The sequence below is a fragment of the Chryseobacterium sp. SSA4.19 genome (genome assembly GCF_022601875.1).
GTDB lineage: Bacteria > Bacteroidota > Bacteroidia > Flavobacteriales > Weeksellaceae > Chryseobacterium.
Genome location: NZ_JAKVIP010000002.1, coordinates 76089 through 133759, shown reverse-complemented (window position 1 = coordinate 133759; position 57671 = coordinate 76089). Strand labels below are relative to the sequence as shown.

Below are 57671 nucleotides of genomic sequence, written 5' to 3'. Positions count from 1 at the left end.
AAAATATATTTTTCAAGGATAACACGTACGTGATATTCAATGTGGGCTGATGAACTTACGCCCATGGTCAGGTCAATAAGATAGTTGTCTCCGCCTGCCTGGCTTAATTTATCTTCCTTTTTCAGCGCCTGAATGATCGTCATCAGATCGACAGGCTGGTTGCCTTCGTATAATTTTAAAACAGTGGCAAAAATGACACTGTGTCTGGGATCATAGAAAACTTCCGGTGTTAATAAATCTATAGATTCGTCAAGCCCTTTCTTATCAATCAAAAAAGTACCGATCACCAGTCTTTCGAATTCTAATGCATTAGGAGGGAGTTTTCCGTCAGCAATTGAAAGCTCTTTTGCAAAGTTTCCATTCGTTAATGAAGATAGAGTTTCTTTCTGCGCCATAATGATGCAAAGATAGTTTTTTTGGAAAACAAGTTACTAACAAGTTACTCCCAATATTGGGATAGTATCCGAAAGCGGAAATAAAAAATCACCCCAAATTGAGGTGATTTTTACGTATTTGAAAATTTATTATTTTATATTTTTTACCAGTATCCATCCGCTGTATTTGGTCGGTGTACTGTTCTTATTGTTTTCATTCCATGTAATCGTGTACCAATATGTTCCTGTCATTACTTTTTTGCCACCGGTAGTTCCGTCCCATTTGTAATCTCTCATTTTATCAGCAGTGTACATCATGTTTCCGTATCGGTCATATATGGTGAATACCAAATTTTTCTTATAAGACAGCGCTGAATAGTCTATGTAATCATTGACGTTATCTCCGTTCGGCGTAATGGCATTGATCAGGTTTGGAACAGTAACCTGTACTTCGATAGGATTACAGTCGTAAGCATCTTTTACATACACCTTATTTTCTCCTCTCGGAAGACCTGTAAACACATTGGAATCCTGCCAGTTTATTCCGTCCAAAGAATACTTGTATGGTGGTTTTCCTCCGTTTACCGTTACTGTGAATGAATCATTGGTGATCTCAATGTTGGTGATAACGGGCTGTACAGAAGCATTTACCTTCACTTCCTGTAATGTCCAGCATTGCCCTGTTTTTAATTTTACCCAATAAGCTCCTGCACCAACATTGGTGATAGACTGGGTGGTTGCTCCTGTGCTCCATTCATAGCCATCAAAGCCGGCTCCTGCATCTAAAGTTGTCGTATCTTCTATACAGATGATTTTGTCTTTCAGGACATTTGATTTTACAGGAGGTAAAACTTTTAACGTGATTTTGGAAATTGCATAACATCCTTTTTCGCTTATAACTCTTACATAAACAACCCCGCTGGTTGAAACATATGGATCCGCTATTACAATCGGATTGATCCCGGCAATGGCATCCGCCTGTGTTTTATAAAACACTTTTGTATGTCCCGTTTGTGAAGTTACGTTAGCCAGATTTAAATTAAAAGCGGCAGATGTTACATTAAACTCAATAAAACAAGATTCCATACTGGCATCGTAAGCAATTACTTTAGGATGGAATGCCAGGTTTACGGTGGTATCGCCAATGCATCCTGCGGAGGTTATTACTTTTACATATAATGTTTTTTCGCCGGATACATAGTTGTTTGTATTTTGGATTTCATTAACACCCGCATTAAGGTCATTCAGCGTAAGATAAAATTTCTTAGTTGCAGTAGCGTCAAAATAAACATCAGCAGTAGTAAGATTAAATGTCCCGGTAGTTGCTCCGTTATTGGCGCAGGCAAAAACAGTAGTGTTATGGACGGGGATTTCACCTAATTTGAATTTAAATGATCCTGTCTGTCTGCAGGCATTCAGTGGATTGTCTGGATCGGCAGGATCCTGATAATGAATGCTGTAATAATAAGTGCTTGTTGCATCAACTGTAATGGGTGCTGTAACAGGCGCTGTCCCGAATAAGGCATCATTAGCAGTAGTGTGATAGCTGATAATAAAGTTCGGATTTCCATTTAAAATTTCTGCTGACAGTGTGCTGAAGTCAAACATTCCCGGTAAAGGGCAGGTTTCCACTTCGTTCGGTCCGCCTGCAGGATTGGGGGTCCCTGGTGCAACAAAAGGGTTTGGAGCTAAAGTGGGGTCAGTAAAGGCTGAAGATAGGGTAGCCGTTCCTCCCCAGGTTAATGAAAATCCATACGGGTTGCTTGGGATATAGTTATCAATAAGAAGATAGTAGGTCTCTCCTGCAATAACATCCAGAGGCTCTTCCCATTGGTCTCCCGTTATGGTGGAACTTAATCCTGTTGCACCGCTGGTTCCGGAAAAATTACATCTGATGGCATTCCCGAAATCCCATGTAGCACAATTGATATTGGGGCCATATACGGCAAAATCATAGTCATAGTGCAGTACATTGGGAACCGTATTCGGATTTATAGTGAATTCAATTGTTCCACTGGTAGCGGCGGTAAATACATACCATACTGAATAGTGCTCTACATCCAGGCAACTGTTGGCTGTTGCTTCCGGAATGGTGCCGTTGCTGCTTGGATTATAGGAAATATTTGAATTTCCACAAACAGGAATTGCTGAAATACAATCTGATTGTGAGAAAAGCAGTTGTGAAAAAAACAAAATAGTCAGCAGTAATAACTTCTTCATTAGAAATGATTTTTATTAAATAGTATTAGACTTATTAGAATGTGAAAAAAACCGCCTGGAAAAAGCGGTTTTTCTTTAGTTGTTTAAGAATTAGTCTCTGTTTTTTACCATCACCCATCCTGAAAATTTGAATGGAGTATTCTTTTTGTCATTTTCATTCCACGTTACAGAGTACCAATATGTTCCGGTAGATACTTTCTTGCCTCCGGTAGTCCCGTCCCATTTGAATCCGTTGGTTTTATCGGCCTGGGCAACCTTTACTCCGTATCGGTCAAAAATACTTAAAATTAAGTTTTGTTTGCCGGCTAATGCAGAATAATCAATCACATCATTCACTCCGTCTCCGTTTGGCGTGATCACATTAATCAGATTCGGCACTACAACAGTTACCGTAATCGGATCACAGTCATAACCATCCTTCACGTAAACCGTATGATCACCTCTTGGTATATTGTTAAAGATATTGGAATCCTGCCAGTTAATCCCATCAATTGAATATTTGTATGGAGCAGCTCCGCCTAAAACATTTACCGTAATGGTTGTGTTGGTAATGTCAATATTTGAAATAACAGGTTGCTCGGAAGGGTATACTTTAACCGCTTGTCTGGCAATACAATCCCCGGTTTTGAGTTCTACCCAGTATGTCCCTACCGTAACATCGGTAATTGACTGCGTAGTCGCGCCGGTACTCCACTTGTAGCCTGTGAATCCAGGGCCGGCATCCAGTGTTGTCGTATCTTCCATACAGATAATCTTGTCTTCAAGAACACTTGAATAAACAGGTGGTAATACAATTAAAGTTACTTTAACGATTTTATAACATCCGTTTGCATCCGTTACCTTAACAAACACAACGCCGTTAGGTGCAATATAAGTAGTCGCAGGTAAGATTTCATTAGTTCCGTTTATAGCATCCGCTACAGAAGGATAATAAGTTTTAACAGCTCCTGCCAGTGTTGTTACGGCGGCCGTATTAAGATTAAACAAAGCCGTTGAAGGGTTTGTTTCAATAAAACATGATCTCAAAGTAGCTTCGGTTACTGTGAAATCAGCATAAAAAGCTAACGTGATTTCAGCAACATCGGAACAGCCTTGCAGGGTTTCTACTTTTACATATATCTTACCGGTAGATGAAGTGAAATTGTAAGGATTGGTAATTTCATTAGTTCCTGCATTCAGGTCAGCCATGGTAGGATAATATTTTTTAATGGCTGTTGGATCAGTAGGCAATACATTGGCGGAGCTAAGGTCAAATACCGCAGTTCCCTGGTTGTTATTATTACACTCAGTCAGAGTGACATCAGTAGCTGAAATATTTCCTTGTTTAAACTTGAAGGTTCCTGTCTGCTTACACTTGCTGATTGCACTGTTTGGGTTAGCAGGATCCAGGTAGCTGATGCTGTAATAATATACCGCAGTAGTACTTACTGTTTGAGGAGTTGTAATCGGGTTGTTGCCGGTAAGTGCATCATTGGGATTTGTATGATAGCTTACGGTAAAATTCGGATTATTGTTAATAATACCTGAGGTCAATGTTGAAAAGTCAAATACAGCAGGATCGGTACAGATAATCACTTCATTTGGGCCTCCCGGAGTAGGGTTTGCAGTTCCCGGAGGGATGAAAGGATTAGGCTGAATCGTAGAGTTAAACGGAGAAGACAGGGTAGCAGTACCGCCCCAGCTTAATACGAATCCGTTGGCATTGGCTGAAAAGTTATCCACAATCAGATAGTAGGTTTCTCCGGCTATTACATCCAGATACTTTACAAAGCCGTCACCTCCTGCCCCTTCAGTAGTGTCGGTAGCAGTCATATTAAGTCCTGTAAGTCCTGTGCCGGAAGGTGCTGCATAAGAGCATCTTATGGGTGTGCCAAGACTGCCGCAGGCTTTGTTCGGTCCGAAAACGGCCCAGTCATAATCGGCTTGGGCATTCGGCGTGATCAGAAAGGTAAGTGTCCCGCTTGTCGAGGCGGTAAAGGTATACCATACAGAAAAGTGTTCGGTAGAAAGGCATCCGTTACCCAAAGGGCTTTCCTGAGTATTTCCGAATCCGCTCGGTGTATAGGAGAGGCTAGAATTCCCGCAGACGGCAAGGGCAGAAGTACAGTCTGACTGTGCGTAAAACATCTGAGCCAGAATGCTCAGAAAAATGAGTAAAGTTTTTTTCATGAAGGGGAAATTTTATATTACAAATATAAAAAATTATTAATTTTAAATTAAAGTTTTTAGGATTAATTTAATAAAATGGTATATATGCTTTTAATATTGCATTTTTCTTAATTTCGAATTGGTGCTTCCTACAAATAACGCAACCAGTACTGTCATGGTTCCTCCAAAAACAACGGAGCGTACTACACCAAGCATTTTTGCCATTAAACCGCTTTCAAATTGTCCCATTTCATTGCTCGACATAATAAATATCGAATTCACACTTAAAACGCGGCCTCTGATATGATCCGGAGTTTTAAGCTGAACAATCGTTCCTCTGATCACTACGGAAATTCCGTCCAGCATTCCGCTTAGCATCAGAAACATAAAAGAAAGCCAGTACAGATGAGACAATCCGAATCCGATGATACAAAGACCGAATCCTGTTACAGCAGCCAGTAGAATTTTACCCTGATTCCTTCTTAAAGGGATTATTGATAATATAATAATGATGCACATGGATCCGATATCAGATGCAGCATTCAATAATCCGAAGCCTTCTGCGCCTACTTTCAGGATGTCTGAAGCGTAGACCGGAATCATGGCAATGGCACCACCGAAAAGAACAGCAAACATATCAAGACACAGCGCTCCCAAAATTTCTTTGGTTTTAAAAATATAAGAAATTCCTTCGCGCATACTTTCTATAACGTCAATATTCTCTTTTTTGTATTCAGAGTGCTGCTTATTTAACCGGAAAAAAAATAATGAAGCTGAAAATATCAGTAAAATCACTACGACCAATGTCCATTTTACTCCGAAGAACCCGATCAGGAAACCTCCTGCCGCATGGCCGCATACGGAAGAAATAAGGAAAGTTGCCTGGTTTAAAGTAACGGCATTCGGCAGATTTTCTTTTTTTACGATTTTAGGAATCATGGAAGGGACAATCGGTCCGATAAAAGCTCTTGCAATTCCTGTAAAAAAAATAACGCCATAAATAAAATAAGTAATCTGATGTCCCGTAAAGTGTAGTTCAACATTAAGGAATGCCGGTATCAGCAGTAATCCGATTAGGAAGATATAAGCATAGTTACATATCAGAAGTAGCCTTTTCTTTTCATTCATATCGATAACGTGCCCTGCATACAAAGCGCAGCTTACTGCTGGGATGACTTCGGAAAGCCCGATCAGCCCGATTGAAAAGGGGTCTTTCGTTAACTGATAGACCCACCATCCTAATAAGGTTGCCAGCATTCTGAAAGCCAGAACAATAAAAAATCTTCCCGTAAGAAGATGCCTGAATTCAATATTTTTTAAGGTCTGTAGTGGAGTAAATGAGATCATCCGACAAAAATACCCTCAAATATTGATTCGAGGGTATGCTTATCGTTTTTTTTTAAATGAAAAATTGAATAAGATTTAAAAGATAAAATCTATTTTAATGATCAGCCCTTGATGAACTCAATACCAATGCTGCAACGCCTGCTGCTCCGATGACTACAGCACCTGCAGTAATTCTTGCTTTACGGCTGTCTCGTACCGCAGCTACATTGGCTTTAGGAATGGTAACTACTGTACTGTCTTTTTTTCCGGCAGTCCCGATCAGGTTATCGCCGTCTACATTACGGAATAACATTTTTTCATTCTTTGAACCGTCTTTCATCATTACCGTATACATTTTTCCAGCTTCAAGATTAGAGTAATCATTCTTTGCTGTATCTTCTGTGTATTTCGTAGTGGCGCAAGACGAGATCACAAACAATGATGTCAGTAAAGATGATTTTAAAAGTACAGATGCTCTCATTATTATTTTTTAATTTTTCAAATTTATAATTTTTTTCGAATATACGTTTCCGGAATTGAAAAAATCTGTTCAACGTTTATGTATTTCCAATAAATCGGCAATTTTTCTGTCGTTTGCCAACCTTGGTGTTTTATTCTGTCCTCCCAGTTTTCCCTGTGATTTTGCATATTCATGAAAGGCATGTTTTTTCAGATAGGTAATATGTAAGGGCTGCAAAATATTTCCGGAAATCAGATCATCATAATAGGTATTGCGCTTTCTTAATTGGTGATCAAGCTCAGTTCTAAAAGCATCCGTATTTTCGGGTTCTTTTTCGAACTCAATAAGCCATTCATGATAAGGAAGCCCTTCTTCAGGATTGACCTGCGGGGCAAGATGAAACTCTGTAATCTGTGCCGGAAATTTTTCCAGGGTTGCTTTCATAGCCTCTTCCACTTCAAAAGCAATAACGTGTTCTCCGAATGCTGAAGTAAAATGCTTAGTTCTTCCGCTGACCAGAATTCTGTATGGATCTTTATCAATAAAACGTATTACATCCCCAATTGAGTATGCCCATAATCCTGAATTGGTTGTTAGTATCAGTGCATAGTCTTTATGCAGTTCGATATCTTTTAGTGTCAGTCTTCTCGCATCCCGTTTTCCATAGTCTTCCAGCGGAATGAATTCATAAAAAATACCGTGATGGGTCAAAAGCAGCAGTCCCTCCTTTGTATAATCATCCTGGAATGCAAAAAAGCCTTCAGAAGCCGGGAATGTCTGCACAATATCCACACTCCCTCCAAGTAAGTCTTCCATTTTATCGCGATAAGGTTCATAATTGACACCGCCTGTCACGATTAACTGAAGACCTGGAAAGATCTGCTTGATTTTTCTGCCGTGTTTTTCAGTCAGTTTTTCAAAGTACATAATAAGCCAGGGCGGTATTCCGGAGATCAGGGTCATATTTTCTTTTTCGGTTTCCTCAACAATCCTGTCCACTTTCGCTTCCCAGTCTTCCATCATATTGGTTTCCCAGCTCGGAAGCCTGTTTTTCTGTAAATATTTAGGAATATGGTGGGCTACAATTCCTGAAAGGCGTCCTGTTTTTATTCCGAAAACTTCTTTCAGTTCAGGACTTCCCTGCAGAAAGATCATTTTGCCGTTTACAAAATCAGCATTGTTTTTTTTAACAATATAATGGAAAAGCGCACTTTGAGCCCCTTTTACCTGGAAAGGCATGCCTTCTTTAGAAATAGGGATGTATTTTGAACCCGAAGTTGTGCCCGAAGTTTTGGCGAAATATTCAGGAATTTCTATCCAGAGAATATTGGCCTGGCCTTTCTTTACCCTTTCAATATAGGGTTTCAAATCTTCATAGTCGGAAACCTGCACTTTTTCCTGGAAATCTTTTACGGTTTTAATATTTTCAAAATCATGTTCCCTTCCGAAAAGTGTTTTCTTAGCAGTATGTACCAGTGAAAGCAGAAGTTCTTCCTGGTTTTTTTCAGCATTCTTTTTAAATTCTTCAGTATGGCGGACATGCTTTTTTGCCCAGATTAATGCCGCTGTTTTCTTTAGGAAATGTAACATGATTCAAATGTATAAATAACTTAAGAATCTGTCATCACTTTTATAAAATATACAATAAAAAAACCGATGAATGAGTGGTCATCGGTTCTTCGAAATTTGATTATGAAAATAACAACTATATATGAGTTTATTTATTTGCTTTGTATCTCTTGTCTGGTGTGCCGTCCTTTTTAAGATGTTTATTTGCGTTATATCTTTTATCCGGAGTTCCGTCTTTTTTCATTTTAGCAGTTGCAGGAGCAGTTGCCGGTTTTTCTGTAGCCGCCATAGCAGCCGGCTTTGTAGTTTTCGCTGTTTTTACTGTCTGTGGAGCAGCAGCTTTTTTTGCAGGAGCCGTTTGCTGAGCCGTTGCAAAGCCAAGTCCTAATATGACTGACATTGCTGATAATAATTTTTTCATATGTTTTTGTTTTGTTACTTCAAAGGTATACAAAATCCGGACTTAAAATCTGCTTTTCAGAAACTTAACTAAAGTTTATCAGAGCTTAAAAAAATATTAAATAGTTTTAATAAGGATGCAATGGAATATGAATTTCAAATATCCGGAAGTAGTAAAGAAAAAGCCTGCTTCTTTTAAGAAAGCAGGCTGTAAGTAAAGATCTAAGCGTTGGCTTATCTGGTACAGTTAGCGGTCCAGGTTTTACCGTCTTTTATATAAAGTATTTTCAAATCATTATTATCAATTCTGATATATGATGTTGCTGTGGATCCAACCATTACCAGAGTATTATCACCCTGCTGGTTAAATTCTACTCCGTTCAGATCAGGAATTCCATTAGAAAATGCGAAGTTGTACTTTGTTCCGCTGGCAATTTTAGTTACAAATACGCTTCCGTCATTAGAGCTGATGTTATCACCACCACCATTATACGCGACACTTCCTCTGTATGTGCCTGCAAAAAAGTCATTGTTTGCCGGATCATCGTCATCGCTGCATGATGTAATGGTCGTGACTGCAAAAAACGTTAATAGGAACAATCCTAAAATTCTAAGTGCTTTTTTCATAATATAATTTCTTTTTAAGTTTGATAAAGGGAGTTTTTCAAACAGCGTGCCATTCTTATATTTATTAAATGTTTTAACCGATTCACAGGAGTTTTGGCAATAATTATAAATGTATAGTTTTATTATTGATATTTAGCGGCTTAATCTATGTATACTATCATAATCGGATTTAATTTATCACTTAATCATTTATTCTGTCTGTACGTTTAAGGTGATAAAAGTCTATTGTGAAGAATTAGCATTATCTTTGTTATCATGAAAACGATTTCGGGAACTCCGGAATCGATTTTGCCATTATATCTATATAATTTATGCCGTTAAAAACCATTACCGAAAATTTCCTGCCGCATCTCCTTCAGAAAGAATTTGGAAAAGAGATTTTTGACCAACTTGAAACACATCAACATCTTTTTGTAAAAGGAAGTGCCGGCTCATCGGTTTCCATTTTTGCCGCAGAACTGTTTCTTACTCAAAAAAGACATATTCTTTACCTTTTGGATGACAAAGAAGATGCATTATATGCCAATACGGAAATGGAAAATCTTCTGGGAAAAGACAAAGTATTATATTTTCCGGCTACCCATCTTGAACCTTATCAGGTAGAGAAGACACAGAATGCCAATCTGGTTTTAAGAACAGAAGTAATTAATAAGATTACTTCAGGCAAGTCTCCTAAAGTAATTATAGCCTATGCAGGAGCTTTATCTGAAAAGGTTTTGAAGAAAGAAGATTTTAAAGCGATTTCTCATCATATTAAAGTTGGTGATCAGCTGGATTTCAATTTTGTAGATGAGCTGTTGCATCATTATCATTTTCAGCAGGCTGATTTTGTTTCTGAACCCGGTGAATTTTCAGTCAGGGGAGGGATCGTGGATGTTTTCTCTTTTTCTAATGAAAAACCCTACCGGATCACTTTTTTTGGGAATGAGGTGGAAAGCATTAAAACATTTGATATTGAAACCCAGCTTTCAGTAAGCAAAATAAATGAGTTTCAATTGGTGTCTAATATGAATTTCACAGTAACCGGCAGCCGGATTTCTCTGTTGCAGCTGTTGCCTGAAAAAAGTTTTGTTATCTCTAAAAATGGGATTCTCTGCATGCAGAAGCTGAAAACATTTTATGAAAAATCCCTGGAAAAGTATGAAGCCTTAAGCAAAGATATTGCACACCGGTCACCACAGGAGCTGTTTATATCAGACCAGGAATTTTTATTTGATTATAAAAAATTTAAAACGGTTGATTTAGGGAGTGTTCAGATAGAAGGCCTAATTGAATGGACCGAAATAAAACTTGATCAGAATCCGCAGCTTTCTTTTCATAAAAATTTTGAAATGCTTGCTGAAGATCTGGAGGCCAGGCAAAGTGAAGGATATGATACCTGGATTTCCTTTTCATCCGAAAAGCAGAAAGAAAGATTGGAATTGATTTTTGAAGAACTTGAACGGGAGCTTCCGTTTAAAAGCTTTACATCCGAGCTTCATGAAGGGTTTGTAGATCATGGAAATAAATTTTCAGTATATACGGACCATCAGATTTTTGATCGTTATCAGCGTTATAAAGCCAAAAATACCTTTGCTAAATCTGAGCAGCTTACTTTAAAGGACCTGATGTCTCTGAAGATTGGTGATTATATTGCCCATATCGATCACGGAATTGGAAAATTCATGGGTTTGGTCAAAGTAAATAATGACGGAAAGATACAGGAATGCTTCAAGCTGACTTATAAAAACGGGGACTTGTTATATGTAAGTATTCATTCGCTTCACAAGATTTCAAAGTATAACGGCCCGGAAGGAAGAGAAATTGTATTAAGCAAATTAGGTTCTCCGACATGGAAATCTTTGAAACAAAAAACAAAAGCCAAAGTAAAACAGATTGCTTTTGACCTGATCAAGTTATATGCACAGAGAAAAACCGCAAAAGGATTTGCCTATACACCTGATTCTTACCTGCAGAATGAATTGGAAGCAAGTTTCTTGTATGAAGATACACCGGATCAGGAAAAGGCTACCATTGATGTAAAAAAAGACATGGAGGCCGATACGGTAATGGACCGTTTGGTTTGTGGAGATGTAGGTTTCGGAAAAACAGAAGTAGCGGTTCGTGCAGCATTCAAAGCGGCAACTGACGGAAAACAGGTAGCTGTTCTTGTTCCGACCACGATTCTTGCGTTTCAGCATTACAGAAGTTTTAAAGAAAGATTAAAAGATTTTCCGGTAAACGTAGCGTATGTCAACCGTTTCAGAACGGCAAAGCAAAAATCTGAAACTCTTGCTGACCTGAAAAACGGTAAAGTCGATATTATTATAGGAACCCATCAGCTGGCGGGCAGTGCCGTTAAGTTTAAAGATCTTGGGCTTTTGATTATCGATGAAGAACATAAATTCGGAGTATCGGTAAAAGATAAACTGAAAACCTTAAAAAACAATGTGGATACGTTGACCTTAACAGCGACTCCGATTCCGAGGACACTGCAGTTTTCTTTAATGGCGGCCCGGGATTTATCGGTGATCAAGACACCGCCGCCTAACAGACAGCCTGTAGATACTCATATTATCGGGTTCAATGAAGAGACGATTCGGGATGCCGTTTCTTATGAAATTCAACGTGACGGGCAAGTGTATTTTATCAATAACAGAATTGAAAACCTGAAAGATATTGCCGGGCTTATCCAGAGGCTGGTTCCGGATGCAAGGGTTATAACGGGACATGGCCAGATGGAAGGCAAGCAACTTGAGAAAAATGTGCTGGATTTCATGGAAGGTAAATATGACGTTCTGGTTTCCACAACCATTATAGAAAGCGGCGTGGATGTTCCCAATGCCAATACGATTTTCATTAATGATGCACAGCGGTTCGGGATGGCAGATCTTCACCAGATGAGAGGCAGGGTAGGGCGAAGCAACAGGAAGGCATTCTGTTATCTGATTACGCCGCCTTATGATATGATGACCAGCGATGCCAGAAAAAGGCTGGAGGCAATTGAGCAGTTTTCAGATCTTGGAAGCGGTTTCCAGATTGCGATGAAAGATCTAGAAATCCGGGGTGCCGGAGACCTTCTCGGAGCTGAGCAAAGCGGCTTTATTACTGAAATGGGTTTCGAAACCTATCAGAAACTGATGCAGGAAGCTTTGGAGGAATTAAAGGATGACCAGGAGTTTGAAAATTTATTTGAAAACGAGGAAGAGAGAAATAAACTTTTTAAAACGACAAAGGATGTCAATATTGATACCGATCTGGAACTGATGCTACCTGATGAGTATATTTCAAATACGGAAGAAAGATTATTGCTGTATCAGAAACTGGCAGATATTGATAATGAGAAAAGTCTGGAACAATTCGAAGCGGAGCTTACCGACCGTTTTGGCCCATTGCCGGAAGAGGCTAAAAACCTCTTGAAAAGTGTCAGCTTAAAATGGCTTGCGGCAGAAATCGGATTTGAGAAGATTGTCATGAAAAACGCAGTATTCCTGGGTTATTTTCCGAATAATCCTCAGGACAAATTTTATCAGACCCATAAGTTCAGACATATTATCAGTTATCTTACTCAAAATCCAAGAGAAGCACAGCTGAAAGAGAAATCAGGTAAAGAAGGAAATCAGCTGATGATGAGGAAGGATAATATTGTTAATGTAAAAGAAGTTAATCATCTGTTGAAATCAATTCTTGAGAAAGAGAAAAATTGAGGCAAAAGCAATAATTTTTTAATACCTCTTAAAGAGCATTAAATCAACTTTAATAATCAAAAATCCGAAAGCGAAAGTTTTTGGATTTTTATCTTTTTTGCCACTTCATTAAAAATTCAAAGGAAAATTAGGTAAAATAATTTATATTTGACGGAATTAACTAATATTATGATAAAAAAGTACTTTCTTTCATCTTGTGTGGCATTAGCACTTGCTTTTGTTGTTTCATGTGATAATACCACAGAAGATCCGCCGAACCAGAATAACAATAACAATAACAATACTTCCGGCGGGACAACACCAACCATTACAGGACCAAGAATACTAAGCAAAATAAAAAGCGGGAATATTGATCTGGAAGAATACATTACCAATGCAGGAATTCTTTCCCAGGCCTATATCAGAGATGCCGGCTCCAGCAACACAATTACCGCTACAACAACCTACTCAGGGGGAAAAATAACACAGATCAAATATCAGGATAATGCAAATCCGCATGTCATTGATAATATGTATACACTTACTTATACAAGCGGAAAGCTTTCATCGTTTACGATGGATCATACAGCATTAGGGGTGATATCTAACCATAGTGATTTTACAGTTTTCTATGATGCCAACGGACAGCTGTACAGGATTATTGAAAAGAAAAAACTGGCCGGAAGTGCGTCATACACTCATTATATAGAATCTAAGTTTACATTCTCTGCGAATAATGTTGCTAAAGTAGACCATAGTACGATGCTGATGGACGGAGCCAATCCTGATCTTTCTACTGCGGTAACCGTATCGTATGCCTATGAAAATTATGATACCAAAATAAATCCCTATACCACTTTGCCAAAAGAGTATTTTATGGTAACTTCCACACTATTCCAGGCAAATTTCTATATGCTCTCTTCAAATAATGTGGGGAAAATAACGGTACAGAATCCTGCGGGTCCACCTATTCCTATTCCGAAAAATTATCTTTATGATTCTCAGAATTACCCAACTTCTGACCAGAGCCAGACAATTAAATACATATATAAAGCGTTATAATACCAATCGTCCTTTGATGGTTTTATCTGAAAATGAATAAATACATGGTTTTTATTCAAAAAAAAATTATATTTGTGAAAAAATAAATAATCCCTATCGGAATGAAACGACTTTTTTATTTTGTTTTACTATTAGTAGGCGTTGCTACGGTCCATTCTTGTAAAGATCTGTTGGATGAAAACGGAGACCCGCTGCTTGACATTAATGCAAATACAGGGCTTAACGGTCCGAGAGCTTTATATAGAGAAATTACGGATTCAGATACGCTGGCAACATATTATTATAACGGGTTGCAGCTATCAAAAGTAATTACAGACAGTACTTCAGTAACGGATGTAGCATGGAGCGGAGATAAGATCAGTAAAATTGATTTTAAAGGTTTTCTTGATCTTGATAAAAACGGGAAAGTAGAGAAAGACAGTATTTATTTTACGCAACTGCTTACGTATGGAAGCACAGGCAGACTTGAGAAGATTTCAGAAGACCGTTCTGTATATCACAGATTAACCACTCCGCCTTATTCAGTTACATCGCCAAGTCCTCAGATGCTATATAGAAAAGTAAAAACAAGTTACAGCTTAGTGTATTCTGCATCAACAGGGAAATTGGAATCAATCAAAAAGTCAAGCGGTCCTGACGTTTCAGGGGCCCCTTCTTTTGACAATTATTCTACTATTAAATTTGAATATGCCGGAGATAATGTAGCAAAGGTAACAAGGGAATATGGTCCAATGACCGGAGGCGTGAACGGGACACCAACTAAAAGATTGAGTTTTGGATATACCAGCTATGATGCAGGTATCAGTCCGTTTACGTTATTGCCAGGCGCTTATAAGATTTCAAGAATTTTATCATCAGAGTTATTTTTTGCAGATGCGGTTTCCCCTTATGTTATCGATAAAAAGAATGCTGACGGCTGGATCTTGTCACGAAACAGTCCAAAAAGAATCTCAATAACGGATCTTACTCAATTGGTTCCTACACCGATATTATATTCAACAGATTACCGCTATGATCCGCAAACTTATATGACGGTAGGTTATGGAGTAAACTATATATACAAGCCATTATAGGAAATATTTATACATAATATCAAGCCCAATCTTTCAAAGGTTGGGCTTTTTGCTTTTAATACTGTAATTTTGCAAAAAATTTCTTTATGAAATATTTGATTGTAGGTCTCGGCAACAAGGGAACGGAATATGAAAACACACGTCACAATATAGGTTTTAAAATAGCTGATAAAATAGCGGAAACGCTGGAAACACCTTTTAATACTACTAATTTCGGATGGTTGGCAGATGGGAAATATAAGGGCAGAAGAGTATTGGTTTTAAAGCCTGATACATATATGAACCTGTCCGGAAATGCGTTGAGGTATTGGATGCAGAAAGAAAATATACCTTTGGAAAATGTATTGATCATTACCGATGATCTTGCGTTGCCTTTCGGTACTCTTAGATTGAAGGGAAAGGGATCTGATGCAGGCCATAACGGGCTGAAAAATATCAATGAAGTATTGCAGACCCAAAATTATGCGCGGCTCCGCTTTGGCATTTCCGCAGAATTCTCAGAAGGCAGGCAGGTGGATTACGTATTGGGAACATGGAATGAAGAAGAGACAGAAAAGCTTCCGGAAAGAATCGAAAAGTTTTCGAAAGCATGCCTGTCATTTGTTTTTGCAGGTATTAATAATACCATGTCTTCATTTAACGGAAAGTAAAAATATCACGATATATAAAATCATAAGCCTCTTTTACGGAGGTTTTATTTTTTATAAACAATAATATCCTTTATGATCTTTTTTTCAAAGAAATTCCTTTCGTTTAGTGTAAAAAAATAGTTGTGTTCCTGTTCAAAAAATTCAATAGGTGCCGTTGGACTGTCGTCAGCCTTCCATCTGATGCTTAGAGTCGCTTCAGGTCTTGAACCCATCTCTTTTTGTGAAAATGTGAATGAGGTATTTGGAAGAGGGTTATTAAGGTCTTCCCTGAAATCGGATTTGGCTTTCTTCGGTTGCAGCTGAACCATATCTTTTAACAATAAAGAGAACGGTTTTCCAATATATTTTTCTTTATTGGTTTCGAACTTTTTAAGGTATACTAAAGTATCATTAACTGGTTTCTGAGCTTTCGAAAGGCCATTGAGAAATAATAAGATTGCGGTAATACAAATGTTTACGTATATTTTCATATCATTGATACATCCAGTTTCAGTTTCCAAAGGTAAGTATTTTCATACTTTTCCTAATTAATTTAAACCAAACAAAACCCTGGAGAAATTCCTTATCCTCAATTAGGAAGAGAAATCAGGTTCCGGTATTAATAAAAATAAAGAGACCACCGGATCCGGTGGTCTCATGACAGGCATGTTGATGTCTGCCAACTTATCTAACGAAACATATTCTAATGTATAAAACTTTTACTGATCATTACAACCAGGTTACCACTCCGGTTTCTACATCATAGTTGGCTCCGACGATTTTTATTCTCCCTTCATTTTCAAGGTTTCTCAATGTAGAGCTTTGATTACGGATGTCATCAATTGCGCTTCTTACATTCTGCTGGTTTAATCTTTCCAGAAGATCACCGTTTTTAGATGAATATTCTTCCCCTTCCTGGATTACTTCTTTGATAATAGGCTCAAAATGATTGATCAGATGGTTCAGGTTATCCATTCCCATTCCCTGGATTTGTGCTGCATCAAGGCCGCCTTTCAAAGCACCGCATTTGGTATGCCCTAAAACAACAACCAGTTTAGAGCCCGCAACATTACAGCCGAATTCCATAGAACCCAGAATGTCCTGGTTCACAAAATTACCGGCAATCCTGATACTGAAAATATCCCCGAGTCCCTGGTCAAAAATAAGTTCTGCCGAAGTACGGCTGTCTATACAGCTTAAAATTACGGCAAAAGGCCACTGACCTTCACGCGTGGCATTTACCTGCTCCAAAAGGTCTCTGTTGGCTTTAAGGTTATTGACGAATCTCTGATTTCCTTCCTTTAAAAAATTTAATGCTTTTTCCGGAGAAATGGTTGACTGGGTTTCAGATGTATGTGCTTTCATATAATTTGTTTGAATGATATTTAAATTAAAAAAATAGTAATAAAGAGCTTACATGGCTCTATTGTGGGTAACTACGATGTGAGAATCTTCATCCCTCTCATAATCCCGGTATGATGTTTTAAAACCTAACAGTTCTACATTGATATCTTCTTCTTTAGCCCGGATATTGGCAAAATCCTGAATCATTTCCAAGACATCCGTAGCGATATAGGAAGTTCCCCGCGCATCAATCGTTACAGCAGAATTAGGCTTGATGTTTTTCAGGGTTTTCTTAATCGCAGCTTTATTCAGGAATGAAACTTCTTCCGCAAGCTTTATCATAATCCCGTCTGCATTATTCAACTTTTCACGGCTCAGATAATAGGCTCTTTTCATATTTCCCTGAAGGATATAGAAAACGGAGATCGCAAGCCCTATTCCCACACCTTTTAATAAATCTGTTGCCACAACAGCTACAACAGTCGCCACAAACGGAATAAACTGGAATTTTCCCAAATGCCAGAAATGTTTGAATGTTGCAGGCTTGGCCAATTTATATCCTACCAAAAGTAATACCGCTGCTAATGTAGCAAAAGGAATTAAATTTAATACAACAGGAATGGAAATTACACACAGCAACAGTAAAAACCCGTGGATGATGGCTGATGCTTTGGAGGTAGCTCCGGCATTGGCGTTCGCCGAACTTCTTACCACAACCGAAGTCATAGGAAGGCCGCCAATAAAAGCACTGACGAGATTTCCTATTCCCTGAGCTTTTAACTCTAAATTCGTATCGGTAATTCTCCTTTGCTGGTCGAGCCTGTCTGAAGCTTCTATACAGAGCAGGGTTTCAATAGATGCCACCACAGCGATGGTGGCACCTGCAATCCATACTTTTCCATTCGTGAAACCTGAAAAATCAGGAAGGGTAACAAAATTTTTAAAATCATCAAGAGACTTCGGGACCGGTAAGGAAACCAAATGTTCTGATCCGATTGCCAGAGAGCTGCCGGAAAGTTTAAAGATTTCATTTAAAAGAATCCCTACCACTACGGCAACTAAAGCTCCGGGAAGCATTTTCAGCCTTTTGAGCATATGAATTTTATCCCAGGCAATCAGAATAGCAATTGAAACCAATGTAACAATAACAGCTCCCGGGTGAAGAGCCCCCAGCAATTCCGTAAAGTATCCGAAATTTAAGCCGTTGTCAAAAATAGATTCATGTCCTTCGTAATCTTTATCGAATCCCAGAGCGTGGGGAATTTGCTTTAAAATAATAATGATTCCGATTGCAGCAAGCATGCCTTCAATGACGTTATTCGGGAAATAATTCGAAATACTTCCTGCTTTTACAAATCCTAAGACCAGCTGAATAATTCCTGCAATAATTCCTGCACAAAGAAAGATTTCAAACGTACCAAGTTCTGTAATGGCCGTCAGGACAATGGCTGTCAAACCTGCTGCCGGCCCAGAAACCGATATATTAGAGTTACTGATTGATCCTACAACCAAGCCTCCTACAATACCCGCAATAATTCCGGATAGAGGCGGAGCTCCTGAAGCTAATGCAATTCCCAGACAAAGCGGGAGTGCTACTAAGAATACAACGAGTCCTGACGGAAAATTCTCCTTGATTCCTCCTATTAATGATGTTTTTTTCATAATGTAAACTGCTGGAATAGAACTGACTTATCAAGCTTTAATAAATCAATTATAAAAGATTGAAAATTTAAATTTTAAAACGGGGGTGTATTCCATATCAAAACCTGATATGAATAATAATCAAAAAATCTGTTTTATGATTAAGCTTCCGGAGGCGGAGAAAATATAGTCAGTAAGGGCGAAAGATGAAAGGAATCATCGATCAGTACAAAAGATCTGCCTTCTATGGAAGGCTCAAAAAACTTCAGAAAGTCATAGACATTTAAAGTTTTCGGTAATGTCTTTTCGTAAACAGTAAAAGAGGTAGGATGAGAATGAGGCTCTTCTTCATTAATCACAATATTGGTTCTGGAAAGTTCCCAGCCGAATACAGCAGCTATACTTGGTAAGGCTGTAAAATTCAGGAAAAACAATAATGTAATAATACTCCAGATTTTCATTTCACAATTTTTTTTGAAAAACTATTATTGAGTTTTTCTGCTCATTACCCAGTCAGAACTCGTAAGGTTGTAGATCTTCTGGATGTCTTTTAAAATCTTTTCGAAATCAATCTCAAGATCAATAATCTTACCTGTTCTGAGGTCAAATACCCATCCATGTACAACAGGAAATTCTTCTAAAATATACCTTTCCTGTACACATGCCATTTTAACCACGTTAATACATTGTTCCTGAACATTCAGTTCCACAAGTCTGTCATAACGTTTGCCATCATCTTCAATAGCATCCAGTTCGCTCTGGTGAATTCTGTAAACATCCCGGATGGTTCTCAGCCATGGATTGAGCAATCCAAGATCCTGAGGAGTCATCGCAGCTTTTACACCTCCACAGTTGTAATGGCCACAGATAATAATGTGTTTTACTTTCAGATGTTCTACGGCATACTGAATAACTGCTGTTGAACTCATGTCCAAAGTGTTCACAATATTGGCGATATTTCTGTGAACAAAAACTTCACCCGGCTTTGCACCCATTAATTCTTCAGCTGTTGCTCTGCTGTCCGAACATCCTATATATAAATATTCAGGATTTTGGGTCTTTGCCAGCTCTTTAAAAAAATCCGGGTCTTCTGCAATTTTAGATTCTACCCATTTTCTGTTGTTTTCGAAAATAACTTTGTACGATTGTGGCATAATTTATTATATATAATTATTTATTTCGTGTAAATTATTTCCAAATTCAATAGACTGAATCAATAACAATACAAAAATATAATTTTTGTTTAAAAAGCAAACACTTTTAACAAAGTTTAATATTAAAATATGCTTAAAATCATACGGTATATAGCATGATTATGAGATAACAGCAATTGATTGCTGGTTAAATCATTTCTAATATTATTATTGTTAAATTAAGATAGAGTCTGCTAATCTTGGTAAGACTATAATTAGGTATTAAATATATTTTTCTGATAAAGTTGTTATATATTGTTCAGGACTGGTGCCATTAAAGAAATTATTGATATTGTCTTCAAACAAAACTTTATAAAAATCTCCTTCATTCACTTCGTCGTATATGGCTTTCTGTTGTGTCTTTTTTTCAATCACATCAATAATTTCCATTAAATTGTAGTAATAGGGAAAAGCGCAGTTAATCACGCTGTTATTGATGTCTGGACAGGAAACTGATAAAAATTCAGTGATGTCGTCCATGTCAATCAATAATCTTCTAGCCTTACTGTGAACGGTAAATGTTTGATTATGGATAATCTGATTTTTCAGATAATTAAAAAGTGTATTTGGGTTTCCTCCTCTTCCTACAATATTTCCAATTCTAAGGATAAGATATTGTCTGGCATGGCTTTTAATAAATTCTTCCATGGCTAATTTGTGCAAAACATAATGGCTGCCTTGCTTAGACTGGTCATTAATGCTTAAGGTAGAAAAATATATAAATTTATGTTCGCTGTATTTTTTTAAATTATCCTGCAGAAGCGTAAATTCTCTTTGGAATTCGGAGCTCCTTGTTTCGAGGGAATTCGAAACACCGGATGCAAAGAATATATTATCTGCTGTATCTATAAATTTTAATGAATTGGCAATAAGTCCGTTTCCTATGATCATCTTGTGTGTGTTTACCTATCTAATGATTTTAATAAGTTGTTAAGATAAATGAGACATATTATTTTTTTACCAGTTGTTTCAGATATTCACCATATCCGCTTTTTCCGTATTTAGTTGCTGTTTCAAGAAGCTTTTCTTCATTGATGAACTTATTCCTGAATGCAATTTCTTCAATACATCCTATTTTAAAAGCCTGTCTTTTTTCAATCACCCTTACAAATTCTGAGGCATCATTAAGGGAATCAAATGTGCCGGTATCCAGCCATGCAGTTCCACGGTCTAAAACGCCCACTTCCAGTTTTCCTTTTTGAAGGTACACATTGTTGACATCTGTAATTTCGAGCTCTCCTCTTGGAGAAGGCTTAATATTCTTCGCAATTTCCACCACTTCATTATCATAAAAATATAATCCGGGAACAGCATAGCTGGATTTTGGATGTACAGGTTTTTCCTCAATGGAAACTGCTTTAAAATCATCATCAAATTCCACCACGCCATAACGCTCAGGGTCGGAAACATGATAAGCGAAAACGACCCCGCCGTCAGGATTGGTTTTATTTTTAAGCAAAGTGCCCATCTCGGAACCATAGAAGATGTTGTCTCCTAAAACCAAAGCTGCCGCATCATTGCCGATGAACTGCTCTCCCAAAATAAAAGCCTGTGCCAGGCCGTCCGGGCTGGGCTGTACCTTATATTCGATATGGCACCCGATCTGGGAGCCGTCTCCCAAAAGTTTTATAAAACCCGGCTGATCATGAGGCGTTGTAATAATAAGAATATCTTTAATGCCAGCCAGCAATAAGGTTGACAACGGATAATAAATCATCGGTTTATCGTAAACCGGCATTAGTTGCTTGCTTACGGCAATGGTAAGAGGGTAGAGTCTTGTTCCTGAACCTCCGGCTAAAATTATACCTTTCATCTTATGGTTTTTTGTTTTTTTAGTTCTTCTCGTGCGTAACTGTTAAGTTGTGAAATAAGGTTATCGGAAATCATTGGAACATAAGCACCTCTTCCTTCAAGACTTCGATATAGATCATTAATTTTACTTATATCATCAAGAGAAAGATTTTTAAACATACCATAAAAAGCCTGATTGTTTTCAAGAAATTCATCAGGTTTAAATTGCTCATACACTTTTTTTAAATCAGCATGAGAATATTGATCAGAATAAGTAGATAGGGCGCTGGAAAGAAAATGTTTCAGCATTTCATGATAATATGTTTCTTTTATGAAAACATTTATTAATTCTAACTTCTTTCCGTCGGGTTTTTCACTGGGAGGTGGGGGAAATCCCTGGGCAGGAAATATTGTTGGAAATGTAGATAAAGCAATTATAAAAAATATTTTTTTCATCTTAATTGTACTGCTTTTCATAATATTTCTGGTAATCTCCGCTGGTTACATGTTCCAGCCATTCCTTGTTTTCAAGATACCAGTCGATGGTCTTTGCTAAGCCTTCTTCAAAGGTTACGGACGGTTTCCAGCCCAATTCAGAATTCAGCTTTGTCGCATCAATAGCGTAACGCTTATCGTGGCCCGGGCGGTCTTTAACATAGGTAATTAATTTTTCTGAATATCCTGAAGGATTTCCAAGTTTCTCATCCATCTGTCTGATGAGTTCTTTCACCAGGTCAATATTCTGCCATTCGTTGAATCCTCCGATATTATAAGTTTCGCCGGTTTTAGCCTCATTGAAAATCTGGTGGATTGCCCGTGCATGATCGATAACAAACAACCAGTCTCTTGTGTATTTCCCATCCCCGTAGATTGGCAAAGGCTTTTCATTGATGATATTGGAGATACATAAAGGGATTAATTTTTCAGGGAAATGATTAGGCCCATAGTTGTTGGAACAGTTGGAAACAATAAACGGCATTCCATAGGTATTTCCGTAAGCTCTTACCAGATGGTCTGAAGCTGCTTTTGAAGCGGAATAAGGAGATTGCGGATCATAAGAAGTGGTTTCCAGGAAAAATCCCGTTTCCCCTAAGCTTCCGTAAACTTCATCGGTTGATACATGATAAAATAAGTTTTGTCTTTGTTCATTCGGAAACCTGCCGTGCGTATGATCAGGAGTGAGCGTCCAGAATTCTTTGCAGAGATTTAAAAGGTTGGCAGTTCCATTGACGTTGGTATTGATAAAAGCCATCGGATCGGTGATGCTTCTGTCCACATGACTTTCTGCAGCCAAATGAATCACTGCATCAGGAGTATATCTTTCGAATATCGTTCTTAATTCTTCCGGCTTTGTGATATCTGCCTTTTCGAAAATGTAATTCGGTTCGTTTTCAATGTCTTTTAAATTCTCAAGATTTCCTGCATATGTAAGAGCATCAAGATTAATAATCGTTAAATCAGGATTCTTTTTTACAAATTCTCTCACCACATGGGAACCGATAAAGCCGGCACCCCCGGTAATAATTATATTTTTCATGTTTTTAATTTAAAATTGTTTTACGTCCGATACTTTTGTAGTAAAATCCATTCTGCTCAGGAATTTCCAGAGGATACATATTTCTTCCATCAAAAATAACTTTGCTGTTCATTTTCTGGCCCATTAATTTAAAATTAGGGTTTTTAAATTCAGGCCATTCTGTGGCAATAAATAATGCATCTGCATTTTCCAATGCTTCATACATGCTTTTTGAATACCGGATTTTATCTCCTAAGATTTTCTGAACATTACCCTCCGCAATAGCATCGTAAGCAACTACTTTTGCTCCCTTTTCTAGAAGGAGAGCGATATTATCAAGGGATGAAGCTTCACGGATGTCATCGGTATTGGCTTTGAAAGCTAATCCCCACATCGCAATAGTTTTGCCTTCGATGTTTCCTCCGAAATATTTTTCAATTTCAGAAACAAGAATAACTTTTTGGGCAATATTTACATTCTCTGTTGCCTCCAGGATCTGAAAGTTAAAATCTTCCTGCTTTCCGGATTTTATAAGAGCTTTAACGTCTTTCGGGAAGCAGCTTCCTCCATATCCTATTCCGGGAAATAGAAATCTTTGACCGATCCTGTCGTCACTGCCCATTCCTAGTCTTACTTTATCCACATCGGCACCCACTTTCTCACAATAGTTGGCAATCTCATTCATAAATGTAATTTTGACTGCTAAGAACGAGTTAGCGGCATATTTTGTAAGCTCAGAAGATTTTTCATCCATAAAAATAATAGGGATCCCGGTATTGGTGAACGGCTGGTAAATCTTAGCCATGATATCTTTGGCTTTATCTGAGCTCGATCCTACTACTACTCTGGCGGGATTCATAGAATCTTCAACGGCAAATCCTTCTCTTAAAAATTCAGGATTGGAAACCACATCAAAAGGAATCTGCGTTTTTGATGCGATCACTTCTCTTACCTTGTCGGCTGTACCTACAGGAACGGTACTTTTATTAACAATAACTTTATATTCTGTCATCATTTCCCCCAGGTCATTGGCAACCTTAATTACATAAGACAGGTCTGCAGATCCGTCTTCTCCCGGGGGCGTAGGCAGGGCTAAATAGATCACTTCACTTTTGTCAAGCGCCTCTTTTAGATCAGTAGTAAAAAATAATCTTTCCGACTGTATATTCCTCAGGAACATTTCTTCAAGATTCGGTTCATAGATAGGAACAACACCGTTTTTCATCCCTTCTACTTTTTTTTCGTCAATATCTACACAGTATACTGAATTTCCAAGTTCTGCTAAAGTGGTGCCTGTAACCAATCCTACATAACCTGTCCCTACAATAGTAATATTCAAAATTATATATTTAAAAAATTAAGACACAAAAGTAATAAAAATAGCATCATATAAGTCTTTAAGTTGCTGTAAATAGTAAATAACTTATTTAATTGATAATAAGATATTTGCTATTTTAATAAAAATTTGTATATTTGCATTGGATTTACTGGAAAAATATGGAGGCCTTCGGAAGAAAGCCTTTTTTCGTACGGGTAAATCAAGATTTAAATATCGTATGGAGTTTAGAAAAAAAATTGAAGAATTATTAAACGAATTCCTGGCGGCCAGAACAGATTTATTTCTTATTGATTTAAAATTTTCTGCAGGAGATGATATTACTGTGATCTTGGACGGTGATAACGGGGTTTCTCTGCAGGATTGCCTGGATGCGAGCCGCGCCATAGAATTCAACATGGATCGTGAAGAGCACGATTTCAGCCTGCAAGTAATGTCTGCAGGATTAAGTGAGCCCTTGGCGACGCCAAGGCAGTTTGCAAAAAACATAGGAAGAGAAATTGAAGTTTTGCTGAATGATGATGCAACAATTGAAGGAGAATTAGCAAAAGTAGATGAAGAAAAAATAACATTGATCCTGCGCTACCGCAAACCAAAAGAAATAGGTAAAGGCAAGGTAGATGTGGAGGAGGAAAAAGAAATTCCGTACTCTGAGATTAAAAAAGCATTAGTAACAATTAAATTTTAAAAAGAAAAAAGAATAAATGGACAATATAGCGTTGATTGAATCCTTTGGCGATTTTAAAGACGAGAAAGGGATCAGTAAGATTGATCTTATGGCAATTATTGAAGATTCACTGAAGACCCTTTTGAGAAAAAGATATGATTCGGATGATCATTTTGATGTGATTGTGAATCCTGATAAAGGGGATTTTCAGATATTTTTAAATAAAACCATTGTTGAAGACGAAATGTCTGAAGATGATGATCTGGAAATTGAAATCTCTGAAGCAAAAAAAATCGATCCTACATTTGAAGTAGGGGAAGATTTTACCATGGAAATTCCTGTTGCCCAGTTGGGAAGGAGAAATATCCTTACTTTAAAACAGATTTTGGCTACGAAATTGCAGGAACACAACAATGCTATGTTGTACGAGCAGTTCAAAGATAAAATCGGGGAGATTGTAGTAGGAGAGATTCACCATATCCGTCATAAGCATGTTATTTTGCTGGATGATGAAGGGAATGAATTCATTTTACCTAAGGAAAATCAGATTCCATCCGATTTCTTTAAAAAAGGTGAAAATATCAGAGCTATTGTTGAAACAGTAGACTTTAAGGGTTCAAAGCCGCAGATCATCATTTCCAGAACTGCACCTAAATTTTTAGAGAAGCTTTTGGAACTGGAGATTCCTGAGATCCAGGATGGTACGATTATGCTTAAGAAAGCTGTTAGAATTCCTGGAGAGAAAGCTAAAATCGCAGTAGATGCCTATGATGACAGAATTGATCCTGTAGGAGCCTGTGTGGGAGTAAAAGGATCAAGGATTCACGGCGTGGTAAGAGAGTTAAGAAATGAGAACATCGATGTAATTCAGTGGTCTAAAAATCCTGAAATCCTGGTGAAAAGAGCTTTAGGGAATGTTACAATTAATAAAATTGACATCAATGAAGAAGCCAATTATGCATTGGTATATACTCCGGTTGAAGAGATTTCTAAAGTAATCGGTAAGCAGGGACAGAATATCAGGCTGGCTTCATGGCTTTCAGGATATGAAATTGATGTATATAGAGAAGCCAGTGAGGATGACGATGTTGATTTGAGAGAATTTAATGATGATATCGAACAGTGGATTCTGGATGAATTTAAAAAAGTAGGCCTTACGACTGCGAAATCAGTATTGGATAAAGAGACTGAAAGTCTATTGAATATGGTTGATCTTGAAGAAGAAACCATTGAAGATGTGAAACGTATTCTGAGAGAAGAATTTGAAGATTAAAATTTTAAATAAATTTTAATAAACAGTAAAAAAGAAATACTTTAATTTTAAGAATTAAAAACAGTAAATAATATAAATGCCAAAAATTAGATTAAATAAAGCGGTTAAGGAATTCAATATTTCGATGTCCAGGTTAGTAGAGTTTTTACAGGCTAAGGGTATCGAGGTTGAAAGCAATCCTAACGCTCAATTAGAAGAAGCGGCATATTCTGCATTGGAGGCTGAGTTTGCCAAGGACGGCGAACAGCGTAAAGCTTCCCATGAGGTGGTGATCACGAAAGTCCCGGAAGAAAAACTGGAGATTGAAGAAAAGAAAACCCCTGAAGTAATAAGAGCTAAAGCTAATAAACCGGAAACTAAAATCTTAGGTAAAATAGACTTAGAGCCTAAAAAACCTGAGGTTGAAGAAACTCCTGCTCCAAAACCGGAACCTGTGGTGGAAGAGAAAAAAGAAGAAGCTGTACCTACCCCGGAAGTGGAAGTGAAAGCAGCTCCCGAAAAACAGGAATTTAAAGTTCTGGATAAAATAGATTTGTCTCAGATCGAGTCTAGAAATAGACCTGTAAAGAAAGATAAACCGAAAATGGAGGAGAAGAAGGAAGTGGAAAAGCCTGTCGAAAAACCGGTTGAACCTGTAAAAGAAACTCCAAAACCTGTGGCTGAAAAACCAACTCCGGTTGAGGAAAATCCGGCTAAGCCCGAAGAAGAATCCCAGGCCCAGGAATCTCAAAAGATTGAGACTGTTTATCAGAAACTGGATGGTCCTAAAATCGTTGGGGAAAAAATTGATTTAACACAGTTTGCGCCTAAAGGAGCAGGTGCTAAAAAGAAAAGAAAAAGAATTGAAAAGCCCGGAGGACAAAATCCGCAGGGTGGAAACAATAATCAACAAGGCGGTAATAACAATACCCAGGCGGGTCAGGGTAATCGCCCTCAGGGCCAGGGTGGACAAGGAAACCGTCCTCAGGGCCAGGGTGGTAACCGTTTTGGAAACAATACTCAAGGAGGTGGACAGGGAAACCGTCCTCAGGGTCAAGGAGGCCAGGGTGGCGGAAACCGTTTTGGAAATAATACTCAAGGGAACCGTCCGCCGGGTCAGGGTGGAACCAATCGTCCTGCAGGCCAGGGAGGTAACCGCTTTGGAAATAACAGACCCGGTCAGAGAACCATGCCTGTTGAATTGACAGATGAGCAGGTTAAAAATCAAATTAAGGAAACCCTTGAAAAATTAACCAACAAAGGAGGGAAATCCAAATCTGCCAAACACAGAAAAGATAAGAGAAACTACCGTAGGGAACAGGATGAGCGTCAGCAGGAAATTGATGCGCAGGACAGAACATTAAAAGTTACCGAATTCATCACCGTTGGTGAACTCGCAAGCTTAATGAACGTTTCTCCTACAGAAGTAATTTCTGCCTGTTTCTCATTAGGGGTAATGGTGACCATGAATCAAAGACTGGAAGCTGATACCTTATTACTGGTGGCAGATGAATTCGGATATAAAATTGAATTCTCTGATGCAGATCTTGAAGAAGCAGATTCTGAAGATGACATCGACACAGAAGAAAGCCTCTTATCAAGAGCTCCTATCGTAACCGTAATGGGGCACGTAGACCATGGTAAAACTTCATTGCTGGATTACGTAAGGAAAACCAATGTTATTGCAGGTGAATCCGGAGGAATTACTCAGCATATCGGTGCGTACAACGTACAATTGGAAAATGGTCAGAGAATTACATTCCTAGATACCCCGGGTCACGAAGCTTTTACAGCGATGAGGGCAAGAGGTGCTCAGGTTACTGATATTGCAATCATCGTGATTGCAGCGGACGACGATGTAATGCCTCAGACAAAAGAAGCAATTTCCCATGCTCAGGCAGCAGGTGTTCCGATGATTATTGCAATCAATAAGGTAGATAAACCGAATGCAAATCCTGACAATATCCGTCAGCAGCTTTCGGGAATGAATATTTTAGTGGAAGAATGGGGAGGAAATGTACAGGCTCAGGAAATCTCGGCAAAATTCGGTAATAATGTAGATACATTATTAGAAAAAGTTTTGCTTCAGGCTGAAATGCTTGAATTAAAAGCTAATCCGGACCGTGCGGCACAAGGTGTGGTTATTGAAGCATCTTTAGATAAAGGAAGAGGATATGTATCCACTATGTTGGTGCAAACCGGAACTTTAAGAGTTGGTGACTATGTAGTGGCAGGAAAAAATCACGGTAAGGTAAAAGCTTTACTTGATGAAAGAGGAAAAAATCTGGAAGAAGCCGGTCCATCTATTCCTGCAACGATTTTAGGTTTGGACGGAGCACCTACAGCGGGTGATAAATTCCGTGTCTATACCGATGAAAGTGAAGGTAAAGCTATTGCCAATAAGAGAGAGCAGCTTCAGAGAGAACTTTCGATCAGAACTAAAAAGCATACCACTCTTGAAGAACTAGGAAGACGTATTGCTTTAGGTGAATTCAAAGAATTGAATATTATCCTTAAAGGTGATGTTGACGGTTCCGTGGAAGCACTTTCTGACCAATTGCAAAGATTATCGACAGAAGAGATCAGTGTGAATATTCTACACTCCGGTGTCGGGCAAATCACTGAATCCGATATTAACTTAGCGGCTGCTTCGGATGCCATCATTATTGGATTTAATGTGAGGGCAGGTGCTAATGCGAAAGATCTTGCGGACCGTGAAGAAATTGAAATCAGAACTTATTCTGTTATCTATAAAGCCATCGATGAGGTTAAGGAAGCGATGGAAGGAATGCTTTCTCCGGAAATTCAGGAGCAGGTTATCGGAAATGTAGAAATCAGAGAAGTCTTTAAGATTTCTAAGGTAGGAACAATTGCCGGATGTATGGTTCTTTCAGGAAAAGTAACCCGAAATTCTAAAGTCCGCTTATTAAGAGACGGCATTGTGAAATTCGACGGAGAGCTTGAAAGCTTGAAACGTTTCAAAGATGACGTGAAAGAAGTTACCAAAGGCTATGAATGTGGATTGAATTTGAAAGGATACAATGATATTGAACAAGGCGATATCCTGGAAGTATATGAAGAGGTTTCCGTGAAGAAGAAATTGAAGTAATTTCAACAGAATTGCCCAAATAAAACCCCGCTTTTAAAAGCGGGGTTTTATTTGGGCAATTTGTAATAATTCTAAATAGTATTTACAATTATATAGTAAAAGTGTTAAAGAGAAGGTGGTAAATATATTTTTTATAATGGTATAGTAATTTAATGAAAGTCAAAGTTATATATATGTCTGGAACATAAATTATCTAAAGTATATTGCCATCAAATTAATAATGATTTTGAAAAAAAAGTTTGTCAGTGTTAATTTTTATTAACATATTTGTGGTCTTAAAATATTAAAATTTGTTAATATGAATGTAAAATTACGTGTATTAAGTGTTGGTGCTTTATTTTTCTTAGGCTATAATGCTTTCGCACAATCATCTAAGAAAGATACCATTAAAGAGCAAAAGATCGAAGAGGTCGTTGTAGTTGCTTATGGTACTCAGAAAAAGCAGAGTATTACTGGATCTATTACAACAATTAATGCAAAACAGCTAGAAGATGCACAATCATCGAATGCGATACAATCATTAACAGGTAAAGTAGGCGGTGTACAAATTTCTGCAAACTCTGGCCAACCTGGTGATCCACCACAGGTTAGGTTTAGAGGTATTGGTTCATTATCCTCTTCAAACAATCCATTATATGTTGTAGATGGTGTTCCTTATAATGGGAATATTAATGCAATTTCAAATCAAGATATTGAAACTATCTCATTTTTAAAGGATGCATCTGCAAATGCATTATACGGTAGCCGAGGTGCAAATGGTGTTGTGCTTATAACAACTAAGAAAGCTAAGAAAGGAAGGTTTTCTGTTACTTTTGATACTAAATTTGGTGTAAATTCAAGAGCTGTTAAAGAATATGATATAATTACTGACCCAGGCGAATATTATGAAGTTTTTTATAATAGGCTAGTTACTGATGGAGTACATAAGGGAATGAGTATAGGAGATGCATCTACTAATGCAGGGAATACTATGATTTCCGATTGGTTAGGGTATAATAATTATAATGTTGCTGATAATCAAATCATAGATCCTGCTACAGGAAAGATTAACAGAAATGCGAAACTATTATATCATGATGATTGGAATAAAAATTTATTTAAGGATAGAACACGTCAAGAATATAATATTAATGTATCTAATTCATCTGAAAAAAATGATATCTACTTATCATTAGGTTATCTTAATGATGAAGGTTATGTTATAAATTCAGGATTTAAACGATATACTGCAAGATTAAATAATGAGCTAAGGTTAACATCCGATATCAAAGTTGGAGTTAATTTAAACTATGCTAGATCCGAGCAAAACGCACCAATACAAGGAACATCATCTAGTCAATATAGTAATCTTTTCAGCTGGGCTAGAAATATAGCCCCGATTTATCCTATTTGGGCACGAGATACAAACGGGAATTTCTTATTGGATAAATTAGGACAACGACAGTATGATTTTGGAACACTTACTGGGCCAATGGGACTATCTCGTCCATATGGAGGAACATTAAATCCTTATGGAACTACCCTATTAGATATAAAAAGGAATTCTGAAGATAATTTAAGTGGGAGAGCTTATGCTTCTATAAATTTTTTAAAGGATTTTAATTTTACATACAACCTAGGATATGATTTATTAAGTGGTTATTATATTAATTATTCAAATAATGTTGGAGGTGATGCGGCTGGTTATGGTGGTAGTATTACAAATGCAACTACGAATGATTATACAGTAACAAATCAGCAGTTGTTAAATTGGAATAAAAGCTTCGGGAAACATAGTATTAGTGCCATGATTGGTCATGAAACTTCAGATTTTACAAGTAAAATGTTAGCTGGAAGTAAAACTAATATTGCTATTCCGGATTTGCCAATTTTAAGTAATGCAACAAAATTTGGCGGCTTAAACGGTTATAATGATTTATATAAAGTAGAAGGATTTCTTTCGAGGGTAAATTATAATTATGATAATAAGTATTTTGTTAATGCAAGTTTCAGAAGAGATGGGTCATCCGTATTTGCTCCAGAAAATAGATGGGGTAATTTCTTTGGTCTTGGGGCAGCTTGGGTAATTACCAATGAAGATTTCTTAAAGTCTAATGATGTTATTAATAACTTGAAAATTAAAGGTAGTTATGGTGAACAAGGAAATGACAATATTTTATATGCTGGAAGTGTAAATTTAAATACTAGATCTTATTTTGGTTATGCAAGAAATTATTATGCATATGCGTCTCAATTTGAAATTGTACCAGATTCACAAGGTGGGCTAACTATTGTTCAAGTTTATGAAGGGAATAGAAATGTTAAATGGGAAGTGTCAAAAAATCTTAATGCAGGATTTGAGTTAAGTTTATTTAATAGAATTAATATTGATGCTCAATATTTTGAAAGAGGGGTAAAAGATATGATCTACAATAAGCCTTTAGCTCCGTCTACTGGAACGAGATTTATTTCTGAAAATATTGGTGATATGAAGAATAGAGGTGTCGAAGTATCAGTTGACGCTGATATATTTAAGACTCAAAATTTCTCATGGAATTTGTTCGCTAATATAACATATTATAAAAATGAAATCACATTTTTGCCAAATAGTTTTGTTTCAGGATTATTCAAATTTGATAAAGGAGTTGCAGCTTACACCTATTATTTAAGAGAATTTGCCGGAGTTGATGCTACTAATGGAGATGCTTTATGGTACAAGGATGATGCAAATGGGAATAAAGTTACAACAAACGATTATACACAAGCTAAGCAATACTTGAGTGATAAAACATTAAATCCTAAAGCATATGGTGGATTTGGCACAAATGTAAGCTATAAAGGAATTAATATCACTGCTAATTTTGCATATCAATTCGGAGGGTATATGTATGATAATGTATACCAAGGATTGCTTCCTTCTGGTGGAGATAATATAGGACAGAATTATCATAAAGATGTATATAATACTTGGACTCCAACTAATACAAGTGCTGCACTGCCTGCTTTAGATTTATCCAGGCCAAATCAAATGGCAGCTTCTGATCTATTTCTTATTAAGTCAGATTATATCAGTTTGCAAGATGCTTCTATCAGTTATGACTTTAATAAAAATTTACTGCCTGAAGGTCTTACAGGCCTTAGATTTGGTCTTTATGGAACCAATTTGGCAATGTGGAGTAAGAGAAAAGGTATGGATCCAAGATTAACTAGGCTTGGAGCCTCAGGAAACAATGGTGTTTCGTTAAATAATTACGGAGTGGTAAGATCAATCTCTATGGGTTTAACAGTCAAATTTTAATTCAAAATGAAAAAGATAACAATATATTCAATCTTAGTAACCTCTTTATTATTTACAAGTTGTGCTAATGATTATTTAGATACAAATCCTGAATCTACAATTAACGAAGAACAGCTACAAACCTCTCCCGCCGCTTTGCAAGGGTTAATTGATGGGATTTATACGGGACTTAGGACTCAGGGAAATACTAATAGTGGTAATCATGAAGATTATGGTCACAGATCCATGCTTGCAGGATTAGATTTGATGTCTAATGATGTTACAATGGCTAAATCAAGCTGGTACATTAGTTGGTATAATTATACTGGAAGAGTACAAACCAATAGTAGAACTCTTATCCCTTGGAATACATACTATCTGCAAATTAAAACTACAAATACAGTTATAAATAATATTATAGCAGCTGGAATAAATGATAAAAATAAGTATGTTTTAGGACAAGCTTACGCTTTGAGAGCTCTTTGTTACTTTATGCTTGCTAGAATATATGGTCCAACATATGTTGGGCATACAAATGATTTATGCGTGCCTATTTACACTACTGTAGTTTTTGAAGGGAATTCACGAGCTAAAGTGAGCGAAGTTTATACACTTATTGAAGATGATCTTAAAAAATCTATTGATTTGTTAAATGGGTATCAAAGACCTACTAAAGAAAAGATTAATGAATCAGTAGCGCAGGCTTTTTTAGCTGAAGTGTCTCTTGAAATGGGAAAGTATCCCCAAGCAGCTCAGGCAGCTAATATTGCAAAGCAAGATTATCAATTAGGTACAGAAGCTCAATGGAGCAATGGGTTTTATGATCTAAATTTAACTGCCGATGCAATGTGGGGTGCAATAATTACTAGTGAAAATACAAGTTTTGTTGCAAGTTTTCATGGGCATTTTGATAATACTAATGGCAGTGGATATGCTGGAGGTCTAGGAATATATAAGTCTATTGATAAAAGATTATATAATAGTATTGCCGCAACAGATTATAGAAAGCGTGCTTTCGTTTCACCAGTCAGTGGTGATCCTACTTATCCTCAATTACCAGCGTATGCTAACGTTAAATTTATTGATCCAACAGTATCTGACGCAGACTATATTTATTTAAGAGCTTCAGAAATGTATTACATTGAGGCAGAGGCATTGGCAAGATCTGGAAACGAGGCCCAAGCGAAAGTTGTTTTAGCGCAAATAGAACAATCCAGAAATAGTGTATATACACCATCTTCTAATACTGGAGCAGCTTTAATTAATGAGATTATTACTCAAAAAAGAATCGAATTATGGGGAGAAGGAGTAGCTTGGTTTGATATGAAAAGGCTTGGTATAGGCTTGAATAGAATCTATACAGGAACTAACCATCCAACATTCGGACAACTTGATATTCCTGCAAATTCTTCTAAGTTCTTATGGCAGATTCCACAAGCGGAAATTGACACTAATCCTAATATTGTTCAAAATCCTAATTAAGGAATTAATATTAATAATAAATTGATATTTTTATACTAACCCACATTATTTAATGTGGGTTTTTTATTCCCCATTATTTCTTATTTTTGCATTACAAAATCTAAGACATTTAATTTTCATGAGACAGATTTTTGTATAACAAATATTCAAATGAAATACATTCTCTCCATCATACTCTTTCTCAGTCTTTCAGTAAAGGCGCAAGTTGTTAATAAAACAGATTCCAATCAGCTTCCAAAAGAAGATACGCTGGTGATTGATTCCGGTAAGAAGGACTCCCTGAAAATATTCAAGCCGACCATTAATGATTATCTGTATCAGACGCAGTTCTCGGAAAAGAAAGTCTTTGATACGGTGATGACCTTTAATAAGACCTATGTTTTTTCCCAGTATAACAACAGAGATAATTTTGGGAGGGTACAGGTGGCCAATGTCGGAGCCGGCTTTAATCCTTTATCTTATGAAGTCAATCCTGAGCAAAATCTGTCATTATTGCCTACTCATAAATCTTACGGCATTTTAGGTGTTAATGATGTTCATTATTATGATGTAAAAACACCGACTGCAACTTTCATCTATCACAATGCGATGAAGAACGGAGCAGCATTAAATTCTACGTATACCCAAAATATCGGGAAAAGATTCAACTTTGCTTTGGAATATACCGGATTACGTTCACAGGGAATGTACAGGAACTCTTTAGCGGCTAACAACAATACCCTATTTTCCGGCCACTATGTTTCAAAGAGTGGGAATTATGAATTGTTTGCTCATTACCTGCATCAGAATGTAAACAATCAGGAAAGCGGGGGAATTGCTGTGGACAGCCTTTTCCAGAATGGGAACAGTGATTCGAGGAGCCGGCAGAATATGCAGGTGAACCTTGTGTCTTCCAGCTCTCAGTTTTCTTACAGAAGATATTACCTGACCCATCAGTTTGCTCCCTTCAATTCAGGGAAGATTCCTTTTAAAATAAGACATACCATTTCTCATCAGGGAAATAAATATTACTATAATCAGGGCTCGCCTGAGCAGTATTGGTATGATACAGCAGCAGATCTTATAAATGGGGCGCCTCTTACTTCTAAGAAATATTCAGATAATTTCAGCAATACCGTAAGCCTGGTCTGGGACAATGAAAAATTTAAGCTTGACGCAGGGGCCAGATATCAGATGATAAAATTCGGATCTACGGAAATCGTCTCACCTGATTTCAGTCTTTTAGGCGAAGTAAAAGAATCCAGGATCGGAGCAGTTGGAAATTTACAGATTAAGCTTTTAGATAAAATACAGGTCAATTCATTTTTGGAATTTTCAAACGGGAGCCGGTTCGGAACATATCTTCGCACAGCAAACAATTTAAAATTTGAACCGATTAAGGATTATTTTGTCAATGCAAAAGTGAATTTTCAGAGTGCTTACCCATCATTTAATTATTTGGTGAACAGCTCGGTTTATAAGAATTTTAATTATTATTTACAGGATGCAAAAAACCAATCGGTTATGGAGATCGGTGGGAATATCAATCTGAAATGGTTTAAAACAGAACTTTTTGCCAACTATTTCAGAATCGATAATTATACTTATTTTGATGCCGCTGCGATGCCTAGACAGAGCGAGAGTTCAGTAAATATTTCTCAGATCGGGGGCGATGCCACATTCAGCTATGGGAAATTCCATTTGAATACAAGGCTTCAGTTCCAGAATGTCCTGACGAATAAAGATCTTTTACCTTTACCGGGATTCATTGGCCGTGCCAATTTCTTTTTTCAGTCCAAAGCATTTAAAAATGCTGCAGAAATCCAGGCAGGAATTAAAGTATATTATTTTTCAAAGTTTGCCTCGAGAGAATATTTCCCTGTTCTTAACGAATATATTTTGCCGGATGCCAATGCATTTTCTATCGGAGGACAACCGATTGCTGACATTTATTTTAATATGAAGGTTAAGAAAATGTTCTTCTTTATTGAAGGGCAGCAGATCGGCACTCTTATTTCACATAATAAAGCCTATGCATTTCCGAGTTATCCGGTCTATGACTTCAGACTGAACCTTGGAATTGTCTGGTATTTGTTCAACTAAAATTGATTAAAGTTGAAAACTATTCATAAAATATCATTTCAGGATATAGAAAATATTCCGCAGCTAATAAAAGATTTCCTGAATCAGGAAATTGAAGGATTTGAAGAAAATACATTCTCTCTGGATCATTTTAAAAATCAGATTCATTTAAAAAAAGACTCTTTTACTCCAGATCAGAGAGGAATTCTTACGGAGACATTGGAAAAACAATTGTCCGGGTTTACACTTTCTGTAAAACAGCAGGAAAATCTGGGAAATTTGAAATCCTTAAATACATTTACGATTACCACCGGCCACCAGCTTAATCTCTTTTCAGGGCCTGTTTTCTTTGTATACAAAATTTTACAAACCATTAAAACATGCTCCTATTTAAAACAGAATTTTCCGGATTTTAACTTTGTTCCCGTTTACTGGATGGCTTCTGAAGACCATGATTTTGCGGAAATCAATCATTTTAAAACGGAAAACAGCTATTACGAAATTAATGAAAGGTCGGGCAGTGCAGTAGGACGGATCAAGCTCACCGATACATTTTTTATTTCCGAATTTGAAAAAGAGTTTAAAGACTTTGTATTTGGAACCGAACTGATTTTAATGCTGAAAGAAGCTTATAAAGCAGAAAATACGCTCACGCAAGCTATTAAAATTTTAGTTAACAGGTTGTTTTCGGAATTCGGATTATTGATGATTGACGGAGACTCACAGACATTAAAAAATCAGGTAAAAGAAATTTTTAAGGATGAACTTCTTAATTTCAGTTTATATAGAACATCAAAAGAGAAGGTAGATTTCCTGACAGAGAAATATGGTAAAGTCCAAGTCAATCCCAGGGAAATTAATTTGTTCTACCTTTCTGAGACCAGAAACAGGATTGATTTTGACGGGCACAACTATATTGTTATAGATAAAAATATTCAGTTTACGAAAGAAGAAATCTTAACCGAGCTTGAAAATGATCCTGCAAAGTTCAGTCCAAATGCATTGATGCGTCCTGTATATCAGGAAACTATCTTGCCGAATCTAGCGTATATAGGAGGAAACGCGGAAATCATGTACTGGCTGGAAATTAAAGACTACTTTGCAAAAATAAATATTCCGTTCCCAGTCCTTATTCCGAGAAATTCAATGTTGTTTTTAAAAGAAAAGACGATAAACAAAATTGAAAGGCTGGATCTTAAAACTGAAGATTTCTTTCAGAATTTTACGGCTATTACCAACAATAAAATAGTGGGAGATCATCCTATCCTTAACATGTTGGAAGAAAAAGAAGGTGTATTGATCAGCCAGTTCTCTGAATTAAAATCAGCTGCTGAGACCACTGAAAAATCCTTCGGAAATATGGTGAAGGCAGAAGAAGTGAGACAGCTCAAATCTTTCAGACGGATGAAAAAACGTCTTCTCCATGCCGAAAAAATTAAAAGTGCCGAATTGCTGGAAAGACTGGAAAATCTTTTTTTGGAAGTGCATCCTTCAAAAAACTGGCAGGAAAGAGTCTATAATTTTAGTGTATTCTTTGCAGACCATGGATATTCCTGGCTGGAAACTTGTTTAGAAGAAATGCAAATTGACGAGTCAAAACTAATAATTATTGCCATTTAATTTTAAAGAAGTATTTTTGTACTTATAATGATCCAATATGATAAAGAGGTTTTTTATTCTGTCCAGTTTATGTATGGTTTTAGGGGTGTCTGCTCAGAAATCGCACACCGTTGTAAAAGGCGATACTCCTTATAATATTGCAAAAAAATACGGGCTTACAGTAGATGAATTGATGAAGCTTAACCCATCTGTGAAAGATGGTAAGCTGGCTATTGGAGAAGTTTTAAAGCTCAAGACCGATAAGACATCAGCACCGGCATCAAAAACCGTGGTTTCTCCAAAAACGGTAAATCATATCTCACTGGGGAAAATTGTTATTCAGCCCAAACAGACCATCTACGGTATTACGAAGCAATACAAAATCTCAGAAACTGATCTCAGGAAAATAAATCCTGAACTGGATTCTCATATGAAAATTGGTGATGAAATCTCATTGCCGCTTGAAAGTATTAAAAAATATGGAGGGAATCAGCAGGTAATGTCTGTGGCTGCTCCGGCAACGGTTAAGCCTATAGAAAATGCCGTTGAAGAAACTGTTACAAAAGCTACGGAAGGAGAATATATGGTTCAGCAAAAAGATAATTATTACAGGATTTCAAGACAGTTCAATATTACCAAAGAAGAGCTTTTTGCTTTAAATCCCGGATTGGAAGAAAAAGGACTGGTACCCGGTGAATCCATTAAAGTCACAAAAACCGGTGTGAAAACAAATACAGGAGCGGACGTTTTTGAAGAAACAGCTAATCCAAAAGCAAAAGTAGACTCCGGAAATGAAAGGTCTTCATCTACCAATACTGTTACAGCAACTGCAGATGACTATGTAACATATACTGTTCTGCAGGGAGATACTGTTTTCTCTATCGTCAATAAATTTGGAGTTACCATTGATGAATTGATAGCGCTCAATCCGGATTTATCCCGTGGTCTGAAAGCGGGAATGATCTTGAAAATCAAAAAACTTGATCCTGCATACATAAAGAAAAACGGGGATGTGCTAAGTGTGGTTCTCATGCTGCCTTTCGGGTACAGTACGAATGAAACCCAATACAGAACTATGGCAATCGATTTTCTGACGGGAGCAAAGCTTGCGATTGAGAGAAATGCGAGAAACGGCCAGAAACTGGATGTAAAAGTAGTGGATTCAGGAAATGAAGGATCTTTCAGGAATTCTTTAACGCAAATTAATCCGGATAATACCGATTTGATTATCGGACCATTCTTTAAGTCGAATGTTATTGATGTCATCGACTTTACAAAAAACCAAAAGATTCCTGTTGTTGCACCTTTTGCCAATTCACCGGAATTATATAATTACAGCAATCTGATCATTATTGAAACCAATGACCAGACCTATGCTGATAAAATTGTGGAAGAAGTAAAATCTGCCTTCTCAGACCAGAAGATTTATGTTGTATCAGGTCCAAAAAAGGAAAATGCAAACTATATTAAGGCCGGCCTTGAAAAGACTTTGAAAAATGCAAATGTTACGGTAGTAAGTTCAGCTGCTGATATTCAGATCGACCAGAATATGATGACGGGGCAATCGGCACCGGTTATTGCAGTTCTTGCCAGTGATAATGATGCTGCCGGTGAAGCTTTTGCCAACAAAGTCATTGCTTTGTCTAAAGAAGTTCAGGGAGTAAAGGCATTCAGCATGAATTATTTCTCTGTTTTTGAGAAGAAAGTAGACGACCTCAGCCAAGCCAGCCTGGTATATTTAATGGATAGGAAAATCAATACAGAAGGAAGCTTTGAAAAAGAAATTCTTGCGGCCTATAAAAGCAAATATTGTAAAACTCCTCCTAAATATGCGATCATTGGTTTTGATGTCGTAAATGATATGCTGACCAGGGAAAACAGAAAAGGGGAGATATTCAGACAGATTAACAAAGTTCAGACCCAGCTGGCTACCAAATTTGAATTTGTGAAATCCAAAGCAAACGGTGCTTATATCAATACGGGATATCGTGTGATCAGATTAGTCCCATAAATAGGGTATCCGGTTCTGAAGGATATTGTTAACATTATATTTATATTTGCAAAATATTTAAATTAATACATGAAAGCACTTGTGTTTCCCGGGCAGGGATCTCAGTTCGTAGGAATGGGAAAAGAGTTGTACGATTCCAGAAAAGATATTAAAGATCTTATGGAATCTGCCAATGAAATTTTAGGATTTGATATCCTTACAATGATGTTCAGCGGAACGGATGAAGATCTTAAAAAGACTGAAGTTACACAGCCATCTATTTTTATACATTCGGTAGCTGCGCTTAAAGCGGTAAACGGCCTTGGCGCTGAAATGGTAGCAGGACATTCTCTTGGAGAGTTTTCAGCGTTGGTAGCAAACGGCGTCTTATCTTTTGCCGACGGCCTGAAACTGGTTTCTGAAAGAGCAAAAGCTATGCAGGCAGCTTGTGATGCCAATCCAAGTTCAATGGCTGCTATTCTGGGACTGGAAGATGCCAAAGTGGAAGAAATCTGTGCAGCTGTCAATGGAATTGTAGTTCCTGCAAATTATAACTGTCCAGGACAACTGGTGATTTCAGGAGAAACAGCTGCTGTAGAAGAAGCCTGTGCAAAATTAAAAGAAGCCGGAGCAAAAAGAGCTTTGCTGCTACCTGTAAACGGTGCATTCCATTCTCCGTTAATGCAGCCGGCGCAAGAAAGATTGGCTGCTGCCATTGAGCAGACCAAATTCAGGAATGCGACCATCCCTGTTTACCAGAATATCACCACAACCGCAGTTTCTAACCCCGATGAAATTAAACAAAACCTGATTGCACAATTAACAGGTCCGGTAAAATGGACGCAGTCGGTTCAGAATATGATCAAAGACGGGGCTACTAAATTCGTAGAAGTAGGTCCTGGGAAAACGCTTCAGGGACTGATCAAGAAAATTGACGCTTCTGTAGAAATTGCTTCTGCAATCTAAAAAATAGAATCATGAGCGGAATATTTTCACCGGGAAAGCTGATGCTTACTTCAGAATATTTCGCAATGGACGGAGCTCTTGTTTTAGCGGTGCCTACACAGCTGGGACAAGAGTTTTTTTTTGAAGAAAAAGATGATGAAAAGTCCTTGGTTTTTTGGGAAGCGTATCATCAGAATAATCCATGGCTGAAAGCTGTTATCGACTACAGGAATTGGAAAATCATAGAAACCAATCTTCCTTCAGGTGCGGAATTCATTTTAAAAACTTTAAAGAATGTTCAGGCGCTTTCTGAAACTAAATTCAAAACTAATTTTACCTACCATCTTAGGACCAATCTCCAGTTTCCTGCAGACTATGGATTGGGCAGCAGTTCTACATTAATGAACAATCTGGCAGAGTGGGCAAAAATTGATCCTTTCCACTTAAATAAGATAAGTTTAGGCGGAAGCGGATATGATATCGCCGTGGCAAAAGAAAAGTCTGCGGTTTTGTTTCAGAGTGTCCCTGAAATTAAATATGAAAAGGTGGATTTTAATCCTTCTTTTAAAAATGATCTTATTTTTATTCACCTGAATCAAAAACAGGATAGCCGTGAAGGAATCAGTTTTTACAGATCAAAAAATAAGTCTCAAAAACTGGTAAATGAATTTTCGGATATTACAAGAAAAGTTTTACTATGTAATGAATTGGAAAATTTTTCTGAACTAATGCTAATTCATGAGCAAAAAATATCGGATTTCCTTGAAATTCCCACAGTTACAGACCGTTTCTTTGCAGATTGCCCGGTTTTTGTCAAAAGTCTGGGTGCCTGGGGTGGAGATTTTGTCATGACCTCAAAATTTGATGGCTTTAAAGACTATTTTTGGGGAAAAGATTTTAAGACTATTTTTGAATGGGAAGGCTTAATCAGCATCTAATCAATTATTTATAAACTTGTTTTTTTATTTGTCATTTTGACTTATATCATTATATTTAAACCACTTTTAACAATTAATTAATATTAATTTTGTTAAACGACAAATAGAAATAGAAAATATAAGTAAAATGAAACACGCTAAAATCATCCAGGATTTAGAAAAATTAGGGATTAAAGGAAATTATGAAGTCATTTATAATCCTTCATATGAAGAATTATATCAGGCTGAAATTTCTCCTGAAAATCAGGGCTTTGAAAAAGCTGAGCTTACGGAATCTGGTGCAGTATCAGTAAAAACAGGAATTTTCACAGGTCGGTCACCTAAAGACAGATATATTGTTCAGGATGATGTTACAAAAAATACGATTTTCTGGGATGGTAAAGTAAATTTGCCTACAACTCCGGAAATTTTCACTTCTTGTAAAGAATTAGTAGTGAACCAGCTTGCCGCATCGAAAAAAATATATGTAGTTGATGCTTTCTGTGGTACTAACACTGATACCAGACTAAAAGTAAGATTTATTGTTGAAGTGGCATGGCAGGCGCATTTTGTTACGAATATGTTTATCTGTCCTTCCCACTACGAATTGGAAAATTTCGGAGAACCTGATTTCACAGTAATCAACGGGTCTAAAACAACAAATCCGAACTGGGAAGCTCAGGAATTAAACTCTGAAAACTTTGTGATGTTTAATCTGACAGAAAAACTTCAGATTATCGGAGGAACATGGTATGGTGGAGAAATGAAGAAAGGAATGTTCGCCATGATGAACTATTACCTTCCGTTAAAAGGGATGGCTTCCATGCACTGTTCTGCCAATGTTGGAGAAGAAGGTGATGTTGCTCTTTTCTTCGGACTTTCAGGAACAGGGAAAACAACATTGTCAGCGGATCCTAAAAGATATTTAATTGGTGACGACGAGCATGGTTGGGATAGCAACGGAGTCTTCAATTATGAAGGCGGATGTTATGCTAAGGTAATTGATTTGTCAGCAGAAAAAGAACCGGATATTTTCAGAGCAATCAAGAGAGATGCACTTCTTGAAAACGTTGTGGTAAACGACGGAATTGCTGATTATACAGACGGCTCTATCACAGAAAACACAAGAGTTTCCTACCCTATTTATCACATCAATAAAATTGTCTTGCCTTCAAAAGCAGGGCATGCAAGCAAAATTGTTTATCTTTCGGCAGATGCATTCGGTGTATTGCCTCCTGTTTCTGTCTTAGATGAAGATCAGGCTCAATATCACTTCCTTTGCGGGTATACTTCAAAATTAGCAGGAACAGAAAGAGGTATCACAGAACCTGAACCATCTTTTTCACCGGCATTTGGTGAAGCATTCTTGACATTACATCCGACAATGTACTCAAAAACATTGATTGGAAAAATGAAAGAGCACGGTGCAAAAGCATATCTGGTAAATACAGGGTGGAACGGTACCGGAAAGAGAATTTCACTTAAAGATACCCGGGCAATCATTGATGCGATTATTGACGGTTCTATCGAAAACGCTCCAAAAACAAGAATTCCGATCATGAATCTGGAAGTTCCCACAGAATTGCCAAATGTTTCTGATGGAATTTTAGATCCTAGGGATACCTATAATGATGCAACCGAGTGGGAAAAGAAGGCAAAAGATCTGGCTTCAAGATATATTAAAAACTTTGATCAGTATTGTAATACGGAAGAAGGTAAAAAGTTAATCGCTTCAGGTCCTCAGCTGCAGGAACAGACAACTAACTAAATTATATTAAAAAAGGGCCTCATCAAATCTGATGAGGCCTTTTTAATATTGTCTGCAGTTTCCAATCAGGTCATTTTGTCCATATAATTTTTATTTCCAGGATTTAAAATAAAGAAGTTACTTTAAACTCAAAATAGCCAATCCATATCCATCCATTCCAAAACCGGATAATACTGCGTCGGTATTGGCTGCTGTTACAGACTTTTGGCGAAATTCTTCTCTTTTGTAAATATTACTGATATGAACTTCCACTTTCGGCTTCTGAATATTTTTTAAACAATCGGCAATAGCATAAGAATAATGCGTGAAAGCTCCGGGATTGATCACCAATGCATCAAAATCATTATCCTGCAGCCGGTTAATAATTTCCCCTTCTATATTGGATTGATAATACTGTATTTCATGAGAAGGAAACTCAGATCTCAGCTTTTCAAGACAATCATCCATAGAAACTGTTCCGTAGATCTCAGGCTCTCTCGTCCCCAGAAGATTAAGATTTGGGCCGTTTACAATTAAAACTTTCATGGTATAAAAGTATAAACTTTTTTTTATCCGGAATTAAAAATAAGATGAATCCTTTTATTAAAAAAAATCTACCTTTGCTTATATGAATCTTTTTAAGTTCTTATTGGCATTTTATTTCATGGCATTATCTATCATGCCGTGTGAAGATGTGCATAAAGAATCAGATTCAGAGCAGGTACGCCTTTCTTTCACCGCCGATCAGTCTCATTCAAAAGACAAAGGAGATATTTGTTCTCCGCTATGTGTCTGCAATTGCTGCCAGATGACAGTGTCTGCTTTTAAAATGGATACATTAATCGATGTTCCGGTACAGATACAGACTTATTTCTCGAAGAAAATCCTTTTCCGGAAAAACAACTTTGCCTATCAGGTTTACGATCACATCTGGCAGCCGCCTAAGATTTAATTTTTACTGACTTAATCTCTGAAACTTTGCAATATCGTTGCAGAAGTCTTCACGGTATTTTTACATTTCATTTCAATTGAATTGTACATATTTCAATAAATTAATAGATTATCTTTTTTGAATGACAGTATGTAAATCAGTGCTGTAACGCTGTTTTCAGTATTTTGATGAATATATAATCATCATTAAAACCGGTTTACATAAATCTAAGACAGATAATCACAAATTAAATCTCAGTTTGTGTTAGATAAAATCATAAAATTCAGTATCAGAAACAAGATCTTTATTGGTATAATGACCTTGATCCTGATTATATGGGGCATTTGGAGTGCTGCCAGATTACCCGTTGATGCTGTACCCGATATTACCAATAATCAGGTCCAGATCATTACTTCATGCCCTGCATTGGCAGGTCAGGAAGTTGAGCAGTTGGTCACATTTCCTATTGAACAGAGTATTGCCAATATTCCTGATATCGAAGAAACAAGAAGCATTTCCCGATTCGGATTATCAGTGGTTACGGTCGTTTTTAAAGAACAGGTGAATGTGTATTTTGCCCGTCAGTTGATTAATGAAAAATTAAAAGAAGCCGCCGAAGAAATTCCGAAAGGTATCGGAACTCCCGAATTAGCTCCGGTAAGTACAGGATTGGGAGAAGTATATCAGTACATTCTGCATCCGAAAAAAGGCAGCGAAAATAAATACGATCCTAAGGAACTCCGTACCATGCAGGACTGGATTGTCAGAAGGCAGCTCAATGGTACTCCCGGGGTTGCTGAAATCAACAGTTTCGGAGGTCAGCTAAAGCAATATGAAGTGACGGTCAATCCCAACCGTCTGAAAGCGATGGGCGTCAGCATTACCGATATATTTACTGCTTTGGAAAAAAACAATCAGAATACGGGTGGTTCTTATATTGATAAAAAGCCGAATGCCTATTTCATCCGTGGTATCGGCATGGTCACTTCCCTCGATGATATACGGCAGATTGCGGTGAAAAATGAATCGGGAAGCATTCCTGTTTTTGTAAAAGATGTGGCGGAAGTCCGTTTTGGAAGTGCCGTCCGTTACGGGGCAATGACGTACAACGGAAAGGTTGATGCTGTAGGAGGAGTGGTAATGATGTTGAAAGGTGCCAACAGCAATGAAGTGGTTAAAAATATCAAAGAAAAAATCCCGGTAATTCAGAAATCGCTTCCTGCTGATATTGTGATAGAACCGTTTCTTGACAGAACAGATTTGGTGGGCCGGGCGATGAAAACAGTTGAGAAAAATCTTATAGAAGGTGCCCTTATCGTCATCTTCGTGCTGGTTATTTTCCTTGGGAATTTCCGGGCAGGTCTTATAGTTGCTTCAGCTATTCCGCTTTCCTTATTATTTGCTCTGGGAATGATGAATGTTTTCGGGGTAAGTGCCAATCTAATGAGCTTGGGAGCTATTGATTTTGGATTGATTGTTGACGGAGCTGTTATTATTGTTGAGGCTACCCTTCACCATTTGGGAGTAAGAAAATCGGTTCAGCCACTTTCCCAAAAGGAGATGGATGAAGAAGTTTTCCTTTCAGCATCTAAAATCAGGAGCAGTGCTGCTTTCGGGGAAATCATCATCCTTATTGTTTATATTCCGATTCTTACATTGGCAGGCGTTGAAGGAAAAATGTTTACCCCTATGGCAAAAACAGTGGGTTTTGCCATTCTGGGTGCATTGATCTTATCGTTAACCTACATACCGATGATGAGTGCCTTGTTTTTATCTAAAAAAATATACCGTAAAAAAACCTTTTCAGATAGAATGATGGGTAAACTCCAGAGAATATACCGGCCACTGTTACAAAAAGCAATCAAATTAAAATATAGTATCGTTTCCGTGACATTGGCTGTTTTTATTGCAGCAGTTTTTATCTTTAAAAATATGGGCGGCGAGTTCATCCCTCAGTTACAGGAAGGGGATTATGCATTTCATTGTATTCTGCCCCAGGGAAGCTCATTAAGCCAGAGTATTGAAACATCCATGCAGGCTTCCAGGATCATCAAACAGTTTGATGAGGTAAAAATGGTGATTGGGAAAACGGGCTCTGCAGAAGTTCCTACTGACCCGATGCCACCTGAAGCTTCAGATTTAATTGTTGTATTAAAGCCCCGTAATGAATGGAAAACAAAAAAGTCATATGAAGAACTTGCCGATGAAATCACAGAAAAAGTAAAGGTTATTCCAGGAGTGTTTTTTGAAAAGAACCAACCGATCCAGATGCGTTTTAATGAACTGATGACTGGTATACGACAGGATGTAGCCGTGAAGATTTTTGGTGAAAACCTGGATTCACTTTCAGTGTATGCCGATAAAGCAGAAAAAATGATTAAGACGGTCGATGGAGTAACTGTTCCACAGACTGAGCAGATCAGCGGCCTGCCTCAGATCAATGTGAAGTATGACCGGATACGGATGGCCAATTACGGATTGAATATTGAAGACGTTAATAATGTCCTAAGCACCGCTTTTGCAGGGAAAAGTGCCGGACAGGTATTTGAAAATGAGCGGCGTTTTGATTTGGTGGTCCGTCTCGACAGCTTTCACAGGACGAATATTGATGATGTTAATAACCTGATGGTCGCTACCGGTTCAGGAACGCAGATACCGCTTTCCCAGATAGCACATGTCAGTTATAAATTAGGCCCTGCACAGATCAGCCGTGAGGAAGGGAAGAGGAGGATTGTAATTGGTTTCAATATTAAAAACCGGGATGTTGAAAGTGTGGTAAAAGATATCAGGGTAAAGTTGAATCAGATCAAATTACCATCCGGGTATTATTTTACCTATGGCGGACAGTTTGAAAATTTACAGGCGGCAAGTAATCGGCTGATGATTGCTGTCCCGGTTTCTTTGCTGTTGATTTTTATATTGCTGTATTTTACCTTTCATTCATTTAAACAGGCTGCCTTAATTTTCACTGCGATTCCGATGAGCGCAATTGGAGGCGTTTTTGCCTTATTGTTAAGGGATATGCCATTCAGCATCAGTGCCGGGATAGGGTTTATTGCTTTATTTGATGTTGCCGTCTTGAATGGAATTGTATTGATAGGCACTTTCAATCAATTGGAAAAAGAAGGTGAGAACGATATTCTGAAACGAGTATTTGAGGGAACTAAAATCAGGTTAAGGCCTGTTCTGATGACAGCAACGGTCGCTTCATTAGGTTTTTTACCGATGGCTGTTTCTACGGGAGCCGGCGCAGAAGTTCAGAAACCTCTGGCGACTGTGGTTATCGGTGGATTGGTAACAGCTACCTTCCTGACTTTATTCGTATTGCCGATGCTCTATATTATTTTTAACTCAAGAATTTCAGGGAAAAATTTCAAAATAAAATCGCTGACGATAGTTTTAATATTAGGCTGTCTATGCTCAGGACAGTTTTCCAAGGCACAGTCCCGGCAGCTTACCGTAGAAGATGCTATGAAAATGGCGGTCAGCAATAATCTCAATATACAGGCAAAAGATTTAAGCATACGATCTGCAGAAGTATTGAAAAGGACAGCGAATGAACTTCCGAAAATGAATTTCGATGCCCAGCTGGGGCAATACAACAGCCCGAAATTTGACCAGTCGTTTTCAATTTCACAAAGCATTCCTTTTCCAGCGTTGTTTAAGGCCAGGAAAGAATTGATCCGGGAAAACATCAGAAGCAGAAGGATTGACAAAGAAATTACTGTTAATGAACTAATGAAGCAGATACGAACCTATTATTATCAAATCGAGTACTTACAATACAACCAAATGAAATTAGCAAGCCTGGACAGTTTGTATCAGGATTTTATCAGGATTGCCACAGTAAGATTTAAAGCAGGAGATATAAAGAAAATTGAAATCAATACGGCAGAAACGCAGCAGGGGGAAATCGATTTATTGCTGAAACAGAATGAGGTATATTTAAAGAATGCTTATAAAAATCTAAAGACCGTTCTGAATACTGATGAAAACTTTGAGGTTCCCAGGAATAACAATTATCAGCCTTTACAAATAGAGAATGTGCTGGATAGCACCCAAATTGCAAACCATCCGGCGGTAAAATATTTTTATCAGGAAATAGAAATTGCAGAAAAGAATAAAAATGTAGAGAAATCCCAGGGTTTACCTGAATTCAGCATTGGGTATACCCATCAGTCACTAATAGGGTTTCATACCAGGAACGGGCAGGAAAAGTTCTATAATGCGGGATCCCGCTTCAGTTCTGTAACATTAGGGGTGGCTATTCCTTTAACTTTTGGTGCTGCAAAAGCAAGAATGCAGTCCTTGGAATATCAGAAACAGTTAGCAGAAACCAATGCCAGGCAGCAGGAGAAACAGCTGTCAGCACAGTTGGAGAATGCGTTCAGCCAATACGCGCAGGATATCCGGCAATATGAATATTATGTAACCAAGGCGGTTCCAAATGCCGAAAAAATTGTAAAGGCTGCACAGTTAGGCTATAAAACCGGGGAAATTTCTTATGTAGAATATCTTTTTGCCTTGCAAACGGCTACGAATATCCAACTAAAATATTTAGAATCCATTCAGCAGGTGAATCAATCTGTTGTGACCATTCATTCAATCCTTAATACATAATATGAAACTGAAATATAACATCATCTACCTTTTTTTTATGGCAGTTTTTCTTTCATGCTGTAATAAGAAAGAAGCTCCTTCAGAAAATTCGGAAGAAAAAATTCAAGAGCCAGAAAGAAAACATGAAGATGCATCACAAACCATCGCCTCATTAACGGAAGAACAGATAAAAGCAGTCGGAATTACGTTGGGAACGATTGAGATGAAAGAATTAACCTCAACCATTAAAGCCAATGGTTTACTAAGGGTTCCCAATAATAATAAGGCTACCGTAACATCTCTGTACGGAGGAATTATTAAAACGATCAATATTCAGGTAGGAGGCTTTGTGAAAAAAGGACAGGTAATAGCGACAATTGCCAACCCGGAATTTATTCAGCTTCAGGAAGAATATCTTACGGTAAACAGCAGGATTACTTATGCAGAGCAGGAATACAGAAGACAAAAGGAACTTTTTGACAATGATGCGGGAGCGAAAAAGAACCTGCAGAGTGCCGATGCCGAATTAAAAACACTAAGGACTAAAAAAGCATCTCTTCTAAGGCAGCTTCAGGTAATGGGAATCAATCCTGGGAAAGTAACCAACGGAAGCATGAGGTCGGGCCTGGTCATTACGGCACCTATCAGCGGGACGGTCAGCAGTATTTCGGCGCAGATCGGGAGTTATGTCGATATCTCCTCACCTGTGGCGGAAATTATTGATAACCATTCCATTCATCTGGATTTACAGGTTTTTGAGAAAGACCTGCCGAAAATGAAAGTCGGGCAGATTGTTCATTTTAAACTGACGAATAATCCCGAAACTGAGTACGATGCTATTATTTACAGCATCGGCTCTTCGTTTGAAAATAACAGCAAAACAATTTCCGTTCACGCCAGCGTAACAGGCAATAAAAACGGATTGATCGACGGGATGAATATTACGGGAATGGTTAGCCTTGATAAAAAAACGACCCCTGCCGTTCCTGATGAAGCCATCGTAGAAGCTGACGGCAAGTTTTATGTATTGGTAAAAACAAATAAAAAACCCGAAATTCATAAGGAAGAACAGCATGAGAGTGAAACTGGAAATCATGAGGACAATGCGGTAAAAACCATTAACTTTGAGAAAATAGAAGTGATAAAAGGGTCGTCAGATATGGGCTATACTGGCATAACTCCTGTAAAAGAAATCACCCCTGATGTAAAAATTGCAGTAAAAGGAGCTTTCTTTATCAATGCAAAGCTGGCCAACTCCGGAGAACACGAACATTAATTCATCCTCATCATGAAAAAAGACATCGAAAATAAATTAATACATAAAAATACCAAACCCACCAGCATGAGGATTCTGATTTACGATTTCCTGAGTTCTCGGGAAGCGGCATTATCCTTATCTGAAATTGAAAATCATTTTGAAAAGGCTGACAGAACCATCATTTTCCGCACTTTAAAAACTTTTGAAGAAAAAGGGATTGTGCATGGCATCCAGAAGTTATAATTTTTTGTGAATTTAAAATAGAATAGTTCTGATTGTAGAAATTATCATTATCAGGCGTAACTATCATCAGCTTCATAATCAACAAAAAGAAAAATATTTTCGCAAATTTTATTAAATAGAGTCATTGTATTTATTTGTTTGCCAAAATCTATATTTTCCCAGTAAATTTTTCCTTTTTCATAACTGTTAACAATGGCAAATGTCCCACCATTTAATTTTAAAAATACTAAAGCAGGAAACGGAATAGATTCGATATCTTCAATTTCAATTCTTGCAACAATCGTTTTAATGTCAAAATCTTGCTTAAGAATACTATTGAAATAGAATAAATTGTAATCTTCATAATTGATATTATATTTTTTAATTTTTTTATTATTTGTTTCCTTTTTTACTATTTTTTCTAATAAAAAATTGAAAGATTCAGCATAATGGTTATAGTTAATCATAATTGTGATATTTAAGATTTATAATATGCAGTTTCGTTGGTACGATTCTCAATATTTTTAATGCTAATTTTATAAGGTATTTTTTCGTTGTCTTTATAATGAAAGTCTAATGTGCTGATGTTCTTTTTGGAGTTAGTCCCAATCCACTTATTATTTTTAACTTTATAAAGTTTGAATTTATTATACTGCATTATATTATCTTCTTCATTTACAATCACCATTTCATTTTTATTTTGTGGATATATTGTTATTGTCGATCTGCCTATTTTATATGATTGCTCTTCAAGAAAATCAATATTTTCATTTTTACTGTACGATAGAATAAAATATTTAAATAAAAGTAATTTGTAATAAGTAATGTTCATTTCTTTTTTGATTCTGAACTTTACTTTTTTTATAGCATGAAAATAATTGTTTTGCTTATACTGTATCCCTTTATCTGAGATTAAAAAGTAATCCTGATTCTTAAACTTATCAATAAAAAATGATTTATTATCTTTTAAGTTGATAAGATGTATCAATAAGTATTTTTTTTCTGTAACTCTATTGAAAATATGTCCTTGTGCCCAATAGTGGACAGTATCTGTGTAAATAAATTCTTGAGCAAGGTTTTTATGATAATATCTAATTTTATCTTCAATTTCCATTCTTCGTAATACAAGTGCAAAACTTTCAATTTCAGTTTCAATTTCAAGAATATCCGTATTATAAATACGCTTAAATTCAAAATTACATTCATCAAAGCAAAAATGTCTTGTACTATTAAGAACGTTACCGTAATCTTTACTCATTTTAAAGAGGTTAATACATTGCTCATTGTTTCTAAGTAGGGTGAAAAAACCTGCGGGATAATTTTTGACAGGAGAGATAACATCATATCTGCTAAGGACTTTTTCCGTTAAAAAAGATCTGATGTTTCCTAAAATAATATCAATGTCACAATATCCCCAAAAATCAAAATCTTTCAAATAGTCCTGAAAAATCAAACCGTAAGCAGGTTTAAAATCACAAAGTTTATAACTGTCTAAAACATTAATAGCTAACTGTAATTTCACACTTGCAATTTTACTGAATTCAGCAAGGCTGTTAATTTTTATAAAGTGTACATTTGGAATTACGAAAGGAGCATTTAAGTTTGTAAATATAAAAAAATCGACATCTGGATTATACTTACAACTGATTAAAAAATAGCTGAAGTAAGAAGGCCATTTTTCTCCAAAATAACAATTAATTAAAGCAATTTTAGTCATGTGCCACCTTTTTGATATTAATTAATGAGTCATAAGATTTATGCAGAAAAAAATAAAGTATTGACTCATATAAATTAGGTTTTGCGGCAAACATTCTATTGATAAACATATGGATATAGCTTATGACCAATGAATCAACTTTATTTTGAGATTGTATAATTTTTATATCAGAAATTGCTGATTTTGTCATTTTTGTCCTCTTATCAAATATATAAGTATTATGCAAATCTATTAATAGAGACAAAATTGTATTTCTCTGTTCACGATATCTTTCTTTCAAACTTTTCTTTGAATGATCATCTAGCCTCATACTATATCCATCAGAAAGACGGTTCATAATGTTTTTTTTATCATAAATATTGTATCCGAAATCATCTAAAATTCTATCTATGCCAGAAACAGCAAATTTCCATATTGAAGTTTCTGTGATTGCAGCTGTTTTAAGAAGATTGCAGACACATTCGCTATCATAATAAAATATACTTTCCATGAGATCTATTGTAGCCTCTCCATATCTTTCTATTTCTCTATTATATGTATCCAGACTAATGTTGTGAATAATTAGTTCATCTTTTAAATATTTATCTAAAAGCTGATAAAGCTGATGAGCAATATTATTATCATTGTTATTAAGCAGAAATCTTATTCTTAAGTGATAATCCGGATCCATATATCTAATAAAAAACCATTTTCTTATAATACCTTTTTTTATAAGCTTACTTGCGAATTTGGATATCGTATCTTTCAAAATTTGATCAGAAACTTGATAACTACAGTGAACTTTGTAATAAAGCCACTCACTTCCTGGAATATAATTGCGTATAACATTATTTTTTACTTCATCAGATTTAATAGCTGATATCTGTATGCTGCTTAAATTATGCCAGGGAATAATAAATTCATTACTATAAATTTTGCCGTCAGTATCTTTTACAATACTTTCGTATTGACTGGATAAGTTTTCGAAGATCCTTATTTTATCTGCTTTTATAATATGGTCCTGAAGTATTTCTAACGACAATTCATTTTCCAAAAAAACAGGAAGTTCCATGTCATTATCTTTGAAAGTAAAAGTATTCGGAATTTTTTTTTCGAGAAGATATTTTTTTAAATCAATAACAGAGGCTGGGCTTTCTTTGTAAATTTTATCTTTTGATAACAGCCATGATTCTTTTGATAAGATAACATTGTGAACTGCAACCCTCGGTAAATGATCATAGTTTGAAAACATTCCCCAATTCCAGCTATAGGACGGAGAAGTATTCTGATATTGCAAATCACATAGAAAATGATATAGAGGAACCTTATGAAGAGAATAATTATGAGCTGAAGATAGATTCGGTAGAATTTCCTTATTGTATTTTTTGGAACGCAATACAATTCTGTCATTTTTTACAGATATTAATAGATCACTCAAGTAAATTGGATTGCTGTTCGAATTATGCAAAGTTATAATTGGAATTTCATAATCTCTTAAAAGTGGTCTTAATAAAATGTTTCCTACTCTAGGTTGTGGATTGTGAATGATTTCCGCAATAATTTGATCTTTATAAAATTCCTTCTCTTGTTGCAGCGATTTTTTTACAGATTCTTCCAAGTCTTCATCTAAATGGCAAAAACGTCCAGTAAAAGTGGAGGATGAAGGTCCATCACTAAATTGGTGATAAATTATTGGTTGATTAGCTTCATCATTGTATATTTGAACAATTGAAGACATAGAGAATGGTATATTTTTATTATGATGTAAAAATTCAGACAATTCATTGGTATCTATATTTATAATTTTTTTATAATTTTTTATGGCATCAATTAGTTTTTCACCTATGAATTGGTTCCATTCAACAGAACCTTTTATAATATTATTATTGTTTTCTGTTTTATATTGGATGTTACCTATAAGTTCATGAACCTCATTTTCAGAATGTATTGGATAATTTATTCCTGATAGTGGGTCTAAAGCAAAAAGTAAAGGGATTTCCTGCTGATCAAACCTTCTAATAAATACACTTTTAAACTCTTCCAGACTCTCAACTTTTTCCTGTGCACCAATGTTAAATGCAATAGAAAGCACTTTTTTAAAGTCTTTAAATATAGATGCACTTAACACATTTTCAGATTTTCCTTTCAGCAAATCTATTTGTATAATATTTTTTTTATGATTAGCTATATTTATTTTATTCAGTATACTTGATATTTTGTTAATTTCAGATTCAATATCATTTTTCTGATTGATTTCTTTTACTATTTCAAATATTTCTATAAGCCCTAAAATGAATTGTGCATCTGTATGATTGTTTTGTGAAAGATCTAAATTTTTAAGAAAAGAGAAAATCTTATCTTGAAAATTTTTATCAGTAACTTTTGGAGAGAGTTCGCTGATTAAAATTTTTGAATCTATCAATTCATTGATGTATTCATAGCTATCTTTATAGGGTATGTCTTTGCTTACAAGAATATCAATAATAGAATTGAATGTTTTTCCATCAATACATGATTTTACGATAGAATTAAGATATTTATTTTTTTCTGTAGAGGTTATTTCATATCTCATTGCCGAATCCTTCACAGATGGTTCTATATATCTATATTTATTTTTTGTAGCATATAAAGTATTATTTGAATAGTATTTTATTTTTTCACGAATAAACATCTTATTTTCCAGATTTCTAATAATATCATATATAAGCTGCATATCTAATCTTGCATTTACCTTGTTTAGGTTATTATCAAGAATTATTGAACTTTGTTTGTCCCAATTTCCTTTACTTATCCCGGCATTAAGTCCAAATGGTATTGTTCTGTAATGCATCCTTAACCAATATTTTAAAAGAGATTTTCTTATCTTATCAGCTTTTTCTTTTGGAAGAGAATTATTTTCCAATTGTGAAATTTGCTCATGAAGATCTGGAGAAGAAATAATAATTGCTTTTCGAAATTTTTCATTGTTAATATCATCATACCAATTATTTATTTCTTTCTGTGAAAATAAAGGAACGCGAAGTACGTAAAAGTTTAGCCTTTCTATATCATTATATTTCATTATATGTTCATTAAGTAAATTTTATCCCAGTTTTTTGCCTTTTGGGGATGTTGATAATCTAATAATACCATTCCTACTCCAGAGATACCTTCCAGAAGCCCTGGATGCTCTGTCCATGTATCCTCTCGTATGTTTAGAGGGAATTTTGCTCCTTTTTCAAGTTCATTTATAGTGAGTTTCATCCAATATTGACTAGCTTCTTTAAGTTCCGGTATATCAATTATTCTATAAAATTTATTGAAAATATGCGCTACCCCAGAGGTACCATGACAAAAACCGGTGTCAATATGCATTTTAGAGTTACTGAAAAATATTCCAGAATTTTCAAATCTGATTTTTGAACTATTAAGTAAAATTTTCAAACTTATTTCTCTCAAAAATTCATTATTTAGAACAGAATATGCTTTCCATAAACATATTGCGACGCTTAAGTCACCATAACACCAAGCAAGTCTATTGGATGGATATTTCTGTCCGGAAACAACATTTATCTTGGATGGAAATATGTGATCTGCAGATTTGTTTTCTTCATACAACTGGATTAAATATTTGGATGCTCCGTTGATAAGATTTTTACAAAGATCCCTTTCACAATTGTTGAGATAGCAGTCTGAAAGGAAAAATATTATAGACGGAAGCCCGTGTGCCAATCCTAGATCGCAGATATTTTCTTCTTTAGTTATATTATCAATCCAATAGTATGAGTCGGAATTTTCATATTTTATTTGGTCAATATAAGACACGATTTTACTTACGATATCAAGCCTTTTTATTTCTAAAAAATATATGCCAAGTCCAATAAGTCCAGTGAATAAATCGTATTCATTTTTATCGACACACAAATTAGTAAGTTCCAACAAAAAATCGATAGAATCTTCTTCTATTGATTCGATATCTTCATCTGAGATAATATCTGCTGAATGCAAAAGTTTCATAAAGTAAACTACACCTAACGTTCCTGACGAAAATGAATAGTGCTCATCCGAAGAGGCCAGCTCAATAAGATTTTCTATTTCGTCTAAACTTACATTTTGATTATAATGCAGAGAATAATAATTGCTCCCCAAAGCAAATGCAATATTGTCTGCTTTCTTTTCAAGGCATTTATTGTAAATCTGCTCTAGAAAAAAATCAATTTTATCTTTATACATACTGGCTTAATATTTCAATGGCAATTTGCGAGTCTTTGTGTGATTTTGAAACATTATTAAATATAAATTCATTATAACCGTACAACTCTTTGAACTCTAATAATTTTTCATGAAAGTATGCGCCGTCGCCAATAAGGCTTATAGCATCAATATTTCCATTAGTGCTGTTTTCTTTTGCAATTTTTGTAGCCCTAGCCTTAGTTTTGTGACAACATCCTGAAAATGTCAGTACAAGAGAAGGTTCTTGGCCATGTTTATTTTTATAATTTTCTTTAAAAGATAATAGTTCATCCTTTAAATAATCCTTATTAGATTCTGTATGAAAAATAGACCTTGCAAAATTTAAACTATTATTTAATGCAATATTTAATCCGGCATGAGATGATCCCATATACCAGACATCAGGAATATTTCCTTTGTAGGGTGGGATAACAACATCTTCTTTTATAAGCTCATCCTCATCTCGTAAAAATTTCAACGTAGATTCTAAATTAGGTAGAAAAGATGGATAATAATTATCTTTATCTATTCCAATATTAAATCTCTTTAAATCATACTCTCCAACCAACCCTTTTACAAACCCTAAATCCAACCTGTTTGGATATAGACTAGCCAATAGTTTATAATTGTGTGCCACCCTATAGGGTACTTGTAGCGGCAGAATAATTCCTGCAATTCCCACTTTTATATTATCAGTCATCCCTAGAAGTATAGGCAAAAGCATTTCGGGTGTAGACCAAGCCATTTCTGTAGTCTGGGTGAAATAGTTTTCAGTTAGCCAGAATCTGGAGAAACCTAATTCATCAGCAGATGCTGCGTAATCAATAATGTCGTAGAGAGATTGTTTAGGATTGTTTAGTTTATTATTTCTAATGCCAAACTCAAGCAGTCCTATTTTTAATTTATTATTCATGTCGAGATAGGTAAAAAAGAGCTACTCCGAAGAGTAGCTTATTTTATTTCTGAAATTTAACTTCCACAGATGCATAAGTTGGTAGACCTTGTACTTCCTGCAGTACAAGTCCATCCAGTGCAATCAGCAATCGAAGTGAAAGCATTACCTGCTTTTACAGTTTTCATGTCTTCAGAACTTAGCTGTGTTAACTTTTCTTTTTTCAGAGTTAACTTTTTGTTGATCTTTTTGCTCATAATAAAATGATTTGATTTGTTTTACCTACTCGTTAGCTTTTCGGTTTCCGCTTTCATGTTTAGTTTGATGCAATTGTAAATTTTTAGCTTCCACAGATGCATAAGTTGGTAGACCTTGTACTTCCTGCGGTACAAGTCCATCCAGTGCAATCAGCAATCGAAGTGAAAGCATTACCTGCTTTTACAGTTTTCATGTCTTCAGAACT

44 protein-coding genes (1 of these 44 only partly in view) are annotated in these 57671 nt (G+C 36.5%); 19 read left to right on the top strand and 25 right to left on the bottom strand.

Annotation, left to right across the window (positions count from 1 at the left end; all coding sequences use genetic code 11):
* From dnaB to MKJ01_RS02070, 8 genes are all read right to left on the bottom strand, one after another.
* Positions 1 to 395, bottom strand: partial view of a replicative DNA helicase gene (gene dnaB / locus MKJ01_RS02105; protein ID WP_241611305.1) — the 5' end (the start) only. The gene continues 1195 nt to the left of window position 1, outside the view; only the first 395 of its 1590 coding nucleotides appear in the window; the start codon lies at positions 393 to 395; the stop codon falls past the left edge of the window.
* 129 nt (positions 396 to 524) lie between these two features.
* Positions 525 to 2594, bottom strand: a complete 2070-nt coding sequence (locus MKJ01_RS02100) for a T9SS type B sorting domain-containing protein (RefSeq protein WP_241611306.1) — start codon at positions 2592 to 2594, stop codon at positions 525 to 527.
* 90 nt (positions 2595 to 2684) lie between these two features.
* On the bottom strand, positions 2685 to 4763 hold the full coding sequence (locus MKJ01_RS02095; protein WP_241611307.1) for a T9SS type B sorting domain-containing protein: 2079 nt from the start codon (positions 4761 to 4763) through the stop codon (positions 2685 to 2687).
* 90 nt (positions 4764 to 4853) lie between these two features.
* Complete coding sequence (locus MKJ01_RS02090) at positions 4854 to 6089, bottom strand: MFS transporter (protein WP_241611308.1); 1236 nt, start codon at positions 6087 to 6089, stop codon at positions 4854 to 4856.
* A 94-nt stretch (positions 6090 to 6183) separates the two neighbouring features.
* Positions 6184 to 6549 (bottom strand): hypothetical protein, encoded by a 366-nt coding sequence (locus tag MKJ01_RS02085; RefSeq protein ID WP_241611309.1) that lies wholly within the window; start codon positions 6547 to 6549, stop codon positions 6184 to 6186.
* Positions 6550 to 6618: 69 nt separating this feature from the next.
* On the bottom strand, positions 6619 to 8118 hold the full coding sequence (locus MKJ01_RS02080; RefSeq protein WP_241611310.1) for a GH3 auxin-responsive promoter family protein: 1500 nt from the start codon (positions 8116 to 8118) through the stop codon (positions 6619 to 6621).
* 127 nt (positions 8119 to 8245) lie between these two features.
* Entirely contained in the window at positions 8246 to 8518 is a 273-nt protein-coding gene (locus tag MKJ01_RS02075; RefSeq protein ID WP_241611311.1) for a hypothetical protein, read from the bottom strand.
* Between the two features lie 212 nt (positions 8519 to 8730).
* Positions 8731 to 9123 (bottom strand): hypothetical protein, encoded by a 393-nt coding sequence (locus tag MKJ01_RS02070; RefSeq protein WP_241611313.1) that lies wholly within the window; start codon positions 9121 to 9123, stop codon positions 8731 to 8733.
* 311 nt (positions 9124 to 9434) lie between these two features.
* Here MKJ01_RS02070 and mfd point away from each other — a divergent pair, with 311 nt between their 5' ends.
* The 4 genes from mfd (at position 9435) to pth (ending at position 15573) form a co-directional block, all read left to right on the top strand.
* Positions 9435 to 12809, top strand: coding sequence for a transcription-repair coupling factor (gene mfd, locus MKJ01_RS02065; protein WP_241611315.1), 3375 nt, complete (start codon positions 9435 to 9437; stop codon positions 12807 to 12809).
* 168 nt (positions 12810 to 12977) lie between these two features.
* Positions 12978 to 13850 carry a hypothetical protein gene (locus MKJ01_RS02060; RefSeq protein ID WP_241611316.1) on the top strand — a complete coding sequence of 291 codons (873 nt, stop codon included), beginning with the start codon at positions 12978 to 12980 and terminating at the stop codon, positions 13848 to 13850.
* Between the two features lie 101 nt (positions 13851 to 13951).
* Positions 13952 to 14923: a hypothetical protein gene (locus MKJ01_RS02055; RefSeq protein WP_241611317.1), complete on the top strand. Its 972-nt coding sequence runs from the start codon at positions 13952 to 13954 to the stop codon at positions 14921 to 14923.
* 86 nt (positions 14924 to 15009) lie between these two features.
* Complete coding sequence (gene pth, locus MKJ01_RS02050; RefSeq protein ID WP_241611319.1) at positions 15010 to 15573, top strand: aminoacyl-tRNA hydrolase; 564 nt, start codon at positions 15010 to 15012, stop codon at positions 15571 to 15573.
* A 44-nt stretch (positions 15574 to 15617) separates the two neighbouring features.
* On the opposite strand, the gene MKJ01_RS02045 is transcribed toward pth, so the two are convergent.
* The 10 genes from MKJ01_RS02045 to MKJ01_RS02000 all read right to left on the bottom strand — a co-directional run bounded on the left by MKJ01_RS02045 (position 15618) and on the right by MKJ01_RS02000 (position 24376).
* Positions 15618 to 16073: a hypothetical protein gene (locus tag MKJ01_RS02045; RefSeq protein ID WP_241611320.1), complete on the bottom strand. Its 456-nt coding sequence runs from the start codon at positions 16071 to 16073 to the stop codon at positions 15618 to 15620.
* 208 nt (positions 16074 to 16281) lie between these two features.
* A complete protein-coding gene (locus tag MKJ01_RS02040) occupies positions 16282 to 16932 on the bottom strand; it encodes a carbonic anhydrase (protein WP_368366221.1) in 651 nt (216 codons plus the stop codon).
* A gap of 33 nt (positions 16933 to 16965) precedes the next feature.
* Positions 16966 to 18558: a SulP family inorganic anion transporter gene (locus tag MKJ01_RS02035; protein ID WP_241611322.1), complete on the bottom strand. Its 1593-nt coding sequence runs from the start codon at positions 18556 to 18558 to the stop codon at positions 16966 to 16968.
* A 140-nt stretch (positions 18559 to 18698) separates the two neighbouring features.
* On the bottom strand, positions 18699 to 18998 hold the full coding sequence (locus MKJ01_RS02030; protein ID WP_241611323.1) for a hypothetical protein: 300 nt from the start codon (positions 18996 to 18998) through the stop codon (positions 18699 to 18701).
* Positions 18999 to 19022: 24 nt separating this feature from the next.
* Positions 19023 to 19691, bottom strand: a complete 669-nt coding sequence (locus MKJ01_RS02025; RefSeq protein ID WP_241611324.1) for a carbonic anhydrase — start codon at positions 19689 to 19691, stop codon at positions 19023 to 19025.
* A 261-nt stretch (positions 19692 to 19952) separates the two neighbouring features.
* Complete coding sequence (locus MKJ01_RS02020) at positions 19953 to 20621, bottom strand: NAD-dependent epimerase/dehydratase family protein (protein WP_241611325.1); 669 nt, start codon at positions 20619 to 20621, stop codon at positions 19953 to 19955.
* A gap of 58 nt (positions 20622 to 20679) precedes the next feature.
* Positions 20680 to 21543 (bottom strand): glucose-1-phosphate thymidylyltransferase RfbA, encoded by an 864-nt coding sequence (gene rfbA, locus MKJ01_RS02015; RefSeq protein WP_241611326.1) that lies wholly within the window; start codon positions 21541 to 21543, stop codon positions 20680 to 20682.
* A complete protein-coding gene (locus tag MKJ01_RS02010; protein ID WP_241632447.1) occupies positions 21540 to 21977 on the bottom strand; it encodes a hypothetical protein in 438 nt (145 codons plus the stop codon). The genes rfbA and MKJ01_RS02010 overlap by 4 nt, the downstream gene beginning before the upstream one ends.
* 1 nt (position 21978) lies before the next feature.
* Complete coding sequence (gene rfbB / locus MKJ01_RS02005) at positions 21979 to 23058, bottom strand: dTDP-glucose 4,6-dehydratase (RefSeq protein WP_241611329.1); 1080 nt, start codon at positions 23056 to 23058, stop codon at positions 21979 to 21981.
* Between the two features lie 4 nt (positions 23059 to 23062).
* Positions 23063 to 24376: a UDP-glucose/GDP-mannose dehydrogenase family protein gene (locus tag MKJ01_RS02000; RefSeq protein ID WP_241611330.1), complete on the bottom strand. Its 1314-nt coding sequence runs from the start codon at positions 24374 to 24376 to the stop codon at positions 23063 to 23065.
* Between the two features lie 217 nt (positions 24377 to 24593).
* Here MKJ01_RS02000 and rimP point away from each other — a divergent pair, with 217 nt between their 5' ends.
* From rimP to pckA, 11 genes are all read left to right on the top strand, one after another.
* Positions 24594 to 25061, top strand: a complete 468-nt coding sequence (rimP, locus tag MKJ01_RS01995; protein ID WP_241611331.1) for a ribosome assembly cofactor RimP — start codon at positions 24594 to 24596, stop codon at positions 25059 to 25061.
* A 16-nt stretch (positions 25062 to 25077) separates the two neighbouring features.
* Positions 25078 to 26313, top strand: a complete 1236-nt coding sequence (gene nusA / locus MKJ01_RS01990) for a transcription termination factor NusA (RefSeq protein ID WP_241611332.1) — start codon at positions 25078 to 25080, stop codon at positions 26311 to 26313.
* Positions 26314 to 26389: 76 nt separating this feature from the next.
* Positions 26390 to 29401, top strand: a complete 3012-nt coding sequence (infB, locus tag MKJ01_RS01985) for a translation initiation factor IF-2 (protein WP_241611333.1) — start codon at positions 26390 to 26392, stop codon at positions 29399 to 29401.
* A gap of 298 nt (positions 29402 to 29699) precedes the next feature.
* A complete protein-coding gene (locus MKJ01_RS01980; RefSeq protein ID WP_241611334.1) occupies positions 29700 to 32678 on the top strand; it encodes a SusC/RagA family TonB-linked outer membrane protein in 2979 nt (992 codons plus the stop codon).
* Positions 32679 to 32684: 6 nt separating this feature from the next.
* Positions 32685 to 34139, top strand: a complete 1455-nt coding sequence (locus MKJ01_RS01975) for a RagB/SusD family nutrient uptake outer membrane protein (RefSeq protein ID WP_241611335.1) — start codon at positions 32685 to 32687, stop codon at positions 34137 to 34139.
* 150 nt (positions 34140 to 34289) lie between these two features.
* Positions 34290 to 36221 carry a putative porin gene (locus MKJ01_RS01970; protein ID WP_241611336.1) on the top strand — a complete coding sequence of 644 codons (1932 nt, stop codon included), beginning with the start codon at positions 34290 to 34292 and terminating at the stop codon, positions 36219 to 36221.
* Between the two features lie 12 nt (positions 36222 to 36233).
* The gene (gene bshC, locus MKJ01_RS01965) at positions 36234 to 37820 is read left to right on the top strand and encodes a bacillithiol biosynthesis cysteine-adding enzyme BshC (protein ID WP_241611337.1); all 1587 of its coding nucleotides are present in this window, start codon (positions 36234 to 36236) and stop codon (positions 37818 to 37820) included.
* Between the two features lie 37 nt (positions 37821 to 37857).
* Positions 37858 to 39810 (top strand): LysM peptidoglycan-binding domain-containing protein, encoded by a 1953-nt coding sequence (locus MKJ01_RS01960; RefSeq protein ID WP_241611338.1) that lies wholly within the window; start codon positions 37858 to 37860, stop codon positions 39808 to 39810.
* Positions 39811 to 39879: 69 nt separating this feature from the next.
* Positions 39880 to 40755, top strand: coding sequence for an ACP S-malonyltransferase (gene fabD / locus MKJ01_RS01955; protein ID WP_241611339.1), 876 nt, complete (start codon positions 39880 to 39882; stop codon positions 40753 to 40755).
* 11 nt (positions 40756 to 40766) lie between these two features.
* Positions 40767 to 41672, top strand: a complete 906-nt coding sequence (locus MKJ01_RS01950; RefSeq protein ID WP_241611340.1) for a GYDIA family GHMP kinase — start codon at positions 40767 to 40769, stop codon at positions 41670 to 41672.
* A 127-nt stretch (positions 41673 to 41799) separates the two neighbouring features.
* Positions 41800 to 43419: a phosphoenolpyruvate carboxykinase (ATP) gene (pckA, locus tag MKJ01_RS01945; protein WP_241611341.1), complete on the top strand. Its 1620-nt coding sequence runs from the start codon at positions 41800 to 41802 to the stop codon at positions 43417 to 43419.
* Between the two features lie 117 nt (positions 43420 to 43536).
* On the opposite strand, the gene MKJ01_RS01940 is transcribed toward pckA, so the two are convergent.
* Entirely contained in the window at positions 43537 to 43944 is a 408-nt protein-coding gene (locus tag MKJ01_RS01940) for a type II 3-dehydroquinate dehydratase (protein WP_241611342.1), read from the bottom strand.
* Between the two features lie 82 nt (positions 43945 to 44026).
* Between MKJ01_RS01940 and MKJ01_RS01935 the strand changes: the two genes are divergently transcribed.
* The 4 genes from MKJ01_RS01935 to MKJ01_RS01920 all read left to right on the top strand — a co-directional run bounded on the left by MKJ01_RS01935 (position 44027) and on the right by MKJ01_RS01920 (position 50429).
* Positions 44027 to 44350 (top strand): DUF6660 family protein, encoded by a 324-nt coding sequence (locus MKJ01_RS01935; RefSeq protein WP_241611344.1) that lies wholly within the window; start codon positions 44027 to 44029, stop codon positions 44348 to 44350.
* Between the two features lie 240 nt (positions 44351 to 44590).
* On the top strand, positions 44591 to 48949 hold the full coding sequence (locus MKJ01_RS01930; protein ID WP_241611345.1) for a CusA/CzcA family heavy metal efflux RND transporter: 4359 nt from the start codon (positions 44591 to 44593) through the stop codon (positions 48947 to 48949).
* A gap of 1 nt (position 48950) precedes the next feature.
* On the top strand, positions 48951 to 50204 hold the full coding sequence (locus MKJ01_RS01925) for an efflux RND transporter periplasmic adaptor subunit (RefSeq protein WP_241611347.1): 1254 nt from the start codon (positions 48951 to 48953) through the stop codon (positions 50202 to 50204).
* Between the two features lie 12 nt (positions 50205 to 50216).
* Positions 50217 to 50429 carry a hypothetical protein gene (locus MKJ01_RS01920; protein WP_241611349.1) on the top strand — a complete coding sequence of 71 codons (213 nt, stop codon included), beginning with the start codon at positions 50217 to 50219 and terminating at the stop codon, positions 50427 to 50429.
* 50 nt (positions 50430 to 50479) lie between these two features.
* Here the strand turns inward: MKJ01_RS01920 and MKJ01_RS01915 are convergent, their stop codons facing one another.
* Genes MKJ01_RS01915 through MKJ01_RS01890 form a run of 6 tightly spaced genes read right to left on the bottom strand, consistent with a single transcriptional unit; the run spans position 50480 to position 57465 of the window.
* Positions 50480 to 50875 (bottom strand): hypothetical protein, encoded by a 396-nt coding sequence (locus MKJ01_RS01915; RefSeq protein ID WP_241611351.1) that lies wholly within the window; start codon positions 50873 to 50875, stop codon positions 50480 to 50482.
* A gap of 11 nt (positions 50876 to 50886) precedes the next feature.
* The gene (locus MKJ01_RS01910; protein WP_241611353.1) at positions 50887 to 52125 is read right to left on the bottom strand and encodes a DUF6625 family protein; all 1239 of its coding nucleotides are present in this window, start codon (positions 52123 to 52125) and stop codon (positions 50887 to 50889) included.
* On the bottom strand, positions 52118 to 55165 hold the full coding sequence (locus MKJ01_RS01905; protein WP_241611355.1) for a lantibiotic dehydratase: 3048 nt from the start codon (positions 55163 to 55165) through the stop codon (positions 52118 to 52120). Before MKJ01_RS01905 ends, MKJ01_RS01910 begins: the two co-directional genes overlap by 8 nt.
* Positions 55165 to 56316 (bottom strand): lanthionine synthetase LanC family protein, encoded by a 1152-nt coding sequence (locus MKJ01_RS01900; protein WP_241611356.1) that lies wholly within the window; start codon positions 56314 to 56316, stop codon positions 55165 to 55167. Before MKJ01_RS01900 ends, MKJ01_RS01905 begins: the two co-directional genes overlap by 1 nt.
* Positions 56309 to 57229: an LLM class flavin-dependent oxidoreductase gene (locus tag MKJ01_RS01895; RefSeq protein WP_241611358.1), complete on the bottom strand. Its 921-nt coding sequence runs from the start codon at positions 57227 to 57229 to the stop codon at positions 56309 to 56311. Before MKJ01_RS01895 ends, MKJ01_RS01900 begins: the two co-directional genes overlap by 8 nt.
* A 56-nt stretch (positions 57230 to 57285) precedes the next feature.
* Positions 57286 to 57465, bottom strand: coding sequence for a class I lanthipeptide (locus tag MKJ01_RS01890; RefSeq protein ID WP_241611360.1), 180 nt, complete (start codon positions 57463 to 57465; stop codon positions 57286 to 57288).
* Positions 57466 to 57671: the final 206 nt, after the last annotated feature.

Bases quoted from the DNA above. Each gene is read 5' to 3' on its own strand.
- MKJ01_RS02100 (WP_241611306.1), bottom strand. From the start codon at position 2,594: ATGAAGAAGTTATTACTGCTGACTATTTTGTTTTTTTCACAACTGCTT.
- MKJ01_RS02095 (WP_241611307.1), bottom strand. From the start codon at position 4,763: ATGAAAAAAACTTTACTCATTTTTCTGAGCATTCTGGCTCAGATGTTT.
- MKJ01_RS02090 (WP_241611308.1), bottom strand. From the start codon at position 6,089: ATGATCTCATTTACTCCACTACAGACCTTAAAAAATATTGAATTCAGG.
- MKJ01_RS02085 (WP_241611309.1), bottom strand. From the start codon at position 6,549: ATGAGAGCATCTGTACTTTTAAAATCATCTTTACTGACATCATTGTTT.
- MKJ01_RS02080 (WP_241611310.1), bottom strand. From the start codon at position 8,118: ATGTTACATTTCCTAAAGAAAACAGCGGCATTAATCTGGGCAAAAAAG.
- MKJ01_RS02075 (WP_241611311.1), bottom strand. From the start codon at position 8,518: ATGAAAAAATTATTATCAGCAATGTCAGTCATATTAGGACTTGGCTTT.
- MKJ01_RS02070 (WP_241611313.1), bottom strand. From the start codon at position 9,123: ATGAAAAAAGCACTTAGAATTTTAGGATTGTTCCTATTAACGTTTTTT.
- mfd (WP_241611315.1), top strand. From the start codon at position 9,435: ATGCCGTTAAAAACCATTACCGAAAATTTCCTGCCGCATCTCCTTCAG.
- MKJ01_RS02060 (WP_241611316.1), top strand. From the start codon at position 12,978: ATGATAAAAAAGTACTTTCTTTCATCTTGTGTGGCATTAGCACTTGCT.
- MKJ01_RS02055 (WP_241611317.1), top strand. From the start codon at position 13,952: ATGAAACGACTTTTTTATTTTGTTTTACTATTAGTAGGCGTTGCTACG.
- pth (WP_241611319.1), top strand. From the start codon at position 15,010: ATGAAATATTTGATTGTAGGTCTCGGCAACAAGGGAACGGAATATGAA.
- MKJ01_RS02035 (WP_241611322.1), bottom strand. From the start codon at position 18,558: ATGAAAAAAACATCATTAATAGGAGGAATCAAGGAGAATTTTCCGTCA.
- MKJ01_RS02030 (WP_241611323.1), bottom strand. From the start codon at position 18,998: ATGAAAATCTGGAGTATTATTACATTATTGTTTTTCCTGAATTTTACA.
- MKJ01_RS02025 (WP_241611324.1), bottom strand. From the start codon at position 19,691: ATGCCACAATCGTACAAAGTTATTTTCGAAAACAACAGAAAATGGGTA.
- MKJ01_RS02020 (WP_241611325.1), bottom strand. From the start codon at position 20,621: ATGATCATAGGAAACGGACTTATTGCCAATTCATTAAAATTTATAGAT.
- rfbA (WP_241611326.1), bottom strand. From the start codon at position 21,543: ATGAAAGGTATAATTTTAGCCGGAGGTTCAGGAACAAGACTCTACCCT.
- MKJ01_RS02010 (WP_241632447.1), bottom strand. From the start codon at position 21,977: ATGAAAAAAATATTTTTTATAATTGCTTTATCTACATTTCCAACAATA.
- rfbB (WP_241611329.1), bottom strand. From the start codon at position 23,058: ATGAAAAATATAATTATTACCGGGGGTGCCGGCTTTATCGGTTCCCAT.
- rimP (WP_241611331.1), top strand. From the start codon at position 24,594: ATGGAGTTTAGAAAAAAAATTGAAGAATTATTAAACGAATTCCTGGCG.
- nusA (WP_241611332.1), top strand. From the start codon at position 25,078: ATGGACAATATAGCGTTGATTGAATCCTTTGGCGATTTTAAAGACGAG.
- infB (WP_241611333.1), top strand. From the start codon at position 26,390: ATGCCAAAAATTAGATTAAATAAAGCGGTTAAGGAATTCAATATTTCG.
- MKJ01_RS01980 (WP_241611334.1), top strand. From the start codon at position 29,700: ATGAATGTAAAATTACGTGTATTAAGTGTTGGTGCTTTATTTTTCTTA.
- MKJ01_RS01975 (WP_241611335.1), top strand. From the start codon at position 32,685: ATGAAAAAGATAACAATATATTCAATCTTAGTAACCTCTTTATTATTT.
- MKJ01_RS01970 (WP_241611336.1), top strand. From the start codon at position 34,290: ATGAAATACATTCTCTCCATCATACTCTTTCTCAGTCTTTCAGTAAAG.
- MKJ01_RS01960 (WP_241611338.1), top strand. From the start codon at position 37,858: ATGATAAAGAGGTTTTTTATTCTGTCCAGTTTATGTATGGTTTTAGGG.
- fabD (WP_241611339.1), top strand. From the start codon at position 39,880: ATGAAAGCACTTGTGTTTCCCGGGCAGGGATCTCAGTTCGTAGGAATG.
- MKJ01_RS01950 (WP_241611340.1), top strand. From the start codon at position 40,767: ATGAGCGGAATATTTTCACCGGGAAAGCTGATGCTTACTTCAGAATAT.
- pckA (WP_241611341.1), top strand. From the start codon at position 41,800: ATGAAACACGCTAAAATCATCCAGGATTTAGAAAAATTAGGGATTAAA.
- MKJ01_RS01940 (WP_241611342.1), bottom strand. From the start codon at position 43,944: ATGAAAGTTTTAATTGTAAACGGCCCAAATCTTAATCTTCTGGGGACG.
- MKJ01_RS01935 (WP_241611344.1), top strand. From the start codon at position 44,027: ATGAATCTTTTTAAGTTCTTATTGGCATTTTATTTCATGGCATTATCT.
- MKJ01_RS01925 (WP_241611347.1), top strand. From the start codon at position 48,951: ATGAAACTGAAATATAACATCATCTACCTTTTTTTTATGGCAGTTTTT.
- MKJ01_RS01920 (WP_241611349.1), top strand. From the start codon at position 50,217: ATGAAAAAAGACATCGAAAATAAATTAATACATAAAAATACCAAACCC.
- MKJ01_RS01915 (WP_241611351.1), bottom strand. From the start codon at position 50,875: ATGATTAACTATAACCATTATGCTGAATCTTTCAATTTTTTATTAGAA.
- MKJ01_RS01910 (WP_241611353.1), bottom strand. From the start codon at position 52,125: ATGACTAAAATTGCTTTAATTAATTGTTATTTTGGAGAAAAATGGCCT.
- MKJ01_RS01905 (WP_241611355.1), bottom strand. From the start codon at position 55,165: ATGAAATATAATGATATAGAAAGGCTAAACTTTTACGTACTTCGCGTT.
- MKJ01_RS01900 (WP_241611356.1), bottom strand. From the start codon at position 56,316: ATGTATAAAGATAAAATTGATTTTTTTCTAGAGCAGATTTACAATAAA.
- MKJ01_RS01895 (WP_241611358.1), bottom strand. From the start codon at position 57,229: ATGAATAATAAATTAAAAATAGGACTGCTTGAGTTTGGCATTAGAAAT.
- MKJ01_RS01890 (WP_241611360.1), bottom strand. From the start codon at position 57,465: ATGAGCAAAAAGATCAACAAAAAGTTAACTCTGAAAAAAGAAAAGTTA.